The sequence below is a fragment of the Blautia sp. HCP3S3_C4 genome, assembly GCF_052064095.1.
In the GTDB taxonomy this organism is placed as follows: Bacteria; Bacillota; Clostridia; order Lachnospirales; family Lachnospiraceae; genus Blautia_A.
The window spans coordinates 1-57,671 of record NZ_JBQHWF010000019.1; the positions used below are offsets into that span (position 1 = coordinate 1).

The 57,671-nt window shown below is 41.7% G+C and carries 57 protein-coding genes and 4 tRNA genes (1 of these 61 running past the window's edge); 50 read left to right on the forward strand and 11 right to left on the reverse strand.

The features are described from left to right. Positions 1 to 18 precede the first annotated feature (18 nt). The 3 genes from ACTNC6_RS14385 to ACTNC6_RS14395 all read left to right on the forward strand — a co-directional run bounded on the left by ACTNC6_RS14385 (position 19) and on the right by ACTNC6_RS14395 (position 311). Positions 19 to 91, forward strand: a tRNA-Asn gene (locus tag ACTNC6_RS14385). Positions 92 to 130: 39 nt separating this feature from the next. Further along, positions 131 to 202 (forward strand) — tRNA-Glu (locus ACTNC6_RS14390). Between the two features lie 38 nt (positions 203 to 240). Next, positions 241 to 311 (forward strand) — tRNA-Cys (locus ACTNC6_RS14395). Between the two features lie 123 nt (positions 312 to 434). On the opposite strand, the gene ACTNC6_RS14400 is transcribed toward ACTNC6_RS14395, so the two are convergent. The 3 genes from ACTNC6_RS14400 to ACTNC6_RS14410 form a co-directional block, all read right to left on the reverse strand. Then, positions 435 to 983 (reverse strand): collagen-like protein, encoded by a 549-nt coding sequence (locus ACTNC6_RS14400; protein WP_441036271.1) that lies wholly within the window; start codon positions 981 to 983, stop codon positions 435 to 437. Between the two features lie 118 nt (positions 984 to 1,101). Further along, on the reverse strand, positions 1,102 to 2,181 hold the full coding sequence (locus tag ACTNC6_RS14405) for a tetratricopeptide repeat-containing glycosyltransferase (RefSeq protein ID WP_441044434.1): 1,080 nt from the start codon (positions 2,179 to 2,181) through the stop codon (positions 1,102 to 1,104). A gap of 110 nt (positions 2,182 to 2,291) precedes the next feature. After that, complete coding sequence (locus tag ACTNC6_RS14410; protein ID WP_019160862.1) at positions 2,292 to 2,522, reverse strand: hypothetical protein; 231 nt, start codon at positions 2,520 to 2,522, stop codon at positions 2,292 to 2,294. 231 nt (positions 2,523 to 2,753) lie between these two features. Between ACTNC6_RS14410 and ACTNC6_RS14415 the strand changes: the two genes are divergently transcribed. Further along, positions 2,754 to 3,467, forward strand: a complete 714-nt coding sequence (locus ACTNC6_RS14415) for a LytR/AlgR family response regulator transcription factor (RefSeq protein ID WP_303243132.1) — start codon at positions 2,754 to 2,756, stop codon at positions 3,465 to 3,467. 249 nt (positions 3,468 to 3,716) lie between these two features. Here ACTNC6_RS14415 and ACTNC6_RS14420 read toward each other — a convergent pair whose 3' ends face one another. Genes ACTNC6_RS14420 through ACTNC6_RS14435 form a run of 4 tightly spaced genes read right to left on the reverse strand, consistent with a single transcriptional unit; the run spans position 3,717 to position 7,555 of the window. After that, positions 3,717 to 4,868, reverse strand: a complete 1,152-nt coding sequence (locus ACTNC6_RS14420) for a DHHW family protein (RefSeq protein ID WP_303243131.1) — start codon at positions 4,866 to 4,868, stop codon at positions 3,717 to 3,719. Between the two features lie 14 nt (positions 4,869 to 4,882). Continuing rightward, entirely contained in the window at positions 4,883 to 6,271 is a 1,389-nt protein-coding gene (locus ACTNC6_RS14425; RefSeq protein WP_303243130.1) for an MBOAT family O-acyltransferase, read from the reverse strand. Between the two features lie 22 nt (positions 6,272 to 6,293). Then, a complete protein-coding gene (locus ACTNC6_RS14430; protein WP_173743825.1) occupies positions 6,294 to 6,770 on the reverse strand; it encodes a DUF4358 domain-containing protein in 477 nt (158 codons plus the stop codon). Then, on the reverse strand, positions 6,767 to 7,555 hold the full coding sequence (locus ACTNC6_RS14435; RefSeq protein ID WP_441036280.1) for a GDSL-type esterase/lipase family protein: 789 nt from the start codon (positions 7,553 to 7,555) through the stop codon (positions 6,767 to 6,769). The genes ACTNC6_RS14430 and ACTNC6_RS14435 overlap by 4 nt, the downstream gene beginning before the upstream one ends. Before the next feature lie 259 nt (positions 7,556 to 7,814). On the opposite strand from ACTNC6_RS14435, the gene ACTNC6_RS14440 reads away from it, so the two are divergent. From ACTNC6_RS14440 to ACTNC6_RS14465, 6 genes are all read left to right on the forward strand, one after another. Further along, complete coding sequence (locus ACTNC6_RS14440; RefSeq protein WP_441044435.1) at positions 7,815 to 8,672, forward strand: HdeD family acid-resistance protein; 858 nt, start codon at positions 7,815 to 7,817, stop codon at positions 8,670 to 8,672. Positions 8,673 to 8,710: 38 nt separating this feature from the next. Continuing rightward, the gene (locus ACTNC6_RS14445; RefSeq protein WP_441036283.1) at positions 8,711 to 9,475 is read left to right on the forward strand and encodes an arginase family protein; all 765 of its coding nucleotides are present in this window, start codon (positions 8,711 to 8,713) and stop codon (positions 9,473 to 9,475) included. Positions 9,476 to 9,551: 76 nt separating this feature from the next. After that, positions 9,552 to 10,304, forward strand: coding sequence for a prolipoprotein diacylglyceryl transferase (locus tag ACTNC6_RS14450; RefSeq protein ID WP_441044436.1), 753 nt, complete (start codon positions 9,552 to 9,554; stop codon positions 10,302 to 10,304). 74 nt (positions 10,305 to 10,378) lie between these two features. Further along, a complete protein-coding gene (locus ACTNC6_RS14455) occupies positions 10,379 to 12,121 on the forward strand; it encodes a S8 family peptidase (protein ID WP_441036286.1) in 1,743 nt (580 codons plus the stop codon). Between the two features lie 78 nt (positions 12,122 to 12,199). Further along, a complete protein-coding gene (locus ACTNC6_RS14460) occupies positions 12,200 to 12,682 on the forward strand; it encodes a CinA family protein (protein WP_173743819.1) in 483 nt (160 codons plus the stop codon). A 50-nt stretch (positions 12,683 to 12,732) separates the two neighbouring features. Next, complete coding sequence (locus ACTNC6_RS14465) at positions 12,733 to 13,233, forward strand: NUDIX hydrolase (RefSeq protein ID WP_173743818.1); 501 nt, start codon at positions 12,733 to 12,735, stop codon at positions 13,231 to 13,233. A 44-nt stretch (positions 13,234 to 13,277) separates the two neighbouring features. On the opposite strand, the gene ACTNC6_RS14470 is transcribed toward ACTNC6_RS14465, so the two are convergent. Next, positions 13,278 to 14,510 (reverse strand): 6-phosphofructokinase, encoded by a 1,233-nt coding sequence (locus ACTNC6_RS14470; RefSeq protein ID WP_303243124.1) that lies wholly within the window; start codon positions 14,508 to 14,510, stop codon positions 13,278 to 13,280. Positions 14,511 to 14,657: 147 nt separating this feature from the next. On the opposite strand from ACTNC6_RS14470, the gene ACTNC6_RS14475 reads away from it, so the two are divergent. From ACTNC6_RS14475 to ACTNC6_RS14535, 13 genes are all read left to right on the forward strand, one after another. Continuing rightward, on the forward strand, positions 14,658 to 14,966 hold the full coding sequence (locus tag ACTNC6_RS14475) for a hypothetical protein (RefSeq protein WP_441036288.1): 309 nt from the start codon (positions 14,658 to 14,660) through the stop codon (positions 14,964 to 14,966). A gap of 43 nt (positions 14,967 to 15,009) precedes the next feature. Then, the gene (locus tag ACTNC6_RS14480; RefSeq protein ID WP_441044437.1) at positions 15,010 to 16,230 is read left to right on the forward strand and encodes a vWA domain-containing protein; all 1,221 of its coding nucleotides are present in this window, start codon (positions 15,010 to 15,012) and stop codon (positions 16,228 to 16,230) included. Then, positions 16,227 to 17,753: an AAA family ATPase gene (locus tag ACTNC6_RS14485; protein WP_441044438.1), complete on the forward strand. Its 1,527-nt coding sequence runs from the start codon at positions 16,227 to 16,229 to the stop codon at positions 17,751 to 17,753. Before ACTNC6_RS14480 ends, ACTNC6_RS14485 begins: the two co-directional genes overlap by 4 nt. Before the next feature lie 34 nt (positions 17,754 to 17,787). Further along, positions 17,788 to 18,597, forward strand: coding sequence for a class B sortase (gene srtB / locus ACTNC6_RS14490; protein WP_441036293.1), 810 nt, complete (start codon positions 17,788 to 17,790; stop codon positions 18,595 to 18,597). A 26-nt stretch (positions 18,598 to 18,623) separates the two neighbouring features. Then, positions 18,624 to 19,346, forward strand: a complete 723-nt coding sequence (locus tag ACTNC6_RS14495) for an NAD-dependent protein deacylase (RefSeq protein WP_441036295.1) — start codon at positions 18,624 to 18,626, stop codon at positions 19,344 to 19,346. 52 nt (positions 19,347 to 19,398) lie between these two features. Further along, positions 19,399 to 19,590 carry a DUF951 domain-containing protein gene (locus tag ACTNC6_RS14500; protein WP_019160878.1) on the forward strand — a complete coding sequence of 64 codons (192 nt, stop codon included), beginning with the start codon at positions 19,399 to 19,401 and terminating at the stop codon, positions 19,588 to 19,590. Positions 19,591 to 19,700: 110 nt separating this feature from the next. After that, positions 19,701 to 19,988, forward strand: a complete 288-nt coding sequence (gene rpsF, locus ACTNC6_RS14505; protein WP_019160879.1) for a 30S ribosomal protein S6 — start codon at positions 19,701 to 19,703, stop codon at positions 19,986 to 19,988. 72 nt (positions 19,989 to 20,060) lie between these two features. Then, on the forward strand, positions 20,061 to 20,516 hold the full coding sequence (locus tag ACTNC6_RS14510) for a single-stranded DNA-binding protein (RefSeq protein WP_173743811.1): 456 nt from the start codon (positions 20,061 to 20,063) through the stop codon (positions 20,514 to 20,516). 35 nt (positions 20,517 to 20,551) lie between these two features. After that, positions 20,552 to 20,815, forward strand: a complete 264-nt coding sequence (gene rpsR, locus ACTNC6_RS14515; protein WP_019160881.1) for a 30S ribosomal protein S18 — start codon at positions 20,552 to 20,554, stop codon at positions 20,813 to 20,815. A gap of 237 nt (positions 20,816 to 21,052) precedes the next feature. Then, positions 21,053 to 23,104 carry a DHH family phosphoesterase gene (locus ACTNC6_RS14520; RefSeq protein ID WP_441044439.1) on the forward strand — a complete coding sequence of 684 codons (2,052 nt, stop codon included), beginning with the start codon at positions 21,053 to 21,055 and terminating at the stop codon, positions 23,102 to 23,104. Continuing rightward, positions 23,101 to 23,547, forward strand: a complete 447-nt coding sequence (gene rplI, locus ACTNC6_RS14525) for a 50S ribosomal protein L9 (RefSeq protein WP_019160884.1) — start codon at positions 23,101 to 23,103, stop codon at positions 23,545 to 23,547. The genes ACTNC6_RS14520 and rplI overlap by 4 nt, the downstream gene beginning before the upstream one ends. Positions 23,548 to 23,568: 21 nt before the next feature. Then, the gene (dnaB, locus tag ACTNC6_RS14530) at positions 23,569 to 24,897 is read left to right on the forward strand and encodes a replicative DNA helicase (RefSeq protein ID WP_019160885.1); all 1,329 of its coding nucleotides are present in this window, start codon (positions 23,569 to 23,571) and stop codon (positions 24,895 to 24,897) included. 108 nt (positions 24,898 to 25,005) lie between these two features. Then, entirely contained in the window at positions 25,006 to 25,473 is a 468-nt protein-coding gene (locus ACTNC6_RS14535; protein WP_441036300.1) for a helix-turn-helix domain-containing protein, read from the forward strand. Between the two features lie 84 nt (positions 25,474 to 25,557). Here the strand turns inward: ACTNC6_RS14535 and ACTNC6_RS14540 are convergent, their stop codons facing one another. Continuing rightward, positions 25,558 to 25,731, reverse strand: a complete 174-nt coding sequence (locus ACTNC6_RS14540; protein WP_008707918.1) for a DUF362 domain-containing protein — start codon at positions 25,729 to 25,731, stop codon at positions 25,558 to 25,560. A gap of 246 nt (positions 25,732 to 25,977) precedes the next feature. Here ACTNC6_RS14540 and ACTNC6_RS14545 point away from each other — a divergent pair, with 246 nt between their 5' ends. After that, a complete protein-coding gene (locus ACTNC6_RS14545) occupies positions 25,978 to 26,178 on the forward strand; it encodes a DUF1858 domain-containing protein (RefSeq protein WP_173743808.1) in 201 nt (66 codons plus the stop codon). Between the two features lie 105 nt (positions 26,179 to 26,283). Here ACTNC6_RS14545 and ACTNC6_RS14550 read toward each other — a convergent pair whose 3' ends face one another. Next, positions 26,284 to 27,033, reverse strand: coding sequence for an adaptor protein MecA (locus tag ACTNC6_RS14550; RefSeq protein WP_303243116.1), 750 nt, complete (start codon positions 27,031 to 27,033; stop codon positions 26,284 to 26,286). 1,097 nt (positions 27,034 to 28,130) lie between these two features. Here ACTNC6_RS14550 and ACTNC6_RS14555 point away from each other — a divergent pair. The 20 genes from ACTNC6_RS14555 (at position 28,131) to ACTNC6_RS14650 (ending at position 51,339) form a co-directional block, all read left to right on the forward strand. Next, on the forward strand, positions 28,131 to 29,777 hold the full coding sequence (locus ACTNC6_RS14555; RefSeq protein ID WP_303243115.1) for a glycosyl hydrolase family 18 protein: 1,647 nt from the start codon (positions 28,131 to 28,133) through the stop codon (positions 29,775 to 29,777). A gap of 85 nt (positions 29,778 to 29,862) precedes the next feature. After that, the gene (locus ACTNC6_RS14560) at positions 29,863 to 30,552 is read left to right on the forward strand and encodes an N-acetylmuramoyl-L-alanine amidase (protein WP_441044440.1); all 690 of its coding nucleotides are present in this window, start codon (positions 29,863 to 29,865) and stop codon (positions 30,550 to 30,552) included. 201 nt (positions 30,553 to 30,753) lie between these two features. Then, entirely contained in the window at positions 30,754 to 32,757 is a 2,004-nt protein-coding gene (locus ACTNC6_RS14565) for a hypothetical protein (protein ID WP_441036305.1), read from the forward strand. A 32-nt stretch (positions 32,758 to 32,789) separates the two neighbouring features. Then, positions 32,790 to 35,030 carry a DUF2298 domain-containing protein gene (locus ACTNC6_RS14570; protein WP_441044441.1) on the forward strand — a complete coding sequence of 747 codons (2,241 nt, stop codon included), beginning with the start codon at positions 32,790 to 32,792 and terminating at the stop codon, positions 35,028 to 35,030. Between the two features lie 116 nt (positions 35,031 to 35,146). Continuing rightward, the gene (locus tag ACTNC6_RS14575; protein ID WP_441036309.1) at positions 35,147 to 36,202 is read left to right on the forward strand and encodes an L-threonylcarbamoyladenylate synthase; all 1,056 of its coding nucleotides are present in this window, start codon (positions 35,147 to 35,149) and stop codon (positions 36,200 to 36,202) included. Positions 36,203 to 36,232: 30 nt separating this feature from the next. Beyond that, entirely contained in the window at positions 36,233 to 36,664 is a 432-nt protein-coding gene (gene rpiB, locus ACTNC6_RS14580; RefSeq protein WP_441036311.1) for a ribose 5-phosphate isomerase B, read from the forward strand. A 47-nt stretch (positions 36,665 to 36,711) separates the two neighbouring features. Then, positions 36,712 to 37,197 carry a deoxycytidylate deaminase gene (locus ACTNC6_RS14585; protein WP_441036343.1) on the forward strand — a complete coding sequence of 162 codons (486 nt, stop codon included), beginning with the start codon at positions 36,712 to 36,714 and terminating at the stop codon, positions 37,195 to 37,197. Positions 37,198 to 37,610: 413 nt separating this feature from the next. Continuing rightward, a complete protein-coding gene (gene proS, locus ACTNC6_RS14590; protein WP_441044442.1) occupies positions 37,611 to 39,050 on the forward strand; it encodes a proline--tRNA ligase in 1,440 nt (479 codons plus the stop codon). 95 nt (positions 39,051 to 39,145) lie between these two features. After that, positions 39,146 to 40,489 carry a CCA tRNA nucleotidyltransferase gene (locus tag ACTNC6_RS14595; protein WP_441044443.1) on the forward strand — a complete coding sequence of 448 codons (1,344 nt, stop codon included), beginning with the start codon at positions 39,146 to 39,148 and terminating at the stop codon, positions 40,487 to 40,489. Between the two features lie 49 nt (positions 40,490 to 40,538). Further along, positions 40,539 to 41,567, forward strand: coding sequence for a phosphotransferase (locus ACTNC6_RS14600; RefSeq protein WP_441036317.1), 1,029 nt, complete (start codon positions 40,539 to 40,541; stop codon positions 41,565 to 41,567). Positions 41,568 to 41,664: 97 nt separating this feature from the next. After that, positions 41,665 to 41,943, forward strand: coding sequence for an HU family DNA-binding protein (locus ACTNC6_RS14605; protein WP_019160901.1), 279 nt, complete (start codon positions 41,665 to 41,667; stop codon positions 41,941 to 41,943). Between the two features lie 66 nt (positions 41,944 to 42,009). Beyond that, positions 42,010 to 42,249 (forward strand): RNA-binding S4 domain-containing protein, encoded by a 240-nt coding sequence (locus ACTNC6_RS14610; protein WP_019160902.1) that lies wholly within the window; start codon positions 42,010 to 42,012, stop codon positions 42,247 to 42,249. A gap of 78 nt (positions 42,250 to 42,327) precedes the next feature. Beyond that, a complete protein-coding gene (yabP, locus tag ACTNC6_RS14615) occupies positions 42,328 to 42,609 on the forward strand; it encodes a sporulation protein YabP (RefSeq protein ID WP_173743800.1) in 282 nt (93 codons plus the stop codon). 9 nt (positions 42,610 to 42,618) lie between these two features. Then, positions 42,619 to 43,071, forward strand: coding sequence for a spore cortex biosynthesis protein YabQ (yabQ, locus tag ACTNC6_RS14620; protein WP_243874045.1), 453 nt, complete (start codon positions 42,619 to 42,621; stop codon positions 43,069 to 43,071). Next, positions 43,023 to 43,346 (forward strand): FtsB family cell division protein, encoded by a 324-nt coding sequence (locus ACTNC6_RS14625; RefSeq protein WP_441044444.1) that lies wholly within the window; start codon positions 43,023 to 43,025, stop codon positions 43,344 to 43,346. Before yabQ ends, ACTNC6_RS14625 begins: the two co-directional genes overlap by 49 nt. Before the next feature lie 145 nt (positions 43,347 to 43,491). Beyond that, entirely contained in the window at positions 43,492 to 44,985 is a 1,494-nt protein-coding gene (locus ACTNC6_RS14630; protein ID WP_441036320.1) for a SpoIIE family protein phosphatase, read from the forward strand. 23 nt (positions 44,986 to 45,008) lie between these two features. Continuing rightward, positions 45,009 to 46,409: a tRNA lysidine(34) synthetase TilS gene (gene tilS / locus ACTNC6_RS14635; protein WP_441044445.1), complete on the forward strand. Its 1,401-nt coding sequence runs from the start codon at positions 45,009 to 45,011 to the stop codon at positions 46,407 to 46,409. Beyond that, the gene (gene hpt / locus ACTNC6_RS14640; RefSeq protein ID WP_173743796.1) at positions 46,402 to 46,932 is read left to right on the forward strand and encodes a hypoxanthine phosphoribosyltransferase; all 531 of its coding nucleotides are present in this window, start codon (positions 46,402 to 46,404) and stop codon (positions 46,930 to 46,932) included. The genes tilS and hpt overlap by 8 nt, the downstream gene beginning before the upstream one ends. Positions 46,933 to 46,948: 16 nt before the next feature. Next, positions 46,949 to 48,796 carry an ATP-dependent zinc metalloprotease FtsH gene (gene ftsH, locus ACTNC6_RS14645; RefSeq protein ID WP_019160909.1) on the forward strand — a complete coding sequence of 616 codons (1,848 nt, stop codon included), beginning with the start codon at positions 46,949 to 46,951 and terminating at the stop codon, positions 48,794 to 48,796. A gap of 428 nt (positions 48,797 to 49,224) precedes the next feature. Continuing rightward, the gene (locus ACTNC6_RS14650; protein ID WP_441044446.1) at positions 49,225 to 51,339 is read left to right on the forward strand and encodes a glycoside hydrolase family 13 protein; all 2,115 of its coding nucleotides are present in this window, start codon (positions 49,225 to 49,227) and stop codon (positions 51,337 to 51,339) included. 37 nt (positions 51,340 to 51,376) lie between these two features. Here the strand turns inward: ACTNC6_RS14650 and ACTNC6_RS14655 are convergent. Beyond that, positions 51,377 to 51,458, reverse strand: a tRNA-Tyr gene (locus ACTNC6_RS14655). A gap of 261 nt (positions 51,459 to 51,719) precedes the next feature. On the opposite strand from ACTNC6_RS14655, the gene fba reads away from it, so the two are divergent. From fba to ACTNC6_RS14685, 6 genes are all read left to right on the forward strand, one after another. Continuing rightward, positions 51,720 to 52,583 carry a class II fructose-1,6-bisphosphate aldolase gene (fba, locus tag ACTNC6_RS14660; protein ID WP_441036327.1) on the forward strand — a complete coding sequence of 288 codons (864 nt, stop codon included), beginning with the start codon at positions 51,720 to 51,722 and terminating at the stop codon, positions 52,581 to 52,583. 227 nt (positions 52,584 to 52,810) lie between these two features. Further along, positions 52,811 to 54,085 carry an ABC transporter substrate-binding protein gene (locus tag ACTNC6_RS14665; protein ID WP_441036329.1) on the forward strand — a complete coding sequence of 425 codons (1,275 nt, stop codon included), beginning with the start codon at positions 52,811 to 52,813 and terminating at the stop codon, positions 54,083 to 54,085. An 86-nt stretch (positions 54,086 to 54,171) separates the two neighbouring features. After that, the gene (locus ACTNC6_RS14670) at positions 54,172 to 55,026 is read left to right on the forward strand and encodes a carbohydrate ABC transporter permease (RefSeq protein WP_441036331.1); all 855 of its coding nucleotides are present in this window, start codon (positions 54,172 to 54,174) and stop codon (positions 55,024 to 55,026) included. Then, positions 55,026 to 55,865, forward strand: coding sequence for a carbohydrate ABC transporter permease (locus ACTNC6_RS14675; protein ID WP_118511254.1), 840 nt, complete (start codon positions 55,026 to 55,028; stop codon positions 55,863 to 55,865). The genes ACTNC6_RS14670 and ACTNC6_RS14675 overlap by 1 nt, the downstream gene beginning before the upstream one ends. A gap of 117 nt (positions 55,866 to 55,982) precedes the next feature. Further along, entirely contained in the window at positions 55,983 to 57,521 is a 1,539-nt protein-coding gene (locus tag ACTNC6_RS14680; RefSeq protein ID WP_441044448.1) for a response regulator transcription factor, read from the forward strand. Continuing rightward, a protein-coding gene (locus ACTNC6_RS14685; RefSeq protein WP_441044449.1) for a cache domain-containing sensor histidine kinase crosses the window boundary here: on the forward strand, positions 57,418 to 57,671 show its beginning. Its footprint extends 1,519 nt past the window's final position; 254 of the gene's 1,773 nt are visible here — the first part of the coding sequence; the start codon lies at positions 57,418 to 57,420; its stop codon lies off the right edge, out of view. The genes ACTNC6_RS14680 and ACTNC6_RS14685 overlap by 104 nt, the downstream gene beginning before the upstream one ends.

Genomic DNA, 57,671 nt, shown 5'->3' on the forward strand with positions numbered 1-57,671 from the left:
AAGGTGCAAAACCTTTATTCCTCCTTAGCTCAGTCGGTAGAGCATGCGGCTGTTAACCGCAGTGTCGTTGGTTCGAGTCCAACAGGGGGAGCTTTCGGAACATGAAGTCCGATATGTAAAAGTTATACCAGGCTCCATGGTCAAGCGGTTAAGACACCGCCCTTTCACGGCGGTAACAGGGGTTCAAATCCCCTTGGAGTCATTATACAAAATTTTTGTATAATTTGTAAAATATAATATGGTGCCATAGCCAAGTGGTAAGGCAAAGGTCTGCAACACCTCTATCCCCGGTTCAAATCCGGGTGGCACCTCTAGAACTTCAGATATAATTTATCTGAAGTTTTTTATTTGATTTAAATTTGAGCTAGAATAAAAACGCCGGTATATTGTGTAAAAAGCACAGTATACCGGTGTTTTATGCTTAAAAAGCAAGATCAGCTGTTTAGAATTCCGGCAGCTCTGAGACTAGAGAGAAGCTGATTAAACTGGGTTACAACATCTGTCTGACCTGCAGCATCTGCTACTGCTGCGGCAGATGTTACAGGTCCGGCAGGTCCTGTGGCACCGGTAGGTCCAGTAGGTCCAGTTGGTCCAGTAGCTCCGGCAGGTCCGACAGGTCCGATAGGTCCAGTTGGTCCAATAGCTCCGGCAGGTCCTGTAGCTCCGCTAGCGCCTGTGGCACCAGTAGCTCCTGTGACTCCGGCTGGCCCCTGAGGTCCTATTGCACCAGTAGCACCAGTAGCTCCGATTGGCCCTGGATATCCCTGTATACCAGGTTCTCCCTGAGGTCCCTGGGGTCCGATAGGACCAGCCGGTCCGGGACAACCTCTGGGCCCAGTAGGTCCGGTACAGCCCCGTGGTCCGGGAGGACCCTGACAGTCACAGCCGCAGCGATTGCTATTATTACAGCAGGAAGTGCCGGAAACATCGCTGGTCAGTGATTCAAGTGACTGATCTTTGAGAGGATGACGATGAAACAACATGCATTTTACCTCTGATATTAAGAAGTTTCACTATTATTATATGGAGAATGCCAGATACTGTTCACAGATTACATATTCTTTGCTACTTGTCTGAAGCCAATAATTGTTTCACCCTTTGTCAGGAAAAACCATGCTTCTGTAAAAAATATTGTTGATTTTGGATAATACAGGGCTCATCAGGATGAATTTTAGCAGCCCTTTGAAGGTAGTCAAAGGAGGTTTTGTATTGCCCAAGTTTGTCATAACAGACGCAGAGCTGTACCAAAGGAAGAAAATCATGGCAGTCAGGGATAAAAAATCCCCCATCTTGTTCACAGTAAGGTGCATTTAATGCTTGCTGATACCAGTAAACAGCAGAGATAAAAGCTGATTTTTCCAGAAAAAGATTTCCAAGTTCATAGCATATTTCAGCACGGGGAACATCAAACTGAAAGCTTTTAAAAAGAATATTCATTGCTTTATCATTTTCACCAAGAGCACGGTAACAGTAACAGAGCTGCAGACAGGCATCCAGTTGATTTTCCAGCCATGCTTCGGGATTTTCCAGAAAGTGAAGAAATACAGCGGCAGCTTCTCGATAAAGCTTATGATAAAAAAGTTCTTTTCCATAATAAAATTCCTGACGGGAGTCTAAAACTTCGGCATTTGCGAGCATGTGCTGATAAATCCGAAGATTGCGGTCTGGATCAGAAATCTTAATTTTGCGATGCTCAATTTGAATAGGAGAGTAAAGAATCTTACCGGAAAGAATGATTGCTTCATGTACCTTTCCACACCATCTGAAATCACAGGAGGTTTTTAAAATACGTTCCCGGTAATAGGAAAATGCAGGAGACTGATCTGTATGGAAAGCTGTAATATATTTCATCATTACGATATCAGTGTCAGAGGGAAGAGAACTTTTCAGGGAAGAAAGGAGAGTCAGGTTAGCAGGAGTGATCAGATCATCCGCATCCAGCCACATCCAGTAGTCTGTGCGGACTTTCTCTAAAAGAAAATTTCTGGCAGCAGAAAAATCCTCGCACCAGGGAAAGTCAAACACCTGAGCTCCATATTTACAGGCAATTTCTTTCGTCTGGTCGACGGAACCGGTATCTGCAATGAGAATATAATCTACAATATCAGTCATTGGTGAAAGAATTCGGGGAAGAACATCTGCTTCGTTTTTGACGATCATGCATAAACTTAGAGAAATCATACAATAGATAATACTCCGGGACACTATTGCAACAAGATATGTGAGATTAGCGTGAAATATGATAAAAACCGTAACTGTAAAAAGTTACGCAGCTACGGTTTTGGCATATATTATTCATCAAATTCTGCAGTGACGATAAATCCTCGGGGAGTATGCTCAATATTCTTGATAATACCTTTTCGGGATTTGATCCGTCTGGCATTGGGATAGCATCCTGACATGGCTACGGCTGGTTCAATAATGTAACTGTAATTCATGAAGGATTGGTATTCGGTGATTTCTACTTCATCACCGATTTCAATCAGTCCCTGACGCTCCATTTTAAATTTTTCCTGACGCATAGAATAATCCTTCTTTCTTTAATATTATTTTATTGATAGTGTGAATATCTGATAGTTGTGAACCTTACCTTTATATTAACACATATGAGTAAATGAAGAAAGTCCTGTAAAAAGGGTACTTGCTTTTGTAGAATGAATTATATATAATACTATAGAAGTTTTCTATCAAAACGATAAGAAAACAGGCTTGAAATTATGAATAGAAATTATCGGCTGAAAGGGTAACAAGTAATGCGTAAGATTATAGTCTGTGATGATGTGGAACTGGAAAGACAGCTTTTAAAAGATATATTACATGAATATTTTGAAGAAATCCATGAGGAGATTTGCGTTGAGGAATATTCTTCCGGTGAGGTACTTGTAGCTGACGCTGAGGAGGGATACCTGGAGGGAGAATTGCTTTTTCTGGATATCTATATGGACCAGTTGAATGGTATGGAAACAGCCAGAAAACTTCGTGCGCTTTCCTGCAATATACCGATTATATTTCTGACAGCATCTCCGGATTTTGCTGTTGAGAGCTATGAGGTACAGGCATCCGGATATTTGTTGAAATCCTTTTCCGAGGAGAAAATAAAGAAGCTTTTGAATCGTATTCTGAAGACAGATATGCAACGCAGGGTTGCAATTAAAAGTAAACGTCAGTATCGATATCCCTATACAGATGATATTGTATATGTTGAAAGTGATAAGCATACCATTACACTTCATCTGTCCGATCAATCAGAAATTGTAGCACAGGATAAGCTTATAGAGATTGAAAAGAGAATAGATGAGAAGAGATTTCTGCATTGTCACCAGAGTTATCTGGTTAATATGGATTATATAAAGGATGTGAAAGAGGATTTTGAATTACAGGATGGGACAATAATTCCTATTCGTGTTCGAGGAAGAAAGGAAGTGCTGGATAAGTATAATGAGTATTTTGCCAGCCATTTTGAATAAGGTATTTAGTATTATTGAGGAATATGCTTGAAAAAATGAGGAAAATGCATAAATGAGAAATTTATAAAAAAGTCTGATATAATACATCATGAAGGAAGAAAAACCTGATTCAAAACGCGGAAAATGAATGATCTTTTTGCGATGCTGTGAGGCAGACAAAAAATGAAAATTGGAAAAGTGTGTATGAAAATCCCCTCAGTACAGGATGTGTCCGCGTCATCTGAAACTGAGGGGATTTTTTTGAAATAATTACAGTGCCAGCTCCAATGAGGTATCTGCAAAGAAAGTATTGGCATTGTATAGATATAGTACTTCCTGAACATTCTCAACTTGAAGCAGCTGTTCCAGATCTCCATAGTAATAACGGGGATCGATCATAATGATTTTACGGTAATGTTGTGCAAGAAATGGGACAAAACTGTTGGCATAAGAATCCTTCAGAACCAGAAGAGTATTATTACTTTCAGTAGGAGTGCTGATTTTTATCTGTGCATGATTACCGCCGAAGAACAGGGCATATTTATCTCTGGTATTAAGCTTTGAAGTATCATAGAAGCTTGCAGATTTTTTCTGTTCCTCTACATAATTAACAACAGAGGAAAGGGTATTATCTCCATTAGGAAGGAAAACATCAATTTCATCGGTTTCACTGGAACGGAAACCGCTTTTGGCAGAGAGTGTTCCTTTGAACGTCTGGGATACAGGAGCTTTATCATAAGAGTCAGAGGAGGTATCGATTCCCATAACAGCAGCTGCCTGGAGATAAGCGTAGTAGGCACCCAGAGTGGTCCAGTGATGATCAGTGTGATAATAAAGATCTTCTGTTTTGTGATCAGTAAAGGTATCACGGATATCAATAAAGGTAACTCCTGCAGAAGTGAGAGAATCCTTCAGATTATCTATCCAGGGATTCTGATCGTCAGCAGGTGCAAAAGCAGGGAGCTTTGATTTCAGGATGTTTACTGAATTGGGTGCAATCAGTGCATATTGTTTCAGGTCTGAATGCTTCTGCGCGAAGGCAGTCATAGCATTGACTGTAGCATCATATTGAGTCTGAGGAGGAGCGTTAAAGCCTTCCATCAGATATCCATTTTTGCCAAGATACACACCATTTTCCTCCACTTTACCCATCAGCCTGTCTGTAGTGGCTTTTAAAGTAATCCACATATCACGAAGGGGGAACTGATCGTTTTCATAGGTTTCAAATTGTTTTTCGTATCCTCCGGAGACTAATTGATCCAGTTTCAGGGCAGGCCTGGATGCCAGTACCCGGTTTTCTTTTTCAGAGAATCCGGTATCAGGCAGGATAATACTGCTTACCAGTACAATTATAAGAAGCAGAAAAAAAAGAAGCCCTAATCTGTGAAAGAATAGTCGGTAATTTCTCAGTGATTTTTTCATAGGTACCGTCCCTTCTAAAATTTCGCGTATAAAAATGGTGTATAGGAATTATAAACCATATAGGCTACAGACAATGCCAGTAGTATAAGATTTATAAGGAGTGCTCCTGCTGGTTTTTGCTGGATTAGTCGCCTGAAACGTTGGTACAGTCCGGGTCTGCATGCCAGAATACTGATGATAAAAAGTATCAGGCCTGTTTTCAGATAATAAAGTGCAGTTGTGTCTGCAAAGCTGCTGGCTCCTATACCAAACAGTGCACCCAGATAATGGCCAAGTGCAGAAAAGTTTGTCTGACTGAAAAATACCCATCCAATCATGACTGCAACCATAGTATAGGCTGTGCGTAGCCAGGAAGGGAGTCTATCCAATAAGTTATTTAGTACAAATTTTTCAAGTAAGAGGAGAAGACCGTAGTATAGTCCCCATAACACAAAGTTCCAGCTTGCACCATGCCATAGTCCGGTCAGAGCCCAGACAACCAGAATATTTCGGATATGTTTTATGACTGAGACACGGTTTCCTCCAAGAGGAATGTAGATATAATCCCGAAACCAGCTTCCAAGGGAAATATGCCAACGTCTCCAGAACTCGGAAACACTTGTGGAGATATATGGATAGTCAAAGTTTTTGTTAAAATCAAATCCCAACATTTTTCCTAGCCCAATGGCCATGTCAGAATAGCCGCTGAAATCAAAATATATTTGCATAGTGAAAGTCAGAATTCCAATCCATGCGGTAAGCACAGACATTTGAGTATTACTGCAGATTCCTGCATATAGAGCAGATAGATTATCAGCCAGGAGTACTTTTTTTGCAAGACCCTTAATAAAAAGTTCTGTTCCTGCACCAAAGCGGGAAATATTGACAGAACGTCTCTCAAGTTGTTCCTGGATATCTGCATAGCGGATAATAGGACCTGCAGCAGTATAAGGAAACATGGTGCTGTAGGTTGCAAAGGTAAGAAAGTTCTGTTGTGCTGTAATCTTACTTATATATATATCAAAGAGATAGGACAGGTTCCTGAAGGTATAAAAGGAAAGCCCGATTGGCAGGGAAAGTTCCGGATGGGAAATATGAATGCCTGTAATTCCGCCAAAGGTATCCAACAGGAAACCATAATATTTAAAAAATACAAGAATGCCAAGATTGATAATGATGGCAAAAACAAGATTCAGTTTTTGCTTTTTATCATCATAATAAAGCCGCTCCAGTTCAGTACCCATATAATAGTTAAATACGCTGGAGAAAAGCATAAGAATCACATAAACAGGTTCTCCCCATGCGTAAAATATAAGACTGCCTAAAAAGAGCAGCAGATTGCGAAGCTTTCCCGGAACCAGATAATAGATCAGCATAAAAACCGGAAGAAAGCAGAAAATAAAAAAGATACTGTTAAATACCATAATGAATGTTCTCCAATCTGCCTTATATCAAGGATAGAAATGCATGCTGCCAGCTATGGGCATCGGCTCCACACATATAATATACATAGTTTCCTTTTTTTCCTACAGCTGCATTATTTAAGAGAGCCATCTGGTCTGTACCATATCCTTCAAATACATTTTTCTGACTGGACAGGTGTGCCTGGGCGTTTTCCAGCAATATCTGTGCCTGGGCACGGTCTTTGGCTTTCATAATGCAGATTTCTTCAACAGCCATAGGAGAGGAGGCCTTATAAAAGAAAAAACCGTCAATATCCCGCTCCTCTGTTTGATAATAGCGTTTCAGATCAGCGCGGGTTTCTTTATTCAATGCAATGATGGCCTGATCTTTTTCCATAGACTGGGCAATCTGATCCATGGGAATGTTCCGGGCATTATCGGAGGAGTAAAGCGCTGTAAGATATATTACAAGCAGAATCACCAACCCGGTCTTTATAAGTATATGTTTATTTATTTTCATGTCTGTAACCCCGCTGCCTGTGCCATATGTGTGAGCCATTTAGGGTAATAATCCTGGATCACATGCTCACCGTCCGGTTCGTACAGGTCCTCTGAGCTTCCCTCCACAATGGCGGAATTGTCAATAAAGGTACATCCCATTTCCTGGCAGAGACTGATAAGTCCTTCGTTATACTGCGAATAATAGGCAAGATCAGGAGTCGCTTCAATAGCAGCATCCGTAATCGGAAGAATACAGTTTATGTAAATTGGGATATCCGGCAGTGCTTCTTGGATTTTGACAATTTGTTTTTTGTAATCTGCTACAAATCCAGAAGAATCAGCCCCGTAAATTTCCAGATCATTGGAGCCGAAAGCCATGAAAACATGACTGGGATTCAGGCTGATCGCAGTAGCAATTTGTTCATCAGCTCCGGCCACACTTAATCCAAGCTTGGCTACTACTACATCAGTATCCAGATATCCATATTCCACAATAGAATTTGTGATGGAATCTCCAAGAATGACGCTGCCAGCAAAGGCCTGGCGGATCTGCACATCATCGAGAACAGTGCTGCTGTCCATATTGCGCAGAGAATCATCTTCTTCCGATTTTTTCAGATTCTGAAGCTGCTGCTCAGTCTGAGCAATATCTGCGTTTTCCAGTTCCTGAAGTTTGGATACGTTCTCCTGGCAGATCCTATCATCGCCGGAGTCTGGCCGACTGTATAAAAAGACAATGCTTCCCACAAGGATAAGCCCTGCGGGAATAAGAAGTAAAAGCTTATTAAAATCTTTGTTTTTCAAAATAAATCCTTCCTGAAGTTCAATTGCGAAATGTATCGAATTTATTATAATACGTGAAAAAAAAACTTCAAGGAAAAATTCACAGTTTTTTCATATTTTTATAAAAAGTGATGGAGTTGTGTGTGGACGTTTGGAAAAATTAGAGGTATACTTTTGTTATCTGAGTGGATATGCCATCTGTCGGGTTATCTGTTTTTGATAAAGAAAATAACCGAAAGAGAGACAGAACTGTAAAAATAATTGTCAGGAGGATTCATTTGTGGAGAAAAAAACTTCAAAGTTTCTTAGAGGGGAGATTCTTTCCTCAATCTGTTACATTGTATTAGGATTGTGCCTGGTCCTGATCCCGGATCAAACAGTAAACATTATCTGCAAGGTAGTATTTGGGCTGGTGATGATCGCAGCGGGAATTTATCATATTGTAATTTATGTTGCTGAAAAAGAGAAGGCAACGGTACTGGATCTGTTTACCGGAGTGATTGCTGCTGTTCTGGGAGTATTTCTTTTTTTTACGCCACAGATTGTGATTAAAATTCTGCCATACCTGTTGGGTGCTTTTGTAGTAGTTGACAGCATCTGGAAATTTAAGGGCAGCAGCAAATTGAAAAAGGTAAATCAGGGACAGTGGAAGGTGCTTTTTATCGGCAGTCTGATTTTTCTGGTACTGGGAGTCGGAGTGATGGCCTATCCTTTTAAAAAAGTTTCCAGAATGATTTTGGTTAGTGGAATACTTCTGATAGTAAATGGTGCTGCAGATTTTGTATTCTTGATTTTGATGAAGGTATGTCTGAAAAAGGGACAGAAGCGTATGCTAGAGAAAGAACAGCAGAATAACGTTTCAGATGAAGCAACAGATCACACAGAGGATTCTGAGAATGTGGCAGAAACCAGTATGCCTGAAGCTCAGGAAGAAAATAAGGCAGATGTGGAAATTTCTGAGGAACCGGCAGTGGAAATAGCAGCCCCCATAGAATTGGAAACAGCTGAGACTGCCGATGCAGCAGAGGCAGTGTTTTCCATGGAAGAGGCTCTCGATAAGGCAGAAGAAAGCCCTAACAAAGAAATTCAGTCTATGCTGAAAAATCATGATGAACCGCTGGAAGAGTGGAAAGATTGAAGAAAGTGAAGAGCGGTTTCAAAGGGAACAGGAAAATTATGAAAAAAAGAACACCAGTTATTATGAATATGTCCGGAATATATAGAGAAGAAAAATTCTGGAAGGGACAGGAAACTGTCTGGGTAGAAGCAGAAGATATTACCGGTACGAACTGTTATTGTGATGAAGACGCAAGAACTGAGATCAGTTGTCGCATAGATAAATTTTCATCGGAAGGAGTCCATTTTATTGACTCAGGAAACTATCATTATCTTACGCGTTTGTGGATTGGGAAAATCAAACAACCTTTCAGGCTTCTGGTGTTTGATAATCATACAGATATGCAGCCTCCTGCTTTTGGGGGGCTGTTGTCTTGTGGAGGATGGATCGCAGCTGCATTGGAGGAACTTACAAATCTGCGACAGGTGATCCTGATCGGTCCGGATGAAAATGCATATAGCCAGGTAGATGAAAGGCTTCGGAAAAAAGTGGTATTTCTTTCCAGAGAGACCCTTTTGACAATGAAGGAGGAAGAAATCTGCGGTTTCCTGAAAAATGTTATGATGGACAGTGAATTACCTGTTTATCTTTCGGTTGATAAGGATGTGCTCAGTTCAAAAGAGGTCTCAACTGCCTGGAGTCAGGGAGATATGAAACTTACCACTTTACTTGCCGGTGTAGAAACTATGCTGGAGTGTGGAAAAAGCAATGAAGGCCGGCTTCTGGGAGTGGATATCTGTGGAGAAGCTGATGTAAAAGGTATTCATGATAACGATGGCAATGACAGGGCAAATTTACAGTTGCTGAAGTTGCTGTGTATATAATAGGAAAATAGAATCAGAAAAAATATTGTTTTTTATATTTTGAAATAAAAAGCATGGTGAGGAGAAATATCAGTTTATGAAAAATGAGCTTTTAAAAATAGGTCCGCTGACTCTTTATGGTTATGGTTTTATGATTGCCATAGGAGTGCTGGCTGCCTGGCTGGTGGTGGAGCAGAGGGCAAGAAAGCTGCAACTGGCCTGTGAGCATATTTTCTATTTAGTGCTCTGGTGTGTTCTGGGTGGATTTGCATCTGCAAAAATTCTGTTCTGGATTACAGAATGGAAAGAAGTGATCCGGAATCCGTTGGGGATGTTCAGTTCTGATGGATTTGTGGTCTATGGAGGAATTATAGGAGGAATCCTTGCAGGCTGGATTTACTGTAAGGTAAAGAAATTAAATTTTTTAACGTATTTTGACCTGGTGATGCCTTCCATTGCTCTGTCACAGGGATTTGGAAGAATCGGATGCTTTCTGGCAGGATGCTGCTATGGAAAGGAAGCTCAAGGAGGATTGTCGGTGATTTTTACGGATTCGGATTATGCACCTAATAATATTCCACTGATTCCCACACAAATTTATTCCAGTATTCTGGATTTTCTGCATTTTTTCCTTTTGCTTTATATTGCCAGACATAAAAAAGCAGAAGGAGAAGTGGCAGCCTGTTATTTGATTTTTTACAGTGTGGGACGTTTTATTTTGGAATTTTTCAGGGGAGATCTGGAAAGGGGAAGTATAGGAGTTTTATCTACCTCTCAGTTTATTAGTATTTTTACAGGAGTTGCCGGAATGGTAATGCTTGGAGTAATAAAGAAAAGGGCAAAGAAGTAAATATTCAAGGATAAACTACTATTTTTATGTTTTAGGGCATAGCCTGTAATAAAGCCTGCATGTGAGGATTCGGTATGTTCGGGTCAGCAGATGTTGAAAAGAATTTTATAAATATGCAGCAGGGAATCTCCAGTTCTTCTTCTGGGCAGAATATAGCACCTGCCCAGAACCAGGAATACGGAGATTTTATTCTGAGAAACTGGGAAACGATTTCGGAGGCTGACATGAAAAGGATGAATGCTGTCTTTCAGAAGGTAAATGAAATGTTCGGTATTCTTTATATTCCTTTGGAGCAGGCCGGAGTTCTGGAAATCAATTCCTATACCTATTCTTCTATTCCAAAATGCTATAGTCCTATGGATATAAATGCCATGGATGCCGGGGGAATCAGTCAGAGCTATCATCAGCCTTATCTGAAGCTGCAGGGTGAAGGAGTAGCTATAGCTGTGATTGATTCGGGAATTGACTATACACATCCGGTTTTTCGTGAAGGAGACAGGAGCAGGATCGCTTATCTGTGGGATCAGACAATAATGGAAAGTGGAAATGAAGCAGTTCCCTATGGGAAAGTCTTTGTGCGGGAAGAGATTGAGCAGGCGATTAAGTCAGAAAATCCCTATGAGACAGTACCGTCCCGGGATGAAAATGGACATGGAACAGCGTTGGCCGGTCTGGCAGCAGGAAATGTGGTCCCTTCTGAAAATTTTTCCGGGGCAGCACCTGGAGCAACTCTGATCATTGTGAAACTGAAGAAGGCTAAGACATACTTAAAAGAATTTTATCAGATTCCGCCTTTGGCAGAAGTTTATCAGGAAGATGATATTATGCTTGGAGTGTCTTATGCAGTTCGAATGGCAAAGAAAATGGGAATGCCTGTATCAGTCTGTTTGGGACTTGGAAGCAGTCAGGGAGCCCATATTGGAGACAGTGAACTGAGCCGGTATCTGGATTATATTAATGAAGATGCAAATGTTTCTGTATCTGTGGCTGCGGGAAATGAAGGCATTGCCCAGCACCATTTTACAGCTGAATTATCAGAAGAGCAGGAAACAGTGGAGTTAAAAATCGGAGAGCAGGAAGGGGGATTTTATACAGAATTCTGGGGAAATCCACCGGATGACTATAGGATTTCAGTTCAGTCACCGGCAGGTGAGATTCTGGATATCAGTACCTCTATTGGGTCTGTGACCCAAAAGCTGTCATTTATTTTTACTGCGACACAGGTTCTGGTGAATTATGTAAAAATGGAACGATCTACCGGAAAGCAGCTGATTTGTTTCCGGTTTCTTCATCCGGCCTCTGGAATCTGGAAAATTCGTGTACAAAAGGAGAAAGGGCCGGGAAACAGATTTCATATGTGGCTTCCTGTACAGGGATTGATTTCACAGGATACTTATTTTCTGCAATCGAATCCCTATTCTACAGTGACTGCTCCGGGAGATTCTGTGCGAAGTATTACTGCTACAGCTTATCAGTATAGGGATGCCAGTCTTTTTTTCCAGGCTGGCCGGGGCTTTACTCCGGATGGACAGGTAACACCGGATCTGGCTGCACCGGGAGTGGAACTGACAGTGCCTTTGAATGGACAGCAGAATTTTGGAAAAGCAACAGGAAGCAGTTTGGCTGCGGCGATTACCTGTGGGGCAGCAGCTCTGTTGCTGGAATGGGCCATTGTCAGAGGAAACCTTCCTTATGCATCAGGGAGTGCTGTGAAATTTGCCTTGCAGAAAGGAGCTGTGCGGGAGGAGAGGATGAATTATCCTAATCCTGAGTGGGGATTTGGAAGATTGTCTGTAATAGACAGCATACCGGAATAAGAAATATTTCTATAAAAAAGTAAGATTTTTTGGTATACTTGTAAGGTAAGAAATCAGAAAAACAGTAGGAGGAAAAGGATGGATCAGGCAGAAAAGGATAAAATCATCCATAAATTAATTGATGCACACAGAACGATTTCCACAATGGAGAGCTGTACCGCTGGCTTGATCGCATCGACGATCACAGATACAGAAGGGGCATCTGCAATTTTTCCCGGAGGGTATGTTACTTATTTGAATGAGACAAAGGTATTCATAGGTGTAGATAAAAATGTGATTGCCCAGTATGGAGTATATTCAAAAGAATGTGCAGAAGAAATGGCAAAAACAGTACAGAAAAAAATGAAAACGGACATTGCCATAGGAATAACCGGAACTACCGGGAACGTTGATCCAAACAATGCAGACAGTGTTCAGGGAGTGGCTTTTTTCTGCATCCTTGTGCATGAGAAACCTTATGTTTTTGAAGTGCATGCAGAGGTTTCCGGCATGAGCCGCCATGAGATAAAACTTTTATACACAGACAGGGTATTCCAGGAACTAAAAAAACTTGTAAAATAAGGGGATTTTCTGAAATTACTGTAACAGAAAATAAAAGAGGAAAAGGATAAATGAGAGATAAAGAAAAAAGTGTGATGACCACTCATTGTTATCTGGAAAAGGATGGGAAATATTTGATGCTTCACAGAATTTCTAAAAAAAATGATGTGAATAAGGATAAGTGGATTGGTATAGGAGGACATTTTGAAGAGGGAGAAAGTCCAGAAGAATGTCTGTGCAGAGAGGTTTACGAAGAAACAGGATATCGATTGCGTTCCTGGAAATTCAGAGGAATTGTAACCTTTACCCAGGAAGGGTATGGGACAGAGTATATGTGTCTGTATACTTCAGAGGAATTTGAAGGAATTCCCAGGGAGTGTGATGAAGGAAAATTGGAATGGATTCCCAAAGAAAAGCTTACTGAGCTGAATATGTGGCCGGGAGACAGGATCTTTAACAAGCTGATCAGAGAGAACGCACCCTTTTTTTCACTGAAGCTCAGTTATAAGGGAGATGATCTGGTGGAAGCTGTACTTAATGGGAAAGCACTGACAGCTGTTGAAGGTGAGTGAACTGCTCACTGCCTGAGGCTGCCAGTGCTTCTCAATATTACATTCTATTTGCGGTATACAAAATCCGGCAGTCCGTCTGTACCAAGGGGAATTTCGACCGTTCCCTGGATTAATGGAGCCGCGTAGTCAAGAAAATCCTGGGTTACATCTGAGCCATCAGCAGTGATCCAGTCTGCAGGAACTGTTTTTTCTTCATTACAGATGGCATTCACATCTTCCAGGCTGCATTTCATGGAATAGCTTCCGTCAGTGCCTGTTTCACGAAGGAAAGAAACCATTTTTCCGGTTTCACCATTCAGTGCTGCCTGTACACCGAAATTACCGGCAGTAACAGCTTCCATCTGGTCAGTGGCGGACATCATGGAGACGGAACAGCGCTGGCTGACATTAAGTTCCACAGAACGTGCTTTTACACCCAGACGGCTGCGTACCAGATTTTCCAGATATTTTCCACAACCTGCCAGCATTTTATGTCCAAAGGTATCTGTACCTACAGAGCTGTCATATTCGCAGATGAAAGTGCCCTCTGCATCGTGGATTCCTTCAGAGACACAGACGATTACATTGCAGTTCTTTTCAAAGGATTTCTCAACAGCTTTGAGGAAAGCTTCCTGATCAAAGGTTGTTTCCGGGAGATAGATCAGGAGTGGATTGTCACCTTTATATTTTCGGGCAAGGGCAGAGGCTGCAGTGAGCCAGCCCGCATGACGGCCCATGATTTCTACAATAGTAACGGATTTTTTCTCATAGACATTTGCATCTATGGTAATTTCACGAACTGTAGAGGCTACATATCTGGCAGCACTTCCAAAGCCTGGAGTGTGGTCAGTATGAACCAGGTCGTTATCAATGGTTTTGGGCTCTCCGATAATGCGGATATCGCTGCCTGTCTGGGCTGCATACCGGGAAAGCTTGCTTACAGTATCCATGGAATCATTTCCGCCAATATAGAAAAACCAGCCGATGTTCATTTCTCTGAATTTTTGAAAAAGTCTGGGGTAAACCGGATCTTCCAGAGATTCAGGAAGCTTATAGCGGCAGGAGCCTAGGTAGGCACCTGGAGTAGTTTTAAGTTTTTCAAGGCTGCTTCCGGGAAGTGCTGTGGCAAAATCTAAAACAGTTCCTGCCAGAAAGCCTTCGATTCCATTTACCATACCGTAAATATGTTGAATTTGTTCGGGATGTCGTAACCCTTCGGACACAACACCGTAGAGACTGCTGTTAATGACTGCAGTAGGGCCGCCGGACTGACCGACGATCAGATTTTTTTTGGACATGAGTTACCTCCTGGATTTTTTTGTAAAAGATATGGAAATCTTTTACTTGTAAAGCTAAAATGATTATATCATAGAGCTACTTTAAATGAAAATCTTTTTGTGATATTATGAAAATCAGATATTAGTACATGAAAACGGGGTGACAGTATGAGGGATCTTAAGCTGTATCAGGCACTGGAAATCTGGTTTGGCGGACAGCAGGAAAACCAGGATGCTAAGTATCAGGAAGCTGAGAAATATCTCAGGCTTCGCATACGTCCGGCAATGGAAATTCTTTTGGAAGAAGAGGATACAGAACGGATGCAGTGTCTGGAGGAACAGGGCTGGTTCGGGAGAAAGGAACTGGATGGTTTTATCTATAGTGCCAGTGAGAAGGAAAAGCTTCGGTCTCTGATATGGTTGCTGCATCTGAAAAATGAAAAGTATGGATATACAGGGAAAGATTTTTCTTTGTAAAACCGAGTAAAAGATCACAGCAGGAGAAAAAGAAACAAAGAATATGGGTAATGCTGAAAAACAAGAGCTTTTGGGAAAGAATATTCTGCAGAACTGCAGAAATGAACTGTATCTGGACTTTCCTTATCTGGACGGGGCATTTGCAGGTCTGGAATACAAGGCGGACAGTAATATTTCCACTATTGGGACAGATGGAGAGAAAATCTATTTTAATCCCCAATTCCTTATGGAAAAATATGTGGAGGATCCTGCTGCTTTAAGAAGAGGATATCTGCATATTCTGTTACATTGCCTGTATCTGCATGTTTTTCTGATACCGCAGGGTTCGGAAGTATCAGCAGAAGCTGTTAAAAGAAATGAATGGGATAGGGAATGTGATCGTTTTGTTGAAAATCTGATTGAAAAAGCAGTCCGGGAGAAAAAAATACAAAGTCTGGACAGGCGTGTCTCTGATTTTTCTGAAAAAGACAATCATTTTGACGATCATTCTATCTGGAGGATACATTGGGGATTTTCATCTGACAGCAAAAGGAACAGGGAGAAGTGGGAACATATTTTAGCATATACTTCTCAGAATAAGAACGGAAGTCAGGGAAAGGCCGGGAGCAGGTCTGATAACCGGCAGGAAGAACTGGATGAGATTTATCGAAGCAGGTACGATTACCGGAAATTTCTGAAACAGTTTTCCAGACCACGGGAAGAAGTGGAACTGGACACAGAGAGCTTTGATTATATATTTTATCATTATGGCATGGAGCATTATAAAAATCTTCCGTTGATAGAACCATTAGAATACAAAGAAGTAAATCGTCTGGAGGAGCTGGTGATCGCAATCGATACTTCCGCTTCCTGCTCCAGAGAAACAGTGCAGCATTTTCTGGGAGAAACTTATGCCATTCTCAGTGAAAGGGAGAATTTTTTTCATAAAATGAAGGTGTATATTCTTCAATGTGACTGCTTTTTACAAAAAGTGGATGTAATTCATTCTGAGGAAGAATGGAAGGAATATGCTGATCAGGTGGTGATCCAGGGCAGAGGCGGTACGGATTTTCGTCCAGTGTTTCAGTTTGTCAGGGAGAAACAGAGGAAAAAGGAATTGGAGAATCTCCGGGCACTGATTTATTTTACAGATGGTGATGGCATTTATCCCAGGCAGAAACCAGATTATGAAACTGCTTTTGTATTCCTGGAACGTTCAGAGAAAATGAAATTGGTTCCGGACTGGGCACTTTGCCTGATTACAGGGCAGAAGGAGAAAAAATGAACATACAGGAAGCAAAAAAAGAAATCTGTCATACTTTAAAAGCATATCTGATGAAGGATGAACATGGGACATATAGTTATCCTGTTTTGCGGCAGAGACCGATTCTTCTTATGGGACCGCCAGGTATTGGGAAAACTGCTGTTGTAGAACAGGCAGCCAGGGAATGTGGGCTGGGCTGTATATCTTATACAATTACCCATCATACCAGACAGAGTGCCATTGGACTTCCGGAAATCAGTCACAGGGTTTATAATGACAGAAAAGTGACAGTGACGGATTATACCATGAGTGAGATTGTGGCATCGGTATATGATTACATGGAAGCAACCGGGAAGAAAGAGGGAATTCTTTTTATTGATGAGATTAACTGTGTGTCGGAAACATTGGCACCGGCTATGCTTGCACTGTTGCAGAATAAGACTTTTGGCAGTCATAAGATTCCGGAAGGGTGGATTCTTGTTGCAGCCGGAAATCCTCCGCAATATAATAAATCTGTCAGGGAATTTGATATCGTAACGCTGGACAGGGTGCGAAAAATTGAGATTGAACCGGATTGCAGAGCATGGCTTTCCTATGCCAGGGCAAACCATGTACATAGGGCAGTGACGTCTTATCTAGAAATGAAAAAGCAGAATTTTTATTTGGTGGAAAATTCAGCAGACGGAAAATTTTTTGTTACAGCCAGAGGCTGGGAAGATTTGTCCAGACTTCTGGACAGCTATGAAAAACTGGGATTTGAAATCAGAAATGAAATAATCGGAGAATTTTTGCAGAAAGAGGAAATTGTGAGAGATTTTTCTGCATATTATGGGCTGTATAGAAAATATGGACAGGATTATGATTTTTCAGGTATTTTGAATGGGACATGTACAGAAGAGGAACAGAGAAAAAAGGAGATGGCCGTTTCCCAGGGAAGCTTTGAAGAAAAATTTGCAGTGGTAAATCTTTTAAATGGGGCTCTGGACAGTGCTGCTGCGGAATATGAGAAACTGGAACAGTTTACTGAGACATTATATTCCCAGCTGCTTTATCTGAAATCATATCTTAAAAAGGAAAGTGAACAGGACTTCAGAAACAGACTGGATGATTTTATTCAGAAGCAGCGGCAGAGTCTGATGGTAAAAGCGGATATGGAGTTGATTTCAGTGGGGGAACACCAGCTCCAGGAGAAAACACTGAAAACTCTGGAGACATATGTGAACCGTGTAAAAGGGGAACATATCCGGGAATCTCAGGATGGTTTTGATAAAATCAGGGAGTATTTCAGGGAAGAGGTGGAAATCCGGGATAAAGAGACAACAAAAATGGAAACAAAACTTCAGCGGGCCTTTGCATTTATAAAAAATAGTTTTGGCGATGGACAGGAGCTGCTTTTATTTATTACAGAGATAACCGGAAGTCCTGTACTTGTAGATTTTATTGCACAAAATGGCTGTCCGGCTTATTTTAAATATAGCAGGACATTGCTGGGGAAAAACAGAGAAAGAGAATTACAGAAGATGTGCCGGGAAGTATTACAATAAATGAAATATATTAAGTTATTTTGGAGGTGACTGCATGTCAGAGAAGAAACCGAAAAAAAAGAAAACAGCAGGAGATGTGATTCTCACAGTGATTCTGATCGCAGCAATTTGTATTTTTTGCTATGCCGGCTATAATTTGTTTCATATTTATACAGAGTACAAAAAGGGAACAGATGAGTACAATCATATAGCACAGATGGCAGTGACAGAGCGTGACCCGGAGGAAGCGGCGGAACCCACTGCAGAAGGGGGACTGGAGGCTCCTATGAACATTGACTTTAAATCTCTGAAAAGTGTTAATGATGATGTGGTGGGATGGATTTATGTGGAAGCTGTGCCGGATATTAATTATCCGGTTGTCCATGGAGAGGATAATGAGACTTACCTGCATCATACTTATGAAAAAAACTATAATTTTGCAGGTACCATATTCGTGGATTATGAGAATAAAGGGGATTTTAATGACTGTAATACCATTGTCTATGGACATAATATGAAAAACGGGTCCATGTTTGCTCAGCTGAAGAAATTTTCAAGTAACAGTGATACATATGAAAAGAGTAAATATTTCTGGATTTTTACACCGGAGAAAAATTACAGATATGAAATTATTTCTGCTTATACCACAGGTGCAAAAAGTGACACCTATACCTTGTTCAAAGGACCAGGAGAGGAATTTCAGGAATATCTGAAAAAGATCCGCGGTTATTCGGAAATACAGACAGATGCCGGTGATCTTACAGTAAAAGACAAGATTGTCACATTATCTACCTGTACCGGAAATCAGGCTACAAGATATGTTGTACAGGGCAGACGTGTGGATGCATTAGATGTGGCACAGTAAAATAGAAATACAGGAGGAACTGGAATATGTCAGGTGAGATTGAAAAATTGCAGGAGCTTGTTGATCAGTATGATAACATTGTATTTTTTGGAGGAGCAGGAGTTTCCACTGAGAGCGGAATTCCGGATTTCAGAAGTCAGGACGGACTGTATCACCAGAAGTATGATTATCCTCCGGAAACCATCTTAAGCCATACTTTTTTTATGAAGCGTCCGGAGGAGTTTTATAAATTTTACAGGGATAAGATGCTCTGCGATACAGCAAAACCAAATGCTGCCCATCAGAAGCTTGCAGAGCTGGAACAGGCAGGAAAGCTGAAGGCTGTGATCACACAGAATATTGACAATCTCCATCAGATGGCAGGCAGTAAGAAGGTTCTGGAGCTGCATGGAAGTGTGTATCGCAATTATTGTATGAAATGTGGCAGTTTTTATGATTTTGCGCATATAAAAGCTTCCACGGGAGTTCCCAGATGCGAATGCGGCGGGATCATCAAACCGGATGTAGTTCTCTATGAGGAGGGACTGGATAATCAGACGATCAATGAGGCAGTGAAAGCAATTTCAGAAGCACAGGTACTCATCATCGGCGGCACTTCACTGGCTGTTTATCCTGCTGCCGGGTTGATCGACTATTTCAGAGGAGAGCATTTGGTTGTGATCAATAAATCTCCCACACCAAGAGACAGGTATGCAGACCTGTTGATTCAGGAGCCCATCGGACAGGTATTTGCACAGATTCGATGCTGATGTACTAGTACTAGAGTGTGTTTGAAAAAATAGAAAGCAGAGGAGTAAAAAAATGGGACTTTCTTATGAAGTGGGCGATATCGTTACATTGAAAAAAGTCCATCCCTGTGGAAGCAGGGACTGGGAAATTTTGCGTGTAGGTGCGGATTTTCGCCTGAAATGTACAGGCTGTGGGCACCAGATTATGGTTCCGCGCAAAATGGTAGAAAAAAACACGAAAAATCTTATGAAAAAAGAAAAATAAGACTTTACAGGCCGGGAAAATTATGTTAGAATCAACACTCGTGATATATTTTATATCCTTGCTCTTTGACAGGCAAAGGGCCAACAGACCATAAGGAGGTAAAGCAAGACATGAACAAGTACGAGTTAGCATTAGTTGTTAGTGCAAAAGTTGAAGACGAAGTACGTGATGCAGTTGTTGAGAAAGCAAAAGGATACATCACCCGTTACAACGGCACTATCACAGAAGTAGAAGAATGGGGTAAGAAGAAATTAGCTTACGAAATTCAGAAAATGCATGAAGGCTTCTACTATTTCATTCAGTTTGAAGCAGACGCACAGTGTCCGGCAGAGATCGAGAGACACGTTCGTATCATGGACAATGTATTAAGATACTTAGTCGTAAGAAAAGACGCATAATCTTATACAGAAATGATTTTAGAAGGCACCATTAAGAAACCCGTTCAGGAACAGAAATGATGAGGTAATGATATGAACAAAGTAGTTTTAATGGGACGCTTGACCAGAGATCCTGAGGTGAGATATTCCGCAGGTGAGAATGCATTGGCAATTGCCAGATATACATTGGCTGTAGATCGCAGATTCCGCCGTGATGGTGAGGCTACTGCAGATTTTATCAACTGTGTTTCCTTTGGACGCACCGCTGAATTTGCAGAGAAGTATTTCCGTCAGGGATTGAGAATTGTGGTTTCCGGACGTATTCAGACCGGAAGCTACACCAACCGTGAAGGACAGAAGGTTTACACTACAGAAGTAGTTGTAGAGGAGCAGGAGTTTGCGGAGAGCAAGTCTGCAAGTGATAACTATGCAGCTTCCCATCCGAGAACAGAAGCGCCGGCACCATCCATGCCCAATCCTGGTGCAGCAAGTACAGACGGATTTATGAATATTCCGGATGGAATTGATGTGGAATTGCCATTTAACTAAAGCAAACTGATAGAATAAGATAGGAGGAAGCAACCATGGCTTTTAATAGAGGCGAAAGACCAGACTCTCCAATGAAGAGAAGAGGCGGCCGCAGAAGAAAAAAAGTTTGTGTATTCTGTGGTAAAGAAAATAACGAAATCGACTACAAGGATGTAGCAAAATTAAGAAAATATGTTTCTGAAAGAGGAAAAATCCTTCCAAGAAGAATCACAGGAAACTGTGCAAAACATCAGAGAGCACTGACAGTTGCTATTAAGAGAGCACGTCATATGTCTATGATGCCATACATCCAGGACTAATCCAATGATGAATATTGAGGCTGCTTGCAAAAGCGTTTCCTGCGGGAAGACTTTTGCAGCAGTCTCATTCTTTTTTTACTCTGCTATGGTAAATTATGTGGAACTCTGTTATAATATCTCTTGTACTGGCAGAAAAAAAGATGTTTTGTCCGCTGCCGGAACCATAAGTAAAGCAGGAGCACAAAAACAAGACAGATTTACTGCGGAGAGAACCGCAGTGATCAGAAAGAAAAAGATATGAATAATAAATTAAAACTAAGAGGGCACATGAAGGCTTTTATGAGCTGGCCGTTGATTCTTACAGGTCTGCTGGTTGTGACGAATATACTGGTTTATTTTACAAGTATAAAGGCCGGTATTATTTTGTCAGTAGCTTTGATTATTTATGTTGGAATGGCTTTGCTTGTATTGCGGTGTCACAGACCATTTATTATCAATGATCTGATAGCCTTTGCCAACAGGTACGATGTACTTGAGAAAAGAATTCTTGAGGAGCTGGCCTTGCCCTATGCCATTATGGATACAAATGGCAAAATGATCTGGTCCAATAAGGTATTTTCGGAACTGACAGGGAAGGACCAGTTTTATAAAAAGAATATCAGTTCCATATTTCCGGATATTACGGCAGATAAGCTTCCGGCTTTGGATCAAAAGGATCCCAGTGAAATGAATACACAGGTTGGAGAGCGGATTTACCGTATTTCCATGCAGAGAGTATCGCTGGGCGAGGTAGTCTCCAACAGTGAAATCTTTGAGACTGTGACCAGGGATGTAGATCTGATTGCGCTGTATATGTATGATGACACTCAGCTGAAAGAGTATATTCAGAAAAATGAGGACAATAAACTGGTAGTTGCACTGGCATATCTGGACAATTATGAGGAAGCGCTGGAGAGTGTGGAGGATGTACGCCGGTCTCTGCTGATTGCTCTAATTGATCGAAAGATTACAAAATATTTTTCTAATTTTGATGGTCTGGTGAAAAAAATGGAGAAGGATAAATATTTCCTGATCATGCGCCAGAGTTCTCTGGAAGCATTAAAAGAACAGAGATTCCATATTCTGGATGAGGTTAAGACTGTTAATATTGGAAACGAAATGGCGATTACCCTCAGTATTGGTATCGGATTGAACGCGGCTAATTATATTCAGGATTATGAGTATTCCAGAATTGCCATTGAGATGGCTTTGGGACGCGGCGGAGATCAGGTAGTGATCAAAAACGGAAACAATATTACTTATTATGGCGGTAAGACCCAGCAGATGGAGAAAACCACCAGGGTGAAAGCGAGGGTAAAAGCACAGGCACTGAAGGAATTTATGAGTACTAAGGATCGTGTGGTTGTTATGGGACACAAGATCACAGATGTGGATGCCCTGGGTGCAGCTATTGGTATTTATCGTGCAGGTAAGACTCTTGGAAAGACTGTAAATATTGTTGTAAATGATCCGACCACATCCATAAGGCCGCTTATGATGGGATATATGAATAATTCAGAATATGAGCCATCTATGTTTATAACCAGTGATCAGGCCAGGGATTTGGTAGATAATAATACAGTTGTAGTAGTGGTGGATACCAATAAACCAAGCTATACAGAATGTCAGGATTTGCTATATATGACAAAAACAGTAGTTGTGCTGGATCATCACAGACGGGGCAGCGAGGTGATTGAAAATGCTGTGCTTTCTTATGTAGAGCCTTATGCATCTTCTGCCTGTGAGATGGTGGCTGAGATTCTGCAGTATTTTTCAGATGATCTGCGTATCCGCAGTATGGAGGCAGATTGTCTGTACGCAGGTATTATGATCGATACCAATAATTTTACCACCCGTGCAGGAGTGCGAACCTTTGAGGCAGCAGCCTTTTTGCGCAGAAGCGGCGCTGATGTAACCAGAGTGCGTAAGATGCTGAGAGATAATCTGGAATCCTATCAGGCCCGTGCAGAAGCGGTGCGTACAGCGCATATATACAGAGACTGTTTTGCGATTGCCAGATGCCCAAGTGAGGGTGTGGACAGTCCAACGGTTGTGGGGGCTCAGGCAGCCAATGAACTTCTGAATATTGCAGGGGTGAAGGCTTCTTTTGTACTGACACAGTATAATAATGAAGTGTATATCAGCGCCCGTGCTATTGATGAAGTAAATGTACAGGTGATGATGGAAAAGATGGGCGGCGGCGGTCACATGAACATTGCCGGGGCTCAGGTAAAAGCATCTCCGGATGAAGTGGAGAAAATGCTCAAAGACATTATAGATAAGGAATATCAGGAGGAGAGCGTAAAATGAAAGTGATTTTACTTGAAGATGTAAAGGCTCTTGGAAAAAAGGGCCAGATTGTAAATGTAAGTGATGGATATGCCAGAAATATGATCCTTCCCAAAAAACTGGGACTGGAGGCGACTCCGAAGAATTTAAATGATTTAAAGCTTCAGAAAGCAAATGAAGAAAAGGTTGCCAAAGAGATCTATGAGGCAGCCCAAGCTTTTGCAAAGGATCTGGAGACAAAGGAAATTATTCTGACACTTAAGACTGGAGAAGGTGGAAGGACCTTTGGTTCTGTTTCTTCAAAAGAGATTTCGGAAGCTGCAAAAAAACAGCTGAATCTGGATATTGATAAAAAGAAACTTCAGCTTTCAGAACCGATCCGCTGCCTTGGCGTAACACAGGTACCGGTTCGTCTTCATCCTAAGGTAACAGGAACCCTTAAAGTCTGGGTAAAAGAAGCTTAAGCTTTCCGGAGGTAAAGGCGAATGGAAGAAGCGCTGATTAAGAGAATCCTTCCTCATAGTGTGGAGGCAGAACGTTCGGTGATCGCATCTATGCTTTTGGACAGAGACGCGATCCTGAAGGCCTCCGAGATGCTTACCAGCGATGATTTTTATCAGAAGCAGTATGGTATTATTTTTGATGCCATGGTGGAGCTTTGCAATGAGGGGAAAACAGTAGACCCTGTTATTCTTCAGAATCGTCTGAAAGAAAAAGAATTACCGCCTGACATTACCAGTATGGAGTATATGAAGGATCTGTTTACCGAAGAGGTAACCTCAGTACTGGTAAAGGATTATGCAGAAATTGTAAGCCAGAAAGCGGTCCTTCGACGCCTGATCAAGGCGAACGAAGAGATTGCCAATACCTGTTATCTTGAGAAAGAGAGTACAGAGGTGATCCTGGAAGAGGCGGAAAAGAAACTGTTCCATATTCTGCAGCAGAGAAACAGTGAGGAATATGTGCCAATCCAGCAGGTTGTGCTTAATGCTATCAATAACATTGAGAAAGCTTCCAAGCTTAAGGGATCTGTCACCGGAATCCCTACAGGCTTTGTGGATCTGGACTATAAAACGTCGGGCATGCATGCTTCGGATCTGGTGCTTATTGCAGCTCGTCCTTCTATGGGAAAGACGGCTTTTGTTCTGAATATTGCTCAGTATATGGCATTCCGTAAGGATGTGACAGTGGCAATCTTCAGTCTGGAAATGTCCAAGGAACAGCTGGTTAACCGACTTCTTGCTATGGAATCCCATGTGGATTCCCAGAATATGCGTACCGGTAATCTGAAAGACGAAGACTGGACAAAGCTGGTGGAAGGTGCAGATATTATAGGTAAATCCAATCTGATCATTGATGATACACCGGGTATTTCCATTGCAGAGATGCGATCCAAGTGTCGTAAATATAAACTGGAACATAATCTTGGAATTATTATGATTGATTATCTTCAGCTGATGAGCGGCAGTGGAAAGAGTGATTCGAGACAGCAGGAAATTTCAGATATTTCCCGTTCTCTCAAAGCGTTGGCAAGGGAACTGGATGTGCCGGTGATCGCACTGTCTCAGCTAAGCCGTGCAGTGGAACAGCGTCCTGATCACAGACCAATGCTTTCTGATCTCCGAGAATCCGGAGCCATTGAGCAGGATGCCGATGTGGTAATGTTTATTTACCGAGATGACTATTATCACAAGGATACCGAAAAGAAGGATATTGCGGAGATTATTATTGCAAAACAGAGAAACGGTCCCATTGGAACTGTGGAGCTGGTATGGCTGCCAAGATATACTCAGTTTGTAAATATGAAAAAGTAGAAAGCCAGGTGAACAGTAATATTTTGAAAAATCCTGTCAATGAAATTTCCTTGCAATCTGTTCGGGATATTTTTATAATAAAATATGCATCGGACAGGAGGGATAGCATTGGAACAGAAATATACTGTGACTCAGGCGGCGGAAATCCTGGGAGTGAGAACTTCTGTTCTCAGATACTGGGAGGAGGAACTGCAGCTGCGTATCAGCAGAAATGCACAGGGACATCGTTACTACACAGGATATGATATTACTCTTCTGGCTAATATAAAGGAACTTAAGAAAAGAGGACTGGCACTTCGAGCAATCAAAGAACTGCTTCCGAAAATTGCCTGTACTGAGCCGGGAGACGGAAACAGTAAGGTAAAGCTTCTGGAAACTTCACAGGAAAGGGACAACAGGATTCTTGAATTTCAGAAAATCATGGAGAGGCTGATCAATCAGGAACTCCGGATGAAGAGAGAGGGAGAAATACAGTGCCGCAATCTGGATGAAGCCATACGAAACAGACAGCTTGCAAGAAAAGAAGCGGCAGCAGCCCGGGAGAAAAAGCCCAGAAAAAAAAACAGAACAGCATAATAAAAAATTGCCGTCCTCAGTCAGATGACTGAAGAACGGCAATTTTTGTTTTGGTCAAATTACTGCAATACAGTAATACTGATATTATTCTGCTGGATGAATAGCTTCTGTTGGGCAAGCGTCTGCGCATGTGCCACAGTCTAAGCATGCATCAGCATCGATTACATAATGCTCATCTCCCTGAGAGATAGCTTCTGCTGGACATTCGCTTTCACATGTTCCGCAGCTTACACATTCGTCTGAAATTACATATGCCATAGTTATAATCCTCCTTAATTGTAAATATGTAACAGTGTTTTAGTACCCTTCTGGGTTCTAGTCCTATTTTAATATATAAGTTCATGGATTACAAGTATAAAATTTGATACATGGTTATAAATATATTTGTTGATTCTTGATAAAATTAGTATTATAATGTTACTGGGCATAAAATGAACAGTAACATTATAATACTACCGTGTAGAAATGCCCGTATTTCTGATACAGACAAGGAGGAAACATATAATGGCTAAAGTTACTAAAAATATGCTGATTGGACAGCTTCTGCAGATAGATCCTAATATCGCAGCAATCCTTATGAGAGCAGGAATGCATTGCATCGGATGCCCGTCATCTCAGATGGAATCTTTGGAAGAGGCAGCTATGGTTCATGGTATGGATGTAGATGTTCTGGTTCAGCAGATCAATGATTTTCTTGGAGAATAATTTCAGAAAATAATAGGAAAAACAAATAAAAGAGGAGAACTCATATATTTCCGGTGAGTTCTCCTCTTTTGTAATGTTGATTTATGAGCGGGTTGGTAAGTCATATTATAATTGTGACAATTGCAGAAGCGCAGAGGAAGAAATAATCTCTCCGTGTTCTGCAAGGTAAGCTTCGCCTGATGAGGTGAAAGCCCGGCCGCTGCCATATTCCGTAAGAATATTGCAGATTTTATTGAATTCTTCAGGGGAGCATGATGACTGATGGATGACCAGTTTGTAAATATCATCAGAAGGATCCTTGTATAAGGTATTGCTTCCTGTGAAATAACCGTTCAGTCCACGTGCTGCAGCAATCACATCATCCAGATCATCAAATTCATAAAGGCGGATCAGATTAACAGCTGCATTCTCCGGGAGATCTTCTTTGCCTTTTACAGGCTCTGTAGTATCGGCTGTACTGGATTTTTTTGCAGAATTTCTGACTTTTGCTTCACAAAGCTTTTGAAATATATCGATAATATTGTCGGCACCGTCTAGCTGGACAGTATCAGCAGATTCTCGTCCCTTAAAAGGAGAAAATTTGGAAAAACGTGTATCCAGTTCCTCGGGATCCTCCACTTTGGTAATGATCAGGATAATACTTTCTGTACTTACTGGAATAGCCTCGATCATCAGAGGAATGTTATCTGCTTCAAATCCGAATTGAATCTGTGCCTGCTGCATCATGTCCCGAAAAAGCTTTTTGGCTTTGTCTGTTCCATAAGCAAGTTCGCTGATACGGATCTGATGACTTTCCAGATCTTCTCTGGTTAAGGTACAGCGTATCTGATTATCATTTATTTTTTCTATTTTCATGTCATATCACATCCTATTCTGTTTTTATATAGTATGATGGTTACTGTTCACTCTGTACGCAGCAACATATAATGACTTACAATGCCCTGGTAAGCAGCTAAGATATAGCTGCTGTTCACTATCTGTACAGTTTATACTGTTGAATAGCTACTTATATACAGTATATTATATAACATGAAACTGTAAAATGTAAAGGCAAGTCATTTGCCTAATTATAAAAAATTTGGGAACAAAATCGAAAAAATTAAACAAATTGATGAAAAGCATTGCGTATAATTGTAAATGCTGTATAATGAAAAACAGGAGAAAACAATCTGTCTGTAATCCATAAATATGCAGCCTGAGAGTAACCTATATCAATATTATAATATTCATTAAGCTTCACTGCCCTTTTATCCTGCAGCGTTCTTGCTGTGGCAGTGCTCAGATGAATTCCCATGAAAATAAATTGGAGTTTGCAGAGTATTTTGTTTTTTCCGGAAACCAGTAGTGGTGCTTTCTATTATCTGACCTTATCAGACCAGAGAGGGTGTGGTAGGTCATGGCAGGCAGCAGCCCTTCGATTCTTAACTGCCTGACTAATACAGGAAAGGAGGACAGAATACGGAAAATATATCACGGGCCAGGAAACAAAACCTGCGTAAGCCGCTGGAACAGGAGTTAAAAAGGTATCAGTCTCAGGGAATATCTTTATATCTTGACGGATATCCAAGTACTCCTAAAAACATTGCAAAAGCCTGTCAGATTGCAGAAAATGGTGGTTACATGCGGGATTACATTTCAGATGAAAAAGGACAGATTGCTCGTGTCAACTTCGATTTTGTCGAAGAAAAATAACAGAAGATAAAACTGGTGAGCCATAAGCCTCTGTGCCAGGTAAAAAAAACAGGCTGTCCGAAATATACAGAATATTTCCTCGATGTTCATAATGCCTCCGGGCAGCCTGTTTATTTGAAATATCCCATGATAGTATGATTTAAATGGAAATTTCAGGTAAATCTTAAAAAATTATGAAAAGTTGATTTTTGTAATGCATTTGTAATAAAATATGATATAATGCTATAGTAATCAGTAATTATACCGAAAGGAAAAAAGTCATGAATAAGAAAATAAAACCCGCAATTGCAGTGATTGTCCTGATTTTTCTGGTAGCAATGATCGGGCTTTTGAGTCATGTGATCATGAAACGTATCCCTACAAAAGAGAAAATGGATCTGAATGAATATTACGGAGAACTGGGGGATGGAGAAGCGGCATTGGTTCTGGGAACAGAGCTCCTGGATGAGAAGGCGTTGGTAGCAGGGGAGAGAGTTTATCTTCCTCTTGATGTAGTGAATACATATTTGAATCAGAGATATTACTGGGATGCTGCCAATAAGCAGATCCTGTATGCAACACCATCAGAAGTAATTACCGCAGCAGCTGCATCAGAAGCAGGTGACCAGGTATGGTTAAAGGACGATAGGGTGTATCTGAATCTGTCATATGTACAGCAGTATACAGATATTGATGCATATATATATAAAGATCCTTACCGGGTTGCGATCCAGTATCAGTTTGATAAGATCAAAACTGTAAAAGCAGAGAAAAATATAGCAGTTCGTTATCGGGGCGGAATTAAATCCAGTATTCTTACAGAAGTGAAAAAAGGAACAAAGCTCCGTCTGCTGGAGGAACTTGAGGATTGGGATCAGGTTGCTACAGATGACGGATACATTGGATATGTGGAGAAAAAGAAAGTAGGAAAAGTGGAAGAAACTACTTTTGAACGCAATTTCCAGGGTGAAGAATATACTTATATTACCATGGATGATCCTGTGAATATGGTATGGCATCAGGTTACTTCCACAGATGCCAATGCATATCTGGAAGATGCCATTGCAAATATGACAGGGGTGAATGTGATCTCACCAACCTGGTTCTGTCTGACGGATACAGCAGGTAATATTTCCAATATTGCAAGTGCAGATTATGTTGCCAAAGCACATGAAAAAGGCCTGAAGGTATGGGGACTGATCGACAACTTTACTCAGGATGTAAGTACTATGGAAACTCTGTCAAATACAGCATCCAGACAGAATCTCATTACTCAGCTGATACAGGCTGCAGTTAATGTGGGACTGGATGGCATTAATGTGGATTTTGAGTCACTCAGTGAGGATGTGGGAATTCATTTCCTGGAATTTCTGAGAGAACTGTCTGTTGAATGCCATAAAAATAATCTGGTACTTTCCGTGGATAATCCTGTTCCTGAGGATTTCACCAGCCATTATGACCGGGCTGAGCAGGGAAGAGTTGTGGATTATGTGATTATTATGGGGTATGATGAGCATTATTCAGGGTCTGACGCAGGATCAGTTGCATCACTGCCATGGGTAGAACAGGGAATTCAGGATACACTGGAAGAAGTACCGGCAGACCGTGTGATCAACGCAGTTCCCTTCTATACAAGATTGTGGAAAACAACAGGTGGAGCTGTTACAAGTGAGGCAATTGGCATGGATCAGGCTCAGCAGGTGATCTCTGAGAAAAATGTGGAAACTTACTGGGATAAGAATACTTCTCAGAATTACGGAACCTATGAGGAGGATAATTCCACCTATCAGATATGGCTGGAGGATGCAGAGTCTATTGCTGCCAAGGTAAAACTGGCATCTAAGTATAAGCTGGCCGGTGTGGCTGCATGGAAGCTGGGATTTGAGAATAGCGGTATCTGGCAGGTGATCACAGATAATTTGCAGTAAATAAATAATACAAAGGAAAAACAGGAATGTGTAAAATACTCTCTGGCATATATTAAGGTGAATATGGCAGGGGGTATTTTATTTTTTGGAAAAGCGAGGGACAAAGCTTGTATTAATCTGTTTGTTTCTGATCGGTGTTTATATACTGGCTCGGGAGGCTGCTCTGGTGTCCGGAAAAAACCATAACCGGGATCCCGGAAAAATGATATTGGTAGATGCAGGTCATGGTGGAACTGATCCCGGGATGATAGGGGTTGGGGGATTAAAAGAAAAGGAAATCAATCTGGAAATCGCTAATAGGCTGAAAAAAGTTCTTGAGGAAAAGGGATATTATGTGATAATGACCAGGAAGGAAGATAAGGGATTGTATGACAAGGACTGTAAAAATCAGAAAGTCCAGGATCTTCAGAGGCGAATTGCACTGATTGGAAAATACAAGCCTCTTTTATGTGTAAGTATTCATCAGAACAGCTATCAGGATCCTGAGGTATACGGTCCCCAGGTGTTCTATTATGAGGATTCCATACAGGGAAAGGAACTGGCCGGTTATATTCAGGATGCGTTAAATACCTGTCTGGATGTGACAAGACCCAGGGCTCCAAAGGGAAACCGTACCTATTATCTTCTGAAACGAAGTGAAAGTGTCTTGAATATTGTAGAATGTGGCTTTTTGACCAATCCAGAGGAAGCAGAGCTGCTGCAGACATCTGAATATCAGCAGAAGGTTGCTTATGCAGTGGCACTGGGAATTGATAAATACCTTAAAAGCACTTAAATGTTTCTTTTATGTGAAGTTACTTTTAAAGTGTATTTGTTTTTGTTATACTGATAGAGCTAGTATATCTTTTTCGAAATAGCTATACCACTCGCTTGTCTGTGAATCCGATTGGTATAGTTCTTTACGAAACGATGTACTGGCAAAGAGAGTAATTGCTATTATTTGAGTTTTTTGAGATTGGAAAAGAGACAGGAAAGGATGACAGAAGGCATTATGCTTGGAATAATATACCTGATTTTGGCGATGCTGCTGGGTTATGAGGCATCAGCCTTTCTTATTGAAAAAGAAGAACAAAAGATATCAGTAAACAGGATCTGGCTTAAGCTTCCGGCAGCTTTTGGCACAGGAATTTTACTGCTGACATGGAGTGTTTATATTGTAGCCTGGTTTTTCAGTGTAGTGGGGGGTGTTCAAGATCCACTGCTATATGGAAATGTGATCGTGCTTGTCAGTGGGACAGTGATACTGGCAGTGATTCTGATGATCAAAAAGAAAAAAAATTATCCCTTTCTGGCAGGAAGGTTATGGGAAGATAAGAGCCGTTTCAGAAAAGAATTGATTTTATATGGATTATTGCTGGTTTTTATTACGTACATGATGTTTTATGTATTTTATATCAGGGACGGAGTACTGTACTCGGGGCTGACAGTTTATGGAGATTATGCACCACACACAGCTATGATGAGATCTTTTTCTCTGGGAAATAATTTTCCCACCCAGTATCCCCATTATGGAGGGGCAGATGTAAAATATCATTTTATGTTTCAGTTCCTGGCTGGAAATCTGGAGTATCTGGGGCTCAGACTGGATTTTGCCTATAATATTGTCAGCATTGGATCTCTTCTTGGTTTTCTTATGCTGCTGAGTCAGCTGGCTGTTCGGATTACCGGACGGTTTTGCTGTGGAGCGGTAACTGTCATTCTGTTTTTTTTCAGAAGCGGAGCTGCTTTTTTCAGATATGTGTGGGAACATCTTCAGACAGGGGATCTGCTGGCGGCTTTGCAGGAGAATACGTCATTTATCGGTTATACTGTAAACGAAAACTGGGGTTTATGGAATTTTAATGTGTATCTGAACCAGAGACACCTGGCATTTGGACTTTTGATCGTAACTCTGGTAATATATGTTTTTCTGGACTGGCTGGAAGCAGGAACCTCTCATAAGGAAAAAGGTTTTTCATGGTTTATACAGCGTATTTTGTCTTTACAGGCCTGGAAGAGCAGAAATCTGGAGAAGGCTTTAATTATGGGATTGCTGCTTGGGCTGAGTGCGTTCTGGAATGGAGCGGCGGTGATTGGCGGATTACTGATTTTACTGGGATTTGCCATTTTCTCCGATGGAAAGGTTGATTATGCGGTTACTGCAGGTACTGCAGTATTCTTTTCTTTTCTCCAGACAAAAATATTTATCCGGGGAAGTGCCATGGATACTAGACTTTATCTGGGTTTTCTGGCTGAGGAAAAAAACTTCTGGGGAGTGGTGAAGTATCTGTTCTGGATGGGAGGTATCTTTTTCCTGGGACTGATCCTGCTGGTATTCTTTATGAAAAGAAGAGAAAAAGCAATGCTTACAGGTTTTCTGTTTCCGGTAATCTTTGCTTTTGTTCTGCTGATGACACCGGATATCAATGTAAACCACAAATATATTGTGATCGCATATGGATTTCTGAGCGTTTTCTGGGCATGGGCAATCTGTAGTCTCTGGGGTAAAAAGTTGTGGAAAAAGCTTCTGGCAGTTCTTTTAGCTGTCTGCCTGACTGCTACAGGAATCTATGATTTTGTTATTATTCTAAAGGGAAACGGAACAGGACACAGGGTGACTGTGAATATGAACAGTGATCTGACCCGGTGGCTGACAGATCATCTTGGAAAACAGGATCTTTTGCTTACTCCGGAATACAGTATGAATGAAGTGACTATGTCAGGAGTGATGCTTTACTGTGGCTGGCCTTATTATGCCTGGTCAGCGGGATACGATACCAATTACAGAGCTGACAGGGCAGTGGAAATTTATACAGCTACAGATGAGAGTGTGTTGAGATCTGTGGTGAAAGAGGAAAAAATTACGTATATTCTTTTTGAGGAAGGATCGGAATTCGAACAGAAAGAATGTCAGGAAGCTTTGATCTCCCAAACCTTCGAGAAGGTCTACGAGACAGAGGATAGAAGAATCCGGATATATAAAACAATTGATGATGAATAAGTGTGACACTAAGAATGAGGAGGAAGACACAGATGAAACAAGTGGTACCCAGAGTGTTTCTGGCAGCAGCTCTGGCTGGACTGTCAGCGTATTTACTGAAGGGTGATGTGTGGACTTTCTGGACCTGGTGGATGCTGGCTTTTCTCATGGGAATGCTGGCTATGCCTGTGACAGGAAAACTTTTTGCTGGATTTGAGGATAAGGGTTGGATTTTTTCAAAGATTCTTTCTATTGCAGTTACCGGATTTCTTACCTGGCTGTTGGTAGCTGTGAAGCTGCTTCCGTTTACTACCGTTTCCTGTATTGGCGTATCTGTAGTGTGCGGGATTTTGTGCATTCTTCTGTATTTTTATCAGATGAAAAAAGGAGTAGATTGTCTGCCGGCTGGCAGAGGAACCTTGATTTTCAGAGAGGAAATTCTGTTTTTTATATTCTTTCTTTTGTGGACTTATGTAGCAGGATTCCGGCCGGAGGCTCACGGAACTGAGAAATTTATGGATTATGGCTTTATGGAGGCTATGATGCGCAGTTCTACTCTTCCGGCAAGAGATCTCTGGTATTCTGAGGGAACCATCAATTATTATTATGGAGGTCAGTATTTTGCTGTTTTTCTTACCAAGCTTACGGGAAGTAAGGTGGAATTGACTTATAATCTTATGCGGACCTTTGTGGCGGCTTTTGCATTTACCCTTCCGTTTTCGCTGGTATATCAGATGACTGTTGATGGATTAAAGGACAGGCTTACAGGGAAAAAACGATGTATCCCCACTTTGGCCGGAGTTCTGGCAGGATTATCTGTATCCATAGCCGGAAATATGCATTATGTGGTGTACTGTAAAATAATACCATGGATCCAGAAGCTTCAGGGAGAAACACCGGACAGCTACTGGTTTCCGGATGCTACCCGATATATCGGTTATAATCCGGTCAATGAACAGGACAAAACCATCCATGAATTTCCCTGCTATTCTTTTGTGCTGGGGGATCTCCATGCTCATGTGGTGAATATTATGTTCGTGTTACTGCTGGTGGGAATTTTGTATGCATGGATGAAACATGTCCGCAGCAGGAAAGCAGTCATAGAGAAAATCAGCCGAAAGCAATTTTGGATAAGGCAGCTTTTTATTCCTCATATTTTGCTGGTATGTGTACTGATCGGAATGTTCCATTTTACAAATTATTGGGATTTTATCATTTATTTTGTAGTTGCAGGGGGAGTGATCCTGTTTACCAATATTATTCAGTTTGAAGGAAAGGTGAAAAAAGTCCTGACTGTTACCATTGTACAGGCGGTTGAGATGATTGTGGTTTCTTATGTGGTGATCCTTCCCTTTACTATGAAATTCCAGACCATGTTCCAGGGGGTAGGAATTGCAACCCATCATTCCCTGATTCATCAGCTGCTGATCTTATGGGGACTTCCCCTATTTCTTACAGTATTGCTGATCATATGTATTCTGTGGGAGAAACTTTGTGACGGCAGAAACAGGGGAGTATATCGCCTGATGCGGGCAATAGCACTGCCGGATTTATTTGCAGTGATCATGGGGCTGTGTGCCATGGGATTGATTCTGATACCGGAACTGGTCTATGTAAGGGACATTTATGAAAATGGAAATGCCAGAGCCAATACTATGTTTAAACTTACTTACCAGGCTTATATTCTTTTTGCCATGACTATGGGATATGGGATTGTACGGATGCTGGCTCTGGCACGGAAAAAAGTGTTTAAGATTTTTTCTGTGATTGGACTGGTGCTTTTGTGCTGGACCTTTGGATATTTCGGAAAAAGTGTAACTTCCTGGTTTGGAAATGTGTGGGAGGTTTCAGGGTATAAAGGACTGAATGCAGTTTCGTTTTTGGAAAACGGAGTACAGGGGGATGCTTCTGCGATCAGATGGCTGAAAAACAATGTGAAGGGAACGGCGGTGGTTCTTGAGGCACCAGGGGAGAGTTATAAAGACTATGATAACAGAGTTTCTGCAATGACAGGGCTTCCCACTGTACTGGGATGGTATGTTCATGAATGGCTGTGGCGGAATGATACAGATGATCTGAATACCAAGAGGACCGAGATTGAGACAATCTATACCTCTTCAGATAAGGAACTGGTGAAAGAACTTCTGGATAAATATGATATTTCCTATATTTTTGTTGGTTCCTGTGAAAGAGAGAAATATGGAACAAATCTGAATGAGGAGATATTGGCAGGATTGGGAAAAAAGGTATTCCAGTCCGAAAATTCTGACACATATATTCTGAAGGTGAACTAGGATGTAATGTTAGAGTGTAACGTCAGAATATCTTTTCATAGACGAAACCATAAAAATCGTGTACAATATTTGTGATATAAATATCAAATCTAATGAAAAAAGAAGGCAGAAGGACAATGAAAGCAGAAGTCGTATCCATGACAGCAGAGCATCTTGATCTGGATGCAATATGTCGTGCCGGAGAAATATTGAAAAAAGGCGGTCTGGTTGCATTTCCCACAGAAACGGTCTACGGACTTGGAGGAGATGCACTGAATCCAGACGCATCCATGAAAATATATGCTGCAAAAGGAAGACCTTCGGATAATCCGCTGATCGTGCACATTGCAGAGTTTGATAAGCTGGCACCCATCGTAGGGGAGATACCGGAGAAAGCCAGAATATTGGCTGAGAAATACTGGCCGGGACCTTTGACTATGATACTCTCAAAGTCAGATCTGGTGCCAAAGGAGACTACTGGCGGCCTGGACAGTGTGGCTGTCCGTTTTCCCAGTGACAGGATTGCCCAGGAAATGATCAAAGCAGCAGGAGGTTATGTAGCTGCCCCCAGTGCAAATACTTCGGGCAGACCAAGCCCTACCACTGCACAGCATGTGATAGAGGATCTGGGTGAGGAAATTGATATGATTATTGACGGAGGTCAGGTTGGAATCGGACTTGAGTCAACAATCGTTGATTTTACAGAAGATGTGCCGGTTGTTTTACGCCCGGGGTATATTTCACTGGAGATGCTGCAGAAGACTCTTGGCGATGTCCGGATGGATAAAGGATTGATCGCATCTGACAGTAAGGTTCGTCCGAAGGCACCTGGAATGAAGTATCGCCATTATGCACCAAAGGCAGATCTGGCTATTGTAGAAGGCAGTCAGGAGGCAGTGGTAAAAAAAATCAATGAACTGGCTGCAGAAGCCAAAGCTCATGGTGAGCTGGTGGGCATTATTGCAACGGATGAGACGAAGGACAGATACCAGGAAGGCCTGGTAGTGAGCATCGGAAGCAGAAGAGAAGAGGAAACAATTGCGCACCATTTGTATGAAGTGCTTCGTGAATTTGATCAGAGTGCGGTCAGATCCATATATTCAGAGGCCTTTTATACGCCAAGAATGGGACAGGCAATCATGAACCGTTTGCTGAAGGCTGCGGGACATAAAATTATCCAGGGGGATAAGTAAGAAATAATATGAATTTCAGGAGGAAAAGGTATGTTAGCTTTAGGATGTGATCACGGAGGATATGAATTAAAACTGGAGATTAAAAAATATCTGGATGAGAAGGGAATCGAGTATAAAGATTATGGCTGTGACAGCCTGGCTTCCGTAGACTATCCGGTATATGCAAAGAAGGTTGCTCATGCCATTCTTGATGGAGAATGTGAAAAGGGAATACTGATCTGTGGAACAGGTATCGGAATTTCTATTACAGCAAATAAGATCAGGGGAATCAGGGCAGCTGTCTGTACAGACTGCTTTACTGCGGAAGCAACGAGACTTCACAATGATGCCAATATTCTTGTTCTTGGAGGAAGAGTTGTAGGTCCTGGACTGGCTGTGAAAATTGTTGAGACCTTCTTAAATACTCCATTCTCCAATGATGAAAGGCACATCAGAAGAATCAATCAGATAGAGACAGAATAAAGTGGACTGCGAATAGCTGCCTGACCAGGGAGGTTTGAGCAATGGATATGAATCATAAACGTACAGATTACTTATCATGGGATGAATACTTTATGGGAGTTGCCATGATGTCAGGAATGCGTTCTAAGGATCCTAATTCTCAGGTAGGGGCCTGTATTGTAAGTGAAGATAATAAAATTTTGTCTATGGGATATAACGGATTGCCAAAAGGGTGTTCGGATGATGAGTTTCCGTGGGCAAGAGAAGGGGATAGCCTTCATACAAAATATTTTTATGTGACCCACAGTGAGCTGAATGCAATCCTGAATTACAGGGGTGGAAGTCTGGAAGGGGCAAAGCTCTATGTGTCTCTTTTTCCCTGTAATGAATGTGCCAAGGCTATTATACAGGCAGGGATTAAGACAATTGTTTATGACTGTGATAAATATGCCCATACTCCGGCAGTGATCGCGTCCAAGAGAATGCTGGATGCTGCGGGAGTGCGTTATTATAAATATAACCGTACAGGCAGAAAAATTACAATAGAGGTATAACGTTAGGATTTTCACCCTTGACACATCCTGAGATTTCGCATAAAATAAAACCAAATGCGAAATATCTATGGCGATGAAGAGAATAGTACATAAGGAGCAATCCCAGAGAGGAATCTGTATGGTGTGAAGATTCTGTGCGCAAATTATGGAACCGGCCTCGGAGCCCCGTGCAATTGAAGTACGGCGTTTTTCCTGCGTTATCGGAAGAAGAGCGAACAGTGTGCAGGCATTTGGGCACAGTGTTAATTAGGGTGGTACCGCCGAAGCCTTTCGGTCCCTTGTGAGGGATGTAAGGCTTCTTTTTTATCTGTGAATGGAAAAAAGAAGTGGAGTACTTACATTCTGATGCCACAAAATACAGTTATTACTGACTGTGAGTTGAAACAAACAATCACAAAAAAGGAGAAACAATCATGGCAAACAACAAGAAAATGGTAGAAGCCATCACATCCATGGAAGAGGATTTCGCCCAGTGGTATACCGACGTTGTAAAGAAAGCTGAACTCTGCGGTTATACCAGCGTGAAAGGCTGCATGGCGATCAAACCTGCAGGATATGCGATCTGGGAGAATATCCAGCATGAACTGGACAGAAGATTTAAAGAAACAGGCGTACAGAATGTGTATATGCCAATCTTTATCCCGGAATCTCTTCTTCAGAAAGAGAAAGATCATGTAGAAGGATTTGCACCTGAGGTTGCATGGGTAACCCACGGTGGTCTGGATCCGCTGCAGGAGCGTCTGTGTGTACGTCCCACATCAGAGACATTATTCTGCGATTTCTATGCAAAAGAGATCCAGTCCCACAGAGATCTGCCGAAGGTATACAATCAGTGGTGTTCTGTAGTGCGCTGGGAAAAGACAACACGTCCGTTCCTTCGTTCCCGTGAATTTTTATGGCAGGAAGGTCATACAGCTCATGCAACAGCTGAGGAAGCAGAAGAGCGTACTATCCAGATGCTGAACCTGTATGCAGACTTCTGCGAGGAAGTTCTTGCAATCCCTGTTGTAAAGGGACAGAAAACAGACAAGGAGAAATTCTCCGGTGCAGAAGCTACTTATACAATTGAATCCCTGATGCATGATGGAAAAGCTCTTCAGTCCGGTACAAGCCATAACTTTGGTGACGGATTTGCTAGAGCATTCGGCATCCAGTATACAGATAAAGAAAACAAACTTCAGTATGTACATCAGACATCCTGGGGAATGACAACACGTATGATCGGTGCCATCATCATGGTACACGGTGACAACAGTGGTCTGGTGCTGCCTCCGAGAATCGCTCCTACACAGGCAGTGATCATTCCAATCCAGCAGAGAAAAGAAGGTGTTCTGGAGAAGGCTGACGAGATGTTTGCAGCATTAAAGGCAGCAGGAGTCCGCGTAAAAGTAGATGATACAGATAAGAGTCCGGGATTCAAGTTCGCAGAGCAGGAAATGCGCGGTATTCCGATCCGTATTGAGTGTGGCCCCAAGGATATCGAGAATGGACAGGCTGTCATCTGCCGTCGTGATACAAGAGAAAAATATACAGTTACATTTGATGAGCTTGTGGAGAAGGTGCAGAAAATCCTGGAAACTATCCAGAAGGATATGCTGGAACGTGCACGTGCTCACAGAGAGGCTCATACTTATGTTGCTACAGATTATGAGACATTTAAGGACACAATTGTTAATAAACCAGGCTTTGTAAAAGCTATGTGGTGCGGTGACCGTGCATGTGAAGATAAGATCAAAGAGGATGTTCAGGCTACATCCAGATGTATGCCATTTGAGCAGGAACATTTAAGTGATGTCTGTGTATGCTGTGGAAAACCGGCTAAGAAGATGGTTTACTGGGGTAGAGCATACTAATCAGTAAGGCAATAAAGAAAACCGGCAGCAGAAATAATATCTGGATGCCGGTTTTTAGAATTAATCATGAATAGAAAAAGGGTAAGGATGGTCATATGATTCTGGAAATACCAAAAAACGCGGAAACAATTTTGCATATACTGGAAAATGCAGGATATGAGGCTTATGTAGTAGGCGGATGTGTCCGCGATTCTATCCTGGGACGAAAACCGGACGACTGGGATATTACTACATCTGCGAAGCCTGAGCAGGTTAAGGAACTGTTTCACAGAACAGTGGATACAGGTCTGCAGCACGGAACCGTGACTGTCCTTATGGAGAAAGAAGGCTATGAAGTTACAACTTATCGGGTGGATGGCGAATATGAGGATGGCAGACATCCGAAAGAGGTAACCTTTACAGCAAGCCTTGAAGAGGACCTGAAGCGCCGTGATTTTACCATCAATGCCATGGCGTATAATCCTTCCGGCGGATTGGTTGACCTTTTTGGCGGGCTGGAAGATATTGACAGAAAGATTATCCGCTGTGTGGGAAATCCGCTGGAACGTTTTACAGAAGATGCACTTCGCATTATGCGTGCTGTGCGGTTCAGTGCCCAGCTTGGATTCTCCATCGAAGAGGAAACACGCAAGGCGCTGAAGGTGCTGGCACCCAATCTGAAACATGTGAGTGCAGAGCGAATCCAGGTGGAATTAGTGAAGCTTCTGATGTCTCCTCATCCGGATTATCTCAGAACAGCTTATGAAGCCGGCATTACTGCAGAATTTCTTCCGGAATTTGATGCCTGTATGGAGACACCTCAGAATACTCCCCATCATTGTTATACAGTAGGGGAGCATATTCTGCACAGCCTCTGCTATGTGCGGGCAGACAGGGTTCTTCGTATTACCATGCTTCTTCATGACATTGGGAAACCGGCAGTAAGAAAGATCGATGAGAATGGAAGAGATCATTTCAAAACCCATGGAAATGCAGGGGAAAAAATGGCAGGCCAGATTCTTCGCAGACTGAAGTTTGACAATGATACCATTCGTAAGGTAACCCGTCTGGTGAAATGGCATGATGACAGACCGGAGGGAACACTCAAATCTGTCCGCCGTGCTGTTAACAGGATCGGTGAGGATCTTTTTCCCCTGTATCTTGAAGTACAGCAGGCAGATATGCTTGCTCAGAGTCTGTATAGGAGAAGTGAAAAACAGGCACGTCTGGACAGTGTAAGGGATGCATACAGACAGATTATAGAGGAAAAACAGTGCGTATCATTGAAGACACTGGCAGTTACAGGCAGAGATTTAATAGAGAATGGTTACAGACCCGGCAGAGAGATTGGGGAAAAACTGGAAAAACTTTTAAATCTCGTTCTGGAAGATCCGGAGAAAAATCAGAAAGAAATTCTATTGGAAATTATAAGGAAAGATCAGGAAAAGAATCCGGCATAGCAGGATTCTTTTTTGCATATGTATAGAAAGTACAAAAAAAGAGGGGGATATGTCATTGTATGATTACGGACTAGGCACTCTTTCTCAGTATGGCCTGAATGCAGAACGTTCTGCAAGGACAAGGGGTGCCCTGCTTTGCTATACAGAACAGGGAATTTTGATACTGAGAGAGTTTCACGGTTCGGAAAAAAAACTGAAAAAACAGCAGGAGCTTTTGCTTCTCCTTCAGGGAAATGGCATAAATACAGATTATTTCCTGGAAAATACCCAGGGCAGTCTCATCAGTCAGAGTAAGGATGAGCAGATGTTTACACTTCAGCATTGGTATGAAGGGCAGGAATGCAGTACCAGATCAAGAGAGGACATTCTGAAAAGTGTAGGAACACTGGCAAAATTACATAATGTCATGAAAATGGAGCCTGCAGAAGAATACAGGGCAAGATCGCTGAGGGAGGAATATATACGGCATAACCGGGAAATCCGAAAGATACGCAAGTTTATCCGTCAGAAAGGTGCTTCCGGAGTTTTTGAAAAAAAATTTCTTTCCAGCGTAGAGGGATTTTTACAGAGGGGGGAGCTGGCACTGGAAATGCTGGAAGAAACGGATTATGACAGTCTCAGGGAAAAAGCCTGGAAGGAGGGAACTGTCTGTCACGGAGCATATAATCAGCATAATGTACTGATGCTGAGAAAGGGGGAAGCAGTGACGAATTTCGGAAACTGGTGTTTTGATATTCAGATGGCAGATCTGTATCATTTTATGAGAAAAATTCTGGAAAAATACAGCTGGGATCTGACATTGGGGAAAGAAATGCTGACAGAATATCACAGGATCCGACCTGTTTCTTATCAGGAATGGCAGAATCTGAAGGTGCGTTTTACTTATCCTGAAAAATACTGGAAACTGGCCAATTATTACTATTCACACAAAAAAGTATGGATTTCCGGGAAAAATGTGGAAAAGCTTGAAAACCTGATTAATCAGAAAGAAATATGGGAAAAATTTATACAGAATTGTTTTCAAAAATATTTTCTGAACGATCATACAGAATTGGCTGAATGTGGTGAAAAACCTTGACAATATAAGGGAAATGGTATATAAACTAATGATAGAGCGCTGTCGCTTCTGGCGGGTGCTGACAAACAAGAAAGAGAGTATTAGAGGAGGAAACACCATGAATAAAACAGAATTAGTAGCAGCTATGGCGAAAGAGACAAATTTATCCAAGAAGGATGTAGAAGACGTACTGAAATCTTTCGTTGATGTGGTTTCTAAAGAACTGAAAAATGGCGGAAAGATCCAGTTAGTTGGATTTGGTACATTTGAAGTAAGTGAAAGAGCTGCTAGAGAGGGAAGAAATCCTCAGACTGGTGAGACAATGAAGATCGAAGCATCTAAAGCACCTAAATTCAAAGCCGGAAAAGCTTTAAAGGATATGGTTAACGCGAAATAATTGATTGACGATAGCCGACAGGGGGGACGGAAGTTCCCTCTTTTTTACTACCTGTGAGGAGGAATTATGCGTTTAGATAAATATCTGAAGGTCTCACGACTGATTAAGCGCCGTACTGTGGCAAATGAAGCCTGCGATGCAGGCAGAGTCCTGGTAAATGACAAACCTGCAAAGGCATCTGTACAGATCAAAACAGGAGATGTGATTGAAATCCAGTTTGGAAGCAAAAATGTACGGGTGGAAGTTCTGGAGGTCAGGGAGACTGTGAAGAAAGAAGATGTAGAGAGTATGTACAAATATCTTTGAGCTGAAATTACTTCTATTTAAAGTTTTCTGCACATAAACTACTGATAAGTAAGAGGAAAAGAAATCCGGAGGACAAAGTTGGAAGAAAGGGGAAATCTTTCTGACCATAGTCTGAAGCTGAGGGATCGCCGGATAGGTACGGTGACCGGTGTACAGGATATAAAATCCTTTGATGATAAAGAAATACTGCTTTTTACAAAAGCGGGAAAACTGTTGATAAAGGGAGAACAGCTTCATGTGAAGCGCCTGAATCTGGAAAAAGGAGAAATTGATCTGGAGGGAAGAGTTGATAATCTCTGTTATCTTTCTAAAAATGCAGATAATAGAGAAAAACCACTTCTCAGAAGGTTATTTCATTAACAGATGAGTATGTTTATTCATCATGAACTATTTCTTGTAATTCAGGCGTTGGGAACGGGGGCTGTTCTCCTTTTGTGCTATGATCTGCTGAAAGTATTTAGAAAGTACGCTGTTCGTTCCCGCAAAATATCAAATGCACAGGACATTCTGTACTGGATAGGAAGTGCACTGTATATCTTTGCCAGGACTTGCCGGAATAATGATGGAAATCTCCGCTTTTATATGATTCTGAGTTTGGCGGCAGGAGCTGGTCTGTGTCATTTGACTGTCAGTCCTTTCTTTGTGAAGTTTTGTGGAATACTCTTTGATATTTGTATAATTATTGGGAAAAAAATAATAAAATGGTTGCTATTTCCGGTCAGAAGAGGTAAAATTTTCTGGTATAAACATGTAGTAAAAGGAAGGCTGGCAAATTGGGTAATTCTAAGAAGAAACGAAAAACGAAAAGAAACAGAAAAATAGGATATAATTCTCTTGGAATGCTTGCTATTGCGCTGGTTGTTCTGGTACTTCTGGGAGGATTAATACATGAGAGCCGGAATCTCAGAGAGCGTCTGGCAGTGTATGATGCCAAGGCTGCTACCATAGAGCAGGAGATAGAGAATGAACAGGCCCGTACAGAAGATATTGATAAACTGAAAGAATATATGCAGACAGATGAGTATGTGGAGGAAATCGCCCGGGAGAAGTTGGGACTTGCGAAGGATAATGAGACTGTTTTTAAAAAGGAACAGTAGCAGAGCCTATATGTCGAAAACTTTTCAGATTTGTTCGTCTGTATTTGACAGATATTTTAAAACCCAATCCTTATAATATTTCTTTGACGGAGAATGAAGGGGGTACTGTGAGAACAGGACAGTAACAGATAAGGGGAGGGAGAATATGCAGGAATGGATGCTTGCCATGCTCGTGATCAGTATAACACTGATCATACGGGACATGGCAAAAACTATTTTGGCGGGAAATGTACCGGATACACAGGAAATGATCGCTTTGTGTGACAGTCATCCCCAGAAGGAAAGGGTGGAGCAGTATGCAGCCTCTTTTCGGAGACTGGCAGACACTTTTTATGGTATGCCATATCCCAGGGATTACTTAAGCAGCGGACAGATACGACAGATTACAGAAGATACCAATGAACAGGTGTGTGCCAGATGCTATCGGAGAGAAATCTGCTGGGAAAGCAGGGGCAAAGAGATGTGTCAGGAGACAGAGCTGTTGGTCCGGGCACTGGAAAGTGGAAAGGAAGAAGAAATCCAACAGATTCGGGGGGACTGGATGAGCTTCTGCGGGCGTTCCGTGCAGTATTACCATACAGTTTTTCAAAATTTTCAGCTGGAGAAAATGAACCAGATATGGGACAACCGTATGATTGAGAACCGGCTGGCAGTGGCGCAGCAGCTTGGGGAAGTTTCCAGGATTATGGAACATATGGCTGATGATCTGTATGATATGGAAAGATGTACTCCGGAATTTGAGGAGAAGCTTCGGAAAATACTTCGGAAGCGTCATGTGATCTTACGTCAGGTATGGATGATGGACAGGCGCAAAAGCAAAAAACAGATATTTCTCACTATGAGAGCCAGAAGCGGGCAATGTATTTCCATGACAGAAATTGCACAGCTTTTGTCTGAACTTTGTGAAAAACCTATGGCACCTGCCAGCGGAAGCCGATGTATTGTAAACGGAGAGTATCATACAGCACATTTTGTTGAGGATGTCAGTTATCAGATGTTATATGGTACAGCAACTCTGACAAGAGAAGAAGAGAAGGTTTCCGGCGATAATTATCTGTGCAGGCAGGAGGAGGGAGGGCGTTTTATTATGTGCCTCTCAGACGGAATGGGGTCAGGTATGGATGCGTGCAGGGAAAGCGAGACTGTGGTAGAACTTTTGGAGCAGTTTCTGGAATCAGGCTTTTCCCAGGAAACTGCTGCCAAAATGGTAAATTCCGCATTGGTACTTAAAGGACAGGAAGGAATGTTCTCTACAGTAGATATGTGTGCTGTGGATCTGTATACAGGAATCTGCAACTTTCTGAAGGCTGGAGCAGCTTCTACTTTTATTAAAAGAGGACATGGGGTAGAAACGATCACTTCTGAAAGTCTGGCAGCCGGACTGGTTCAGCAGATTGATTTTGAAACTGCTTCCAGAAAGCTTTATCATGGAGATTATCTGATCATGATGACAGATGGGGTATTGGATGCTCTTCCGGTACAGAAGGAGGAGGAAACCATGAAGGAAATTATTCTGGATGTACATGAAGAGTCACCGAAGGAGCTGGGGCGGGAAATCCTGGAACGTGTGTTGGGATACAGTGACTACCGTGCCAGAGATGATATGACTGTGCTGGTGGCCGGTATCTGGAAGAAATAGAGAAAACAGGAGTCACAGAAGAAATGTATAAAAGAATTGCTGGTTACATGAAAGAAAATCATATGACAGAAGCCGGATATACAGTGCTGGCAGGTGTATCAGGAGGAAGTGACTCCATGCTGATGCTCACAATCCTGAGAGAACTGCAGAAGCCGCTGGATTTTAAGCTTGCGGCTGTGCATGTACATCATGGGATCCGTGGACAGGAGGCAGACAGGGACAGGGCTTTTGTAGAGCAGATCTGTGAGGAATGGGGAATTCCCTGTCATGTGTTTCATTATGATGTTCCTGCTTTAAGCAGAAAGTGGAAGCTTGGGGAGGAAGAGACCGGCAGACTGGTACGCAGGGAGGCGTTTGAGAAAGCTGCCCATAGTTATACAGATCAGAAGGTACGTATTGCATTGGCACATAATCAGGAAGATCTTGCAGAAACCATGCTTCATAATCTGTGCAGGGGAACCGGTTTGAGAGGATTGTGCACTATGCGTCCGACTGCGGAAAAAATCATACGTCCTATTTTGTGCCTGAATCGAGGGGAGATTGCTGATTTCCTGGAAAAATATCAGATTCCACATATACAGGACAGTACAAACCTGTGCGATGAATATACACGAAACAGGATACGGCATCATATTTTACCGGCTTTGGAGCAAGGGATCAATCCAAAAGCAACTGCCCATATGGCAGAAACCGCGTTCAGGCTTTCTCAGGCAGAGGACTACCTGACTGCCCGGGGGACAGAGCTGGCAGAGAAATTTTATAGAGAGGGCAGGTACTGTTTTACAGAAGAATTTTTTGGGACTCCGGAAATTCTTCAGATTTATGCACTCCAGCAGGCAATGGAGAAACTGGCAGGAAAGAGAAAGGATATTACCTCTGTTCACTATCAGAAGCTTTGCAATCTGTGGAATATGCAGACAGGAAGAAAAATAAATCTTCCTTATGGAATGGAGGCAGAAAGAAGATATACAGAAGTAGACTTGCACGTAACATATTCGGAAGATATCTGTGAGAAAAAAACTTCTGATCAGCCTGCAGGGCAGAGGATTTTGGTGCCTGGGGATACAATTGGTCCCTTGGGAAGGATCCATACAGAAGTATTTTTGTATGACGGGCAGAAGATTGAAGAAAAAAAGTATACGAAATGGCTGGATTATGATAGAATAATAAAGTATCCGTGCATCCGGACCAGGAAAACCGGTGATTATATTGTTATCAACAGCAAAGGAGACAGAAAAAAGATCAATCGCTGTATGATTGATGAAAAGATCCCGGCAGACAGGAGAAATCAGGTTCCTCTCATTGCAGTGGAGGATGAAATACTTTGGATCATAGGAAGCAGGATAAGTGAGCGATATAAAATAACCCCCTGTACCAGGATGGTTTTAGCATTAACATACCAAGGAGGAAATAAAAATGAGTGAGAAAATCAGAGTTTTACTCAGTGAAGAGGAAGTAGATTCCCGTATCAGAGAAATCGCAGCAAAGATCAGCAGAGATTATGCAGGAAAGGAAATACATTTGATCTGCGTCCTTAAAGGCGGTGTATTCTTTACCTGTGAGCTTGCAAAAAGAATTACAGTTCCGGTAACTCTTGACTTTATGTCTGTTTCCAGTTATGGAGATGATACCAAGTCCAGCGGAGTTGTGAAGATTGTGAAGGATCTGGATCAGCCATTGGAGGGTAAGAATGTGCTTATTGTAGAGGATATTATTGATTCCGGAAGAACCCTGAGTTATCTGATCGATATTCTTGGAAAGAGAAAGCCGGAAAGCATTCATTTGTGCACTCTGCTTGATAAACCTGAGCGAAGAGTAAGAGATGTTAAGGTGGATTACAGCTGCTTTAATATTCCGGATGAGTTTGTGGTAGGCTATGGTCTGGACTATGCGCAGAAATACAGAAATCTTCCGTTTATCGGAGTAGTGGAACTGGGGGAAAACTGAAAGGAGACAGAATCAAGTGAATAAACAGCCAAGCAGAATTGGTCTGTATCTGGTGCTGCTTGTTGCTCTTGTTGCTGGTTATTTCTATTTAAATAATCAGGTGGTATCTCAGAGCAGCTATACGCAGAAACAGCTGGAACAGGCTCTTGAAGACAACAGAGTGGTTGATGCAACGATTCAGCAGAACAGAGAGGTTCCTACCGGTGCAGTGATCGTAGATACCACAGATTCCGGTCAGAAAAAAGTATATGTGACGGATGTGAACCAGGCAATTGAATTGCTGAATAAATATAATATTGATGTTACAACGCAGAATGTGCCGGGAGATAACATATTTTTGACAACTCTGCTCCCTGTACTTCTTACAGGAGCACTGGTGATTTTCCTGATCATGATGATGAACCGGCAGATGTCAGGAGGCGGTGGAAGTAATGCCAAGATGATGAATTTTGGTAAAAGCCGTGCCAGGATGTCCTCTCCGGATGATAAAAAGGTAACCTTTAATAATGTAGCAGGTCTGGAGGAAGAAAAAGAAGATCTGGTAGAAGTAGTAGACTTTCTGAAATCTCCTCAGAAATATACAAAAGTAGGTGCCAGAATTCCTAAAGGTGTGATCCTTGTGGGACCTCCCGGAACAGGTAAGACACTTTTGGCCAAGGCAGTGGCAGGAGAGGCAGGAGTTCCGTTTTTCTCTATCTCCGGCTCTGATTTTGTGGAGATGTTTGTTGGTGTAGGTGCTTCCCGTGTGCGTGACCTGTTTGAAGAAGGAAAGAAGCATGCCCCCTGCATTATCTTTATTGATGAGATTGATGCGGTTGCAAGACAGCGTGGTACAGGAATGGGAGGCGGCCATGATGAGAGAGAGCAGACGCTGAATCAGCTTCTGGTAGAGATGGATGGTTTTGGTGTTAATGAAGGAATCATTGTGATGGCTGCTACCAACCGTGTGGATATTCTGGATCCTGCAATCCTGCGGCCGGGTCGTTTTGACCGTAAGGTCGCAGTGGGACGTCCGGATGTAAAGGGCAGAGAGGAGATTTTACGTGTCCATGCCAAGGATAAACCTCTGGGTGAGGATGTGGATCTGAGACAGATTGCAAAGACAACGGCAGGATTTACAGGTGCAGATCTGGAAAACCTGCTGAATGAAGCTGCTATTGAGGCTGCCAGACAGGAAAGAGGCTTTATTCTTCAGGCTGATATTAAGAGTGCATTTATCAAAGTAGGTATTGGTGCGGAGAAAAAGAGTAAGGTAATATCTGACAAAGAGAAGAAGATTACAGCGTACCATGAGTCCGGTCATGCCATTCTTTTTCATGTACTGCCGGATATGGATCCTGTGTATACCATTTCTATTATTCCTACAGGAATGGGGGCTGCAGGTTATACCATGCCGCTGCCGGATAACGATGAGATTTTTAACACCAAAGGACAGATGCTACAGGATATCATGACTTTGTTAGGAGGCCGTGTGGCAGAGGAGATTATTTTTGGTGATGTTACTACCGGGGCGTCCAATGATATTAAGCGTGCTACTGCTACTGCCAGAAGTATGGTGATGAAATATGGAATGTCTGATAAAATTGGCCTGATCTCCTACGGAGACGATGACGATGAGGTGTTTATCGGCAGAGATCTGGCACACACCAGAAGCTACAGTGAAGAAGTATCCAGGTCTATTGATGAAGAAATTCATCGTATTATTACAGAATGCCATGATCGTGCGAAAGAGATCATTATGGAACATGAGGATGTGCTCCACAGCTGTGCAAAGCTTCTTCTTGAGAAGGAAAAAGTACACAGAGATGAATTTGAAGCACTTTTTACAAGAGAAAATTCTGTGGAAGAAAACCCAAGTATATAAAACAACCAAAAAAGTGTGCCGAATTTTGTGAAGTTTGTGCACACTTTTCTCTTGCTCCATGGTACTATATAAATCGTAAAAACCCCCCAATACATTATATAGTTTTTGCTACACCCCATAAGAAGAGATACCTTCTCCAAAAAAGACAGCTTTATCCCGCTGTCTTTTTTTCGTTGATGAAAACATGTAAATCAGAGGTTTTATTGATGATCCTGGGTTTAGGCAGAATAACTGAATAAAAGCCATTTTTATAGCAATCCGATTATTGTCATTGGGGAGATTTTCATATAGAATATAGTAAGTGTCCCTGGTGTGGACATTTCTGCAGGATAAAAAATGCAGATAATTCTTATGATAATATTAAAAATATTATGTGCGATGGGAAAGAAACTGTCGGATGTAATGGTAAAAGAGAGGAGCAGGCAGACATGGAACATGAAAAGAAAGATATCAGGAGAAAAATGCAGTATATCTTAAACATGCGCCCTGTTTTTAATAAAGAGGCACTTTTTTCAGATGGAACAGAATATTACAGAAGTCCATCAGAACCAAAAGCAGGAGATACAGTAACCATTAAATTCCGGACCCAGAGAAACAATGTGGATTCTGTTTATCTGGTAAGCGGTAATCTGCGTAAACAGATGGAATATAGTGAGACTGAAAGTGGTTTTGATTATTATACAGTACAGATCACAGTAGGAGAGGATATTTTTCGCTATTATTTTGAGATCAGATATGGATCTGTAACCTGCTATTACAATAATCTGGGAGTCTCCATGGAACGTGAGGAGCGGCTGGACTTTGAAATTTATCCTGGATTTGATACACCGAAATGGGCAAAAGGGGCGGTCATGTATCAGATTTATGTGGATCGTTTTCTCAATGGTGATCCAACGAACGATGTTGTGACCGGGGAATATGCCTATATTGGAGAACTTAGCTCACAGGTAGAGAACTGGAGCAAGATTCCGGCTGTAATGGGGGTCAGGGAATTTTATGGCGGTGATCTTCAGGGAATTATGAATAAGCTGGATTATATTCAGGATCTGGGAGTAGAAGTGATCTATCTGAATCCTATTTTTGTTTCGCCAAGTAATCATAAGTATGATTGCCAGGATTATGATTATGTGGATCCACATTATGGACGGATTGTGGAAGACTGTGAGGAAGGGGTTCTCTGTGGTGATGACAGAGATAATTCACATGCATGGAAATATATCAAACGTGTGACAAATAAAAAGAATCTGGAAGCAAGTAATGAACTTTTTGCAAAATTAACAGCGGAGATACACAGAAGAGGAATGAAGATCATTCTGGATGGTGTATTTAATCATTGTGGATCCTTTAACAAGTGGATGGACAGAGAGCGGATTTATGAAAAACAGGAGGGATATCCTAAGGGAGCTTATGTCAGCGCAGACAGCCATTATCGGAACTTTTTCTCCTTTAACGATCCTGACAAGTGGCCGTATAATCCTACTTATGATGGATGGTGGGCACATGATACCCTGCCCAAATTAAATTATGAAGGCTCCAGGGAACTTTATGACTATATTTTGCATGTAGGACAGAAATGGGTTTCTGCGCCTTACAATGTAGATGGATGGAGACTGGATGTAGCAGCAGATCTGGGACACAGCAATGAATTTAACCATCAGTTCTGGAAAGATTTCCGGAAAGCGGTAAAAGAAGCAAATCCCAATGCAATTATTCTGGCAGAACATTATGGAAATCCGGAAGGATGGCTTAAGGGAGATGAATGGGATACTGTTATGAACTATGATGCTTTTATGGAACCTTTGACCTGGTTCCTGACAGGCATGGAGAAACATAGTGATGAGTACAGAGAGGATCTCTATGGAAATAGTGATGCGTTTATCGGTGCTATGAAAACACATATGCGTGCATTGCATATGTCGGCACTTCAGATCGCAATGAACGAATTATCCAATCATGATCATTCCAGATTCCTGACCAGGACCAATCACAGAGTAGGAAGGATTTCTTACGCAGGAGCTGAGGCGGCCTCCGAAGGAGTAAATACTGCTGTGATGCGTGAAGCAGTTGCTATACAGATGACCTGGCCGGGTGCTCCTACTGTCTATTATGGGGATGAAGCAGGGCTTTGCGGGTTTACAGATCCAGATAACAGACGTTCTTATCCATGGGGGCGTGAGGATTATCAGATGATTGATTTCCACAAAGCGATGATTCGGATCCACAGAAAGTATGAAATATTAAAGACAGGTTCCCTGGCATTTTTATGGAATGATTATCAGGGGCTTGCCTATGCCAGATTTTCACGAGAGGAACAGATTATTGTGATCATCAATAACCGTCAGGAAGACAGAGAAGTGGAAATTCCATTGTGGCAGGCTGGAATCAGCCGGCTGGGGGATGTGAAGCTTCAGAGGATTATGGTTTCCGATAAAGATAATTTTACGGAACAGGAGGAGGAATTTGTAGCATCTGCAGGCATATTGCGAGTGTTAATGCCGGGCACAGGAGTTATGGTCCTCTGGCATAAAAATCAGAATTGTTAGAAAGAAAAAAGGTTCAGGCATTTGCCTGAACCTTTTATGGATGGAGAAGGATTCGAACCTTCGAAAGCGTTGCTAACAGATTTACAGTCTGCCCCCTTTGGCCACTCGGGAATCCATCCTTAAACCGTTTGTTATTATAGCGGATATTCTGGAAAATTGCAAGTGCTTTTTTGTATAAATTTATAAGGGGTTGGTTGAGGATTTTGGTTGTCATTTTTTTGGCAAAACGCTAGACGAATTTGTTGAAATCTGGTAATATACAGTTATCTGGATGTGGAAAATATAATTTATTGAGATAAATCAGGATATTTTTCATATGTAAGAGATGATTATCGTAGCTGTAGCATCAGAAGGCAGTTACAGATTAGGAGGAATTTATCATGTTAGTAAGCGCAACAGAAATGCTGAAAAAAGCAAAAGCTGGTCATTATGCAGTTGGACAGTTCAACATCAACAACCTTGAGTGGACAAAGGCTATCCTTTTAACAGCTCAGGAACTGAACTCTCCTGTAATCCTTGGTGTATCCGAAGGTGCTGGTAAATATATGACCGGTTATAAAACAGTTGTTGGTATGGTTAATGGAATGATGGAAGAACTGAACATCACTGTTCCTGTAGCTCTTCACCTTGACCACGGCAGCTATGAAGGATGTTTAAAATGCGTGGAAGCAGGATTCTCATCCATTATGTTCGATGGATCTCATTATCCGATCGAAGAGAACGTTGCAAAAACTAAAGAACTGGTTAAGATCGTTGCTGAACACGGAATGTCTCTGGAAGCAGAAGTTGGCTCCATCGGCGGTGAAGAAGACGGTGTTGTAGGTATGGGTGAATGTGCAGATCCTCAGGAATGCAAGATGATCGCAGACCTTGGTATTGATTTCCTTGCAGCAGGTATCGGTAACATCCATGGAAAATATCCGGCTAACTGGAAAGGCTTAAGCTTTGAGACTCTGGATGCTATCCAGAAACTGACAGGAGATATGCCACTGGTACTTCACGGCGGCACAGGTATCCCGGCAGACATGATCAAGAAAGCAATCGACCTTGGTGTATCCAAGATCAATGTTAATACAGAATGCCAGCTTTCTTTTGCAGCAGCTACACGTAAATATATCGAAGAAGGAAAAGATCAGCAGGGTAAAGGATACGATCCTCGTAAACTTCTTGCACCTGGCTTCGAAGCAATCAAAGCTACTGTTAAGGAAAAAATGGAATTATTCGGATCAGTTAACAAAGCCTGAGACATAAAGGCATAAAGAGAGAACAGACTCTGACAGGATTGACCTGACGGGGTCTGTTTTTTTTCTTCTTTTTTATGATATAAAAAAATGTATATATAAAAAAATCAATATCTGAAAAATTTATCATGTTTCTTGATTTTTTATCATGGCGAAATCCTGCTGAAAAATTTACAATATATTCAAGTTATGAAACAGAAAACATCATAGGAAAAGGAGAGAAAACGATTATGAAGATGAAGAAAGTAACAGCAATGGGAATGGCAGTACTTATGGCAGCAACTATGATCCCGGCAGTACCGGCAATGGCTGATGACGCCGGAAAGGTTTATTACTTAAACTTCAAACCAGAGCAGGATGAAGCCTGGCAGAACCTGGCAAAAGAATACACAGAGGAAACTGGTACAGAGGTAACTGTTGTTACAGCAGCTTCCGGACAGTATGAGACAACACTTCAGTCAGAAATGGCAAAGAGTGATGCACCTACTTTATTCCAGGTAAACGGACCGGTTGGTTTGAAAAACTGGAAAGATTACTGCTATGATCTGAAAGATTCCGATATTTACTCACAGCTGACATCTGATTCCTACAGCTTAAAGGATGGAGATGCAGTGGACGGAATCGCATATGTAATCGAATCCTATGGTCTGATCGTAAATAAGACCTTACTTGAAAAAGCAGGATATACTCTGGACGATATTAAATCCTTCGATGATTTAAAGAAAGTTGCTGATGATATCCAGAGCAAAAAAGATGATCTGGGAATTAAGGGAGCATTTACTTCCGCAGGTATGGACGGATCCTCTGACTGGAGATTTAAAACACATCTTGCAAACCTTCCAATCTACTATGAGTATAAAGAAGACGGAATCGATGATACAGATGCGATTAAAGGTACATACCTTGATAACTACAAGAATGTATTTGATCTTTATATTACAGATTCTACCTGTGACGGTTCTGAGCTTTCTGCAAAAACAGCAGATGACTCCAGAAATGAATTTGTAAATGGTGAAGCAGTATTCTATCAGAATGGTTCCTGGGAATATGGTGAACTTTCCAAAACATTCAAAGATGATGAGCTGGCTATGATCCCGATCTACTTTGGTGTAGATGATGCAAACGAAGGTCTTGCAACCGGTACAGAAAATTACTGGTGTGTAAATAAGAATGCATCTGAAGCTGATGTAAAAGCAACACTTGATTTCATGAACTGGTGTGTAACCTCTGAGGCAGGAACAAAATCTATGGCTGAAGATATGGGATTCACAATTCCTTTCAAAACAGCAGAGGCACCAAGCAATGTATTTGTAAAACAGGATGCAGAGTACACAGAAGCTGGTCTGACACCTGTATCATGGAACTTTACAACAATGCCATCTGAAGAGTGGAAAAATACTCTTGGATCTGCTCTTACAGCATATGCAGCAGGATCTGGCTCCTGGGATGATGTTAAGAGTGCGTTTGTTGACAACTGGGCAACAGAGAAGGCACTTTCCGAATAATGAATAAAAAAATAAGGGAGGCAGAGATTCCTGTCTCCCTTTTATAGATTCTAAGCAGAGAATGGGAAGAAGAGGAGAGATTTACCATGGTAGGAAAAACAATCAAAAAGTGGTGGCCGATTTTCGTTGTGCCTACACTGGCTGCATTTATAATCGGATTTTTATGGCCGTTTATCTGGGGAATTTACCTTTCATTTTGTAAATTTACCACAGTGCAGGATGTTACTTTCGTAGGATTTTCAAACTATCAGAAAATATTGCTTGACAATACTTTCAGCCATGCGTTCTGGCTGACTGTGGCATTTGCCTTTATATCCAGTATTCTGATCAATGTTCTGGCATTTGCCATTGCACTGGCGCTGACAAAAGGATTCAAGGGAACCAATGCATTCAGAACAGTATTCTTTATGCCAAACCTGATCGGCGGTATTGTTCTTGGATACATCTGGCAGACCTTATTAAATGGTCTGTTATCCAAATGGGGACAGCCGCTGCTGGCTTTGTCTGCAAAGAACGGATTTATCGGTATGCTGATCCTTCTGTGCTGGCAGCAGATTGGATATATGATGATCATTTATGTGGCAGGTCTGAATAATGTTTCACCTGACCTTATCGAAGCGGCACAGATTGACGGAGCTACATCCAGACAGATTCTGTTCAAGATTAAAGTACCGATGATCATGCCGTCTGTTACAATCTGTACCTTCCTTACACTGACAAATGGATTTAAAATGTTCGACCAGAACCTTTCTCTTACAGGTGGAGATCCTGCCAAGCAGTCTCAGCTCCTTGCCTTGAATATCTATGATACATTCTATGCACGAAGCGGACCACAGTGGAAGGGAATCGGTCAGGCAAAAGCAGTTGTATTCTTTATTCTGGTTGTAGCCATTGCCCTGATTCAGCTTAAAGCAACATCATCTAAGGAGGTGCAGCAGTAATGGAAAACAATAAAAAGAAAAGTATTATTCCTACAATTATATTAACTATACTGTCCCTTCTCTGGATTTATCCTATTATACTGATCCTTTTAAACTCTTTAAAAAAGGAATCAGCCATTACAACTACAGGAGTATTTGAACTTCCTCTGGGTGAAATATGGAATGGATTTACAAACTATGTAGCCAGCGTAACACAGATGGATTTCCTGAAATCTTTCTGGTACAGCCTTGTGATCTCAGTTATGTCGGTAGTACTGATCCTGCTGTGCTGCTCTATGTGTGCATGGTACATTGTCCGTGTAAATGGAGTGCTTTCCAAGATTTTATACTATCTGTTCATATTTAGTATGGTAGTTCCTTTCCAGATGGTTATGTTCACTCTGGCAAAGACAGCAGATACACTGAAACTGAACACTCCTTATAATATCTGTATTATTTATCTGGGATTTGGTGCAGGACTGGCAGTATTTATGTTCACCGGTTTTGTAAAGGGAATTCCGCTGGAAATTGAAGAGGCTGCTCTGATCGATGGATGTAATCCGTTACAGGTATTTTTCAAGATCCTGATCCCGATTCTGAAGCCTACCATTATCTCCACTGCAATTCTTCAGCTGATGTGGGTATGGAATGACTATCTTCTGCCGACCCTGGTACTGGATATTAAGAAATATCGTACAATTCCTATGGCAGTACAGTACTTCCGCGGAAGCTTCGGTCATGTACAGATGGGACCGATGATGGCAAGTATTATGATCGATATTATCCCGATCGTTATTGTTTACCTGGTATGCCAGAAATATATTATTGAAGGTGTTGTTGCAGGTGCAGTAAAAGGATGATAAAATAGTATCAGACGCAAGCTGATATGGATAATAAGTGACTGAAAATAAAGATAGTTCCATAATTGCAGGAACTATCTTTATTTGTATATATAAGGGGGTAGGAGGTTAGAAACTATGTATCGTGTATTAGTGGTTGATGATGAAAAAATAGAGAGAGAGGGAATTAAATTTCTGCTTTCCAGGGAAGAGGGAGAATTTGAGATTTCTGAGGCTTCCAACGGGCGCCAGGCATTGGAAATCCTGAGAAATGAGGAGATAGATATACTACTGACAGATATTAAAATGCCTCATATGGATGGCCTGGAACTGGCAAAAAAGGCAAAAGAGGAAAAAGAGGAGCTGCAGATTGTAATCTTTAGTGGCTATAACGATTTTTCCTTTGCCCAGGAGGCAATCCGTTATGGGGTGAAGGAGTATGTTTTAAAACCGGTGGATCCTGATATTTTCAGTGAAACACTGGAAAAGGTACGCAGTGAAATTGACAAAAATAAAAACCGCAAGATCAGAGATCAGAAGGAACAGGATTTTCTCCAGCAGTATTTTCTCCAGAATTATATTTACACAGGAAAAAAAGAAATTCTGGAAAAAGCCGGAGAAATGATCAACCTGGATACCTGGAATCAGTGGCACTGTGCCATTCTGGTGGAATCCTCCCAGAATTTTTTTGATACTGCAGATGAGAATCTGGCAGAGGATATGCGCAAGGAACTGCGGAGAATATTTTTCTATCTGAATCTGAATGCCAGACAGTCTCTGTTTTTGTTTAACGATGTATATTGCGATTATCTGTTGGTAGCCAATCAGCTGTATACTGTGATGAAGCGCCAGTATCCGGGAAGCTTTCATCTGGCAGTAAGCAGGAAGTTTGAGGGCTGTGAAGCATTGCCTGAGATCATGACAGAGCTGGAACAGCAGATGGAGGAGCGATTTTATCATCCGGAGAATCATGTATTCTCCAATGAGGAGGAAGAGTACAGTCATGCGGACAAGGCTGTCCAGGATTCCCAGCTGATGCAGAGAATTTCTGAGGACATCAGCAGAAAGGACATTCAGCAGCTGAAAGTCCATTTTCAGTGCCTTACGGACAAATACAAAAGCAGTACCCAGTTTTCGGCTATGTATATTAAATTTGTATTTTCCAATGTGATCCAGGCATTGTTTGAGGAAACACAGTTCTCAGAGGAACGCCGCCTGGATAGGGAGATTGACAGACTGTACAACTGCAGTGATATTTCACAGATCCTTCAGGTTACTGAGGAGAATATCCGGGAGTATGAAAATTTTCTGGAACGTTCTATGAGTGAATCCAGAAATGAGGTGGCTGCAGTGAAAAATTACATCTATCAGCACTACGGAGAGGATCTGAGCCTGGAGATGCTGGCAGAAAAGGTATATTTGTCCTCAGGATATCTGAGTTTTATTTTCAAAAAGGAAACAGGAATGAACCTGAACCGTTTTATCCGGGTATTCCGTATGGAGAAGGCAAAGGAGCTTCTGTGCAGCACAAATATGAAGGTGGCACAGGTAAGTGAAAAAGTAGGATTCTCCAATGTATCCTATTTTTGTCGAAGCTTCCGGGAATATTACGGAAGCAGCCCTGAGTCCTACAGGAAAGGAACAGGTGACGATGAAGAGAATCCGAAAGAAATTTAGAGATATGAAATACCGTCATAAGCTTACAATCCTGCTGGTGACATCCAGTTTGGTGCCTATGACGATGCTTGCTCTGTACAGCCATAACAGTATGAGCAGGTTGGTGCGCCATAATGAAGTGGAGGATACCTCATCCATCCTGGAACAGAC

Excerpts from the sequence above, each read along its gene's own strand:
- ACTNC6_RS14400 (WP_441036271.1), bottom strand. The coding sequence starts at position 983 with ATGTTGTTTCATCGTCATCCTCTCAAAGATCAGTCACTTGAATCACTG.
- ACTNC6_RS14405 (WP_441044434.1), bottom strand. The coding sequence starts at position 2,181 with ATGATTTCTCTAAGTTTATGCATGATCGTCAAAAACGAAGCAGATGTT.
- ACTNC6_RS14410 (WP_019160862.1), bottom strand. The coding sequence starts at position 2,522 with ATGCGTCAGGAAAAATTTAAAATGGAGCGTCAGGGACTGATTGAAATC.
- ACTNC6_RS14415 (WP_303243132.1), top strand. The coding sequence starts at position 2,754 with ATGCGTAAGATTATAGTCTGTGATGATGTGGAACTGGAAAGACAGCTT.
- ACTNC6_RS14420 (WP_303243131.1), bottom strand. The coding sequence starts at position 4,868 with ATGAAAAAATCACTGAGAAATTACCGACTATTCTTTCACAGATTAGGG.
- ACTNC6_RS14425 (WP_303243130.1), bottom strand. The coding sequence starts at position 6,271 with ATGGTATTTAACAGTATCTTTTTTATTTTCTGCTTTCTTCCGGTTTTT.
- ACTNC6_RS14430 (WP_173743825.1), bottom strand. The coding sequence starts at position 6,770 with ATGAAAATAAATAAACATATACTTATAAAGACCGGGTTGGTGATTCTG.
- ACTNC6_RS14445 (WP_441036283.1), top strand. The coding sequence starts at position 8,711 with ATGAAAAAAAGAACACCAGTTATTATGAATATGTCCGGAATATATAGA.
- ACTNC6_RS14450 (WP_441044436.1), top strand. The coding sequence starts at position 9,552 with ATGAAAAATGAGCTTTTAAAAATAGGTCCGCTGACTCTTTATGGTTAT.
- ACTNC6_RS14455 (WP_441036286.1), top strand. The coding sequence starts at position 10,379 with ATGTTCGGGTCAGCAGATGTTGAAAAGAATTTTATAAATATGCAGCAG.
- ACTNC6_RS14460 (WP_173743819.1), top strand. The coding sequence starts at position 12,200 with ATGGATCAGGCAGAAAAGGATAAAATCATCCATAAATTAATTGATGCA.
- ACTNC6_RS14465 (WP_173743818.1), top strand. The coding sequence starts at position 12,733 with ATGAGAGATAAAGAAAAAAGTGTGATGACCACTCATTGTTATCTGGAA.
- ACTNC6_RS14470 (WP_303243124.1), bottom strand. The coding sequence starts at position 14,510 with ATGTCCAAAAAAAATCTGATCGTCGGTCAGTCCGGCGGCCCTACTGCA.
- ACTNC6_RS14475 (WP_441036288.1), top strand. The coding sequence starts at position 14,658 with ATGAGGGATCTTAAGCTGTATCAGGCACTGGAAATCTGGTTTGGCGGA.
- ACTNC6_RS14480 (WP_441044437.1), top strand. The coding sequence starts at position 15,010 with ATGGGTAATGCTGAAAAACAAGAGCTTTTGGGAAAGAATATTCTGCAG.
- ACTNC6_RS14485 (WP_441044438.1), top strand. The coding sequence starts at position 16,227 with ATGAACATACAGGAAGCAAAAAAAGAAATCTGTCATACTTTAAAAGCA.
- srtB (WP_441036293.1), top strand. The coding sequence starts at position 17,788 with ATGTCAGAGAAGAAACCGAAAAAAAAGAAAACAGCAGGAGATGTGATT.
- ACTNC6_RS14495 (WP_441036295.1), top strand. The coding sequence starts at position 18,624 with ATGTCAGGTGAGATTGAAAAATTGCAGGAGCTTGTTGATCAGTATGAT.
- ACTNC6_RS14500 (WP_019160878.1), top strand. The coding sequence starts at position 19,399 with ATGGGACTTTCTTATGAAGTGGGCGATATCGTTACATTGAAAAAAGTC.
- rpsF (WP_019160879.1), top strand. The coding sequence starts at position 19,701 with ATGAACAAGTACGAGTTAGCATTAGTTGTTAGTGCAAAAGTTGAAGAC.
- ACTNC6_RS14510 (WP_173743811.1), top strand. The coding sequence starts at position 20,061 with ATGAACAAAGTAGTTTTAATGGGACGCTTGACCAGAGATCCTGAGGTG.
- rpsR (WP_019160881.1), top strand. The coding sequence starts at position 20,552 with ATGGCTTTTAATAGAGGCGAAAGACCAGACTCTCCAATGAAGAGAAGA.
- ACTNC6_RS14520 (WP_441044439.1), top strand. The coding sequence starts at position 21,053 with ATGAATAATAAATTAAAACTAAGAGGGCACATGAAGGCTTTTATGAGC.
- rplI (WP_019160884.1), top strand. The coding sequence starts at position 23,101 with ATGAAAGTGATTTTACTTGAAGATGTAAAGGCTCTTGGAAAAAAGGGC.
- dnaB (WP_019160885.1), top strand. The coding sequence starts at position 23,569 with ATGGAAGAAGCGCTGATTAAGAGAATCCTTCCTCATAGTGTGGAGGCA.
- ACTNC6_RS14540 (WP_008707918.1), bottom strand. The coding sequence starts at position 25,731 with ATGGCATATGTAATTTCAGACGAATGTGTAAGCTGCGGAACATGTGAA.
- ACTNC6_RS14545 (WP_173743808.1), top strand. The coding sequence starts at position 25,978 with ATGGCTAAAGTTACTAAAAATATGCTGATTGGACAGCTTCTGCAGATA.
- ACTNC6_RS14550 (WP_303243116.1), bottom strand. The coding sequence starts at position 27,033 with ATGAAAATAGAAAAAATAAATGATAATCAGATACGCTGTACCTTAACC.
- ACTNC6_RS14555 (WP_303243115.1), top strand. The coding sequence starts at position 28,131 with ATGAATAAGAAAATAAAACCCGCAATTGCAGTGATTGTCCTGATTTTT.
- ACTNC6_RS14565 (WP_441036305.1), top strand. The coding sequence starts at position 30,754 with ATGACAGAAGGCATTATGCTTGGAATAATATACCTGATTTTGGCGATG.
- ACTNC6_RS14570 (WP_441044441.1), top strand. The coding sequence starts at position 32,790 with ATGAAACAAGTGGTACCCAGAGTGTTTCTGGCAGCAGCTCTGGCTGGA.
- ACTNC6_RS14575 (WP_441036309.1), top strand. The coding sequence starts at position 35,147 with ATGAAAGCAGAAGTCGTATCCATGACAGCAGAGCATCTTGATCTGGAT.
- rpiB (WP_441036311.1), top strand. The coding sequence starts at position 36,233 with ATGTTAGCTTTAGGATGTGATCACGGAGGATATGAATTAAAACTGGAG.
- ACTNC6_RS14585 (WP_441036343.1), top strand. The coding sequence starts at position 36,712 with ATGAATCATAAACGTACAGATTACTTATCATGGGATGAATACTTTATG.
- proS (WP_441044442.1), top strand. The coding sequence starts at position 37,611 with ATGGCAAACAACAAGAAAATGGTAGAAGCCATCACATCCATGGAAGAG.
- ACTNC6_RS14595 (WP_441044443.1), top strand. The coding sequence starts at position 39,146 with ATGATTCTGGAAATACCAAAAAACGCGGAAACAATTTTGCATATACTG.
- ACTNC6_RS14600 (WP_441036317.1), top strand. The coding sequence starts at position 40,539 with ATGTCATTGTATGATTACGGACTAGGCACTCTTTCTCAGTATGGCCTG.
- ACTNC6_RS14605 (WP_019160901.1), top strand. The coding sequence starts at position 41,665 with ATGAATAAAACAGAATTAGTAGCAGCTATGGCGAAAGAGACAAATTTA.
- ACTNC6_RS14610 (WP_019160902.1), top strand. The coding sequence starts at position 42,010 with ATGCGTTTAGATAAATATCTGAAGGTCTCACGACTGATTAAGCGCCGT.
- yabQ (WP_243874045.1), top strand. The coding sequence starts at position 42,619 with ATGTTTATTCATCATGAACTATTTCTTGTAATTCAGGCGTTGGGAACG.
- ACTNC6_RS14630 (WP_441036320.1), top strand. The coding sequence starts at position 43,492 with ATGCAGGAATGGATGCTTGCCATGCTCGTGATCAGTATAACACTGATC.
- tilS (WP_441044445.1), top strand. The coding sequence starts at position 45,009 with ATGTATAAAAGAATTGCTGGTTACATGAAAGAAAATCATATGACAGAA.
- hpt (WP_173743796.1), top strand. The coding sequence starts at position 46,402 with ATGAGTGAGAAAATCAGAGTTTTACTCAGTGAAGAGGAAGTAGATTCC.
- ACTNC6_RS14650 (WP_441044446.1), top strand. The coding sequence starts at position 49,225 with ATGGAACATGAAAAGAAAGATATCAGGAGAAAAATGCAGTATATCTTA.
- fba (WP_441036327.1), top strand. The coding sequence starts at position 51,720 with ATGTTAGTAAGCGCAACAGAAATGCTGAAAAAAGCAAAAGCTGGTCAT.
- ACTNC6_RS14665 (WP_441036329.1), top strand. The coding sequence starts at position 52,811 with ATGAAGATGAAGAAAGTAACAGCAATGGGAATGGCAGTACTTATGGCA.
- ACTNC6_RS14670 (WP_441036331.1), top strand. The coding sequence starts at position 54,172 with ATGGTAGGAAAAACAATCAAAAAGTGGTGGCCGATTTTCGTTGTGCCT.
- ACTNC6_RS14675 (WP_118511254.1), top strand. The coding sequence starts at position 55,026 with ATGGAAAACAATAAAAAGAAAAGTATTATTCCTACAATTATATTAACT.
- ACTNC6_RS14680 (WP_441044448.1), top strand. The coding sequence starts at position 55,983 with ATGTATCGTGTATTAGTGGTTGATGATGAAAAAATAGAGAGAGAGGGA.